Source organism: Psychroserpens sp. BH13MA-6 (assembly GCF_052983595.1).
This window is the reverse complement of the sequence record NZ_JBRJGE010000004.1, coordinates 173,014-230,684: the sequence shown is the minus strand read 5'-3', so window position 1 is coordinate 230,684 and position 57,671 is coordinate 173,014. Positions and strand designations below refer to the sequence as shown.

General features: G+C 37.0%; 46 protein-coding genes (2 of these 46 only partly in view). 29 read left to right on the top strand and 17 right to left on the bottom strand.

The annotated features are described in order from the left end of the window. From ACU8DI_RS10100 to ACU8DI_RS10065, 8 genes are all read left to right on the top strand, one after another. On the top strand, positions 1-1,485 hold the 3' portion of the coding sequence (locus ACU8DI_RS10100) for an AMP-dependent synthetase/ligase (protein WP_447112652.1). 288 nt of this gene lie to the left of the window's left edge; the window shows 1,485 of its 1,773 coding nt (coding positions 289-1,773); its start codon lies off the left edge, out of view; its stop codon occupies positions 1,483-1,485. Between the two features lie 295 nt (positions 1,486-1,780). Then, positions 1,781-2,236, top strand: coding sequence for a MarR family winged helix-turn-helix transcriptional regulator (locus ACU8DI_RS10095; protein ID WP_447112651.1), 456 nt, complete (start codon positions 1,781-1,783; stop codon positions 2,234-2,236). Between the two features lies 1 nt (position 2,237). Beyond that, positions 2,238-4,646: a 3-hydroxyacyl-CoA dehydrogenase NAD-binding domain-containing protein gene (locus tag ACU8DI_RS10090; protein WP_447112650.1), complete on the top strand. Its 2,409-nt coding sequence runs from the start codon at positions 2,238-2,240 to the stop codon at positions 4,644-4,646. A gap of 4 nt (positions 4,647-4,650) precedes the next feature. After that, complete coding sequence (locus tag ACU8DI_RS10085; protein ID WP_447112649.1) at positions 4,651-5,841, top strand: acetyl-CoA C-acyltransferase; 1,191 nt, start codon at positions 4,651-4,653, stop codon at positions 5,839-5,841. Positions 5,842-5,865: 24 nt separating this feature from the next. Beyond that, the gene (locus tag ACU8DI_RS10080; RefSeq protein ID WP_447112648.1) at positions 5,866-7,668 is read left to right on the top strand and encodes an acyl-CoA dehydrogenase family protein; all 1,803 of its coding nucleotides are present in this window, start codon (positions 5,866-5,868) and stop codon (positions 7,666-7,668) included. 105 nt (positions 7,669-7,773) lie between these two features. Continuing rightward, complete coding sequence (locus tag ACU8DI_RS10075; RefSeq protein ID WP_447112647.1) at positions 7,774-9,009, top strand: nuclear transport factor 2 family protein; 1,236 nt, start codon at positions 7,774-7,776, stop codon at positions 9,007-9,009. Between the two features lie 10 nt (positions 9,010-9,019). After that, the gene (locus ACU8DI_RS10070) at positions 9,020-9,496 is read left to right on the top strand and encodes a DUF6265 family protein (protein ID WP_447112646.1); all 477 of its coding nucleotides are present in this window, start codon (positions 9,020-9,022) and stop codon (positions 9,494-9,496) included. A 3-nt stretch (positions 9,497-9,499) separates the two neighbouring features. Next, complete coding sequence (locus ACU8DI_RS10065) at positions 9,500-10,270, top strand: sugar-binding protein (RefSeq protein WP_447112645.1); 771 nt, start codon at positions 9,500-9,502, stop codon at positions 10,268-10,270. A 3-nt stretch (positions 10,271-10,273) separates the two neighbouring features. Here ACU8DI_RS10065 and ACU8DI_RS10060 read toward each other — a convergent pair whose 3' ends face one another. Continuing rightward, positions 10,274-12,073: a glycoside hydrolase family 15 protein gene (locus ACU8DI_RS10060; protein ID WP_447112866.1), complete on the bottom strand. Its 1,800-nt coding sequence runs from the start codon at positions 12,071-12,073 to the stop codon at positions 10,274-10,276. Between the two features lie 83 nt (positions 12,074-12,156). On the opposite strand from ACU8DI_RS10060, the gene ACU8DI_RS10055 reads away from it, so the two are divergent. The 3 genes from ACU8DI_RS10055 to ACU8DI_RS10045 are packed head-to-tail and all read left to right on the top strand — an operon-like array spanning position 12,157 to position 16,491. Continuing rightward, on the top strand, positions 12,157-14,355 hold the full coding sequence (locus ACU8DI_RS10055; RefSeq protein WP_447112644.1) for a bifunctional alpha,alpha-trehalose-phosphate synthase (UDP-forming)/trehalose-phosphatase: 2,199 nt from the start codon (positions 12,157-12,159) through the stop codon (positions 14,353-14,355). Positions 14,356-14,367: 12 nt separating this feature from the next. Continuing rightward, positions 14,368-15,693, top strand: coding sequence for a M28 family peptidase (locus ACU8DI_RS10050; protein WP_447112643.1), 1,326 nt, complete (start codon positions 14,368-14,370; stop codon positions 15,691-15,693). Next, positions 15,694-16,491 (top strand): M23 family metallopeptidase, encoded by a 798-nt coding sequence (locus ACU8DI_RS10045; protein WP_447112642.1) that lies wholly within the window; start codon positions 15,694-15,696, stop codon positions 16,489-16,491. It abuts the gene before it with no gap. A gap of 57 nt (positions 16,492-16,548) precedes the next feature. Here ACU8DI_RS10045 and ACU8DI_RS10040 read toward each other — a convergent pair whose 3' ends face one another. After that, a complete protein-coding gene (locus ACU8DI_RS10040; RefSeq protein WP_447112641.1) occupies positions 16,549-17,361 on the bottom strand; it encodes a T9SS type A sorting domain-containing protein in 813 nt (270 codons plus the stop codon). A 491-nt stretch (positions 17,362-17,852) separates the two neighbouring features. Continuing rightward, positions 17,853-21,101 carry a LamG-like jellyroll fold domain-containing protein gene (locus ACU8DI_RS10035; RefSeq protein ID WP_447112640.1) on the bottom strand — a complete coding sequence of 1,083 codons (3,249 nt, stop codon included), beginning with the start codon at positions 21,099-21,101 and terminating at the stop codon, positions 17,853-17,855. Positions 21,102-21,557: 456 nt separating this feature from the next. On the opposite strand from ACU8DI_RS10035, the gene ACU8DI_RS10030 reads away from it, so the two are divergent. Then, positions 21,558-22,121 (top strand): YdeI/OmpD-associated family protein, encoded by a 564-nt coding sequence (locus ACU8DI_RS10030; RefSeq protein WP_447112639.1) that lies wholly within the window; start codon positions 21,558-21,560, stop codon positions 22,119-22,121. Between the two features lie 34 nt (positions 22,122-22,155). Further along, a complete protein-coding gene (locus tag ACU8DI_RS10025; RefSeq protein WP_447112638.1) occupies positions 22,156-22,755 on the top strand; it encodes a hypothetical protein in 600 nt (199 codons plus the stop codon). Here the strand turns inward: ACU8DI_RS10025 and ACU8DI_RS10020 are convergent, their stop codons facing one another. The 3 genes from ACU8DI_RS10020 to ACU8DI_RS10010 are packed head-to-tail and all read right to left on the bottom strand — an operon-like array spanning position 22,756 to position 26,087. Next, complete coding sequence (locus ACU8DI_RS10020; RefSeq protein ID WP_447112637.1) at positions 22,756-24,222, bottom strand: magnesium chelatase; 1,467 nt, start codon at positions 24,220-24,222, stop codon at positions 22,756-22,758. It lies immediately after the preceding gene. Positions 24,223-24,227: 5 nt separating this feature from the next. Then, positions 24,228-25,355: a vWA domain-containing protein gene (locus ACU8DI_RS10015; RefSeq protein ID WP_447112636.1), complete on the bottom strand. Its 1,128-nt coding sequence runs from the start codon at positions 25,353-25,355 to the stop codon at positions 24,228-24,230. Between the two features lie 54 nt (positions 25,356-25,409). Continuing rightward, a complete protein-coding gene (locus ACU8DI_RS10010) occupies positions 25,410-26,087 on the bottom strand; it encodes a Crp/Fnr family transcriptional regulator (protein WP_447112635.1) in 678 nt (225 codons plus the stop codon). Positions 26,088-26,194: 107 nt separating this feature from the next. Between ACU8DI_RS10010 and ACU8DI_RS10005 the strand changes: the two genes are divergently transcribed. The 12 genes from ACU8DI_RS10005 (at position 26,195) to ACU8DI_RS09950 (ending at position 41,459) form a co-directional block, all read left to right on the top strand. After that, positions 26,195-28,567 (top strand): heavy metal translocating P-type ATPase, encoded by a 2,373-nt coding sequence (locus ACU8DI_RS10005; RefSeq protein WP_447112634.1) that lies wholly within the window; start codon positions 26,195-26,197, stop codon positions 28,565-28,567. Positions 28,568-28,673: 106 nt separating this feature from the next. Next, complete coding sequence (gene ccoS, locus ACU8DI_RS10000; protein WP_447112633.1) at positions 28,674-28,862, top strand: cbb3-type cytochrome oxidase assembly protein CcoS; 189 nt, start codon at positions 28,674-28,676, stop codon at positions 28,860-28,862. 5 nt (positions 28,863-28,867) lie between these two features. Further along, on the top strand, positions 28,868-31,075 hold the full coding sequence (ccoN, locus tag ACU8DI_RS09995; RefSeq protein ID WP_447112632.1) for a cytochrome-c oxidase, cbb3-type subunit I: 2,208 nt from the start codon (positions 28,868-28,870) through the stop codon (positions 31,073-31,075). A 3-nt stretch (positions 31,076-31,078) separates the two neighbouring features. Further along, positions 31,079-31,270, top strand: a complete 192-nt coding sequence (locus tag ACU8DI_RS09990) for a CcoQ/FixQ family Cbb3-type cytochrome c oxidase assembly chaperone (protein ID WP_447112631.1) — start codon at positions 31,079-31,081, stop codon at positions 31,268-31,270. Next, positions 31,260-32,210, top strand: a complete 951-nt coding sequence (locus ACU8DI_RS09985; protein ID WP_447112630.1) for a cbb3-type cytochrome c oxidase N-terminal domain-containing protein — start codon at positions 31,260-31,262, stop codon at positions 32,208-32,210. Before ACU8DI_RS09990 ends, ACU8DI_RS09985 begins: the two co-directional genes overlap by 11 nt. Positions 32,211-32,215: 5 nt before the next feature. Further along, on the top strand, positions 32,216-33,640 hold the full coding sequence (gene ccoG, locus ACU8DI_RS09980; protein WP_447112865.1) for a cytochrome c oxidase accessory protein CcoG: 1,425 nt from the start codon (positions 32,216-32,218) through the stop codon (positions 33,638-33,640). 12 nt (positions 33,641-33,652) lie between these two features. After that, positions 33,653-34,099, top strand: coding sequence for a FixH family protein (locus ACU8DI_RS09975; protein WP_447112629.1), 447 nt, complete (start codon positions 33,653-33,655; stop codon positions 34,097-34,099). 11 nt (positions 34,100-34,110) lie between these two features. After that, positions 34,111-34,812 (top strand): sulfite exporter TauE/SafE family protein, encoded by a 702-nt coding sequence (locus ACU8DI_RS09970; protein ID WP_447112628.1) that lies wholly within the window; start codon positions 34,111-34,113, stop codon positions 34,810-34,812. Between the two features lie 80 nt (positions 34,813-34,892). Beyond that, positions 34,893-35,312, top strand: a complete 420-nt coding sequence (locus ACU8DI_RS09965) for a CBS domain-containing protein (RefSeq protein ID WP_447112627.1) — start codon at positions 34,893-34,895, stop codon at positions 35,310-35,312. Positions 35,313-35,451: 139 nt separating this feature from the next. Then, on the top strand, positions 35,452-36,153 hold the full coding sequence (deoD, locus tag ACU8DI_RS09960) for a purine-nucleoside phosphorylase (RefSeq protein WP_447112626.1): 702 nt from the start codon (positions 35,452-35,454) through the stop codon (positions 36,151-36,153). Positions 36,154-36,268: 115 nt separating this feature from the next. After that, positions 36,269-39,484 carry a WD40/YVTN/BNR-like repeat-containing protein gene (locus tag ACU8DI_RS09955; RefSeq protein ID WP_447112625.1) on the top strand — a complete coding sequence of 1,072 codons (3,216 nt, stop codon included), beginning with the start codon at positions 36,269-36,271 and terminating at the stop codon, positions 39,482-39,484. Positions 39,485-39,506: 22 nt separating this feature from the next. Then, entirely contained in the window at positions 39,507-41,459 is a 1,953-nt protein-coding gene (locus ACU8DI_RS09950) for a S9 family peptidase (RefSeq protein WP_447112624.1), read from the top strand. A gap of 92 nt (positions 41,460-41,551) precedes the next feature. On the opposite strand, the gene ACU8DI_RS09945 is transcribed toward ACU8DI_RS09950, so the two are convergent. After that, entirely contained in the window at positions 41,552-42,373 is an 822-nt protein-coding gene (locus ACU8DI_RS09945) for a universal stress protein (protein WP_447112623.1), read from the bottom strand. Between the two features lie 78 nt (positions 42,374-42,451). After that, positions 42,452-43,816, bottom strand: a complete 1,365-nt coding sequence (gene hemN, locus ACU8DI_RS09940) for an oxygen-independent coproporphyrinogen III oxidase (RefSeq protein WP_447112622.1) — start codon at positions 43,814-43,816, stop codon at positions 42,452-42,454. A gap of 139 nt (positions 43,817-43,955) precedes the next feature. On the opposite strand from hemN, the gene ACU8DI_RS09935 reads away from it, so the two are divergent. From ACU8DI_RS09935 to ACU8DI_RS09925, 3 genes are all read left to right on the top strand, one after another. Continuing rightward, complete coding sequence (locus ACU8DI_RS09935; protein ID WP_447112621.1) at positions 43,956-44,579, top strand: superoxide dismutase family protein; 624 nt, start codon at positions 43,956-43,958, stop codon at positions 44,577-44,579. Positions 44,580-44,658: 79 nt separating this feature from the next. Then, positions 44,659-45,189, top strand: coding sequence for an RNA polymerase sigma factor (locus ACU8DI_RS09930; protein WP_447112620.1), 531 nt, complete (start codon positions 44,659-44,661; stop codon positions 45,187-45,189). A gap of 1 nt (position 45,190) precedes the next feature. Beyond that, positions 45,191-45,994 carry an anti-sigma factor gene (locus ACU8DI_RS09925; RefSeq protein WP_447112619.1) on the top strand — a complete coding sequence of 268 codons (804 nt, stop codon included), beginning with the start codon at positions 45,191-45,193 and terminating at the stop codon, positions 45,992-45,994. A 684-nt stretch (positions 45,995-46,678) separates the two neighbouring features. Here the strand turns inward: ACU8DI_RS09925 and ACU8DI_RS09920 are convergent. The 4 genes from ACU8DI_RS09920 to ACU8DI_RS09905 form a co-directional block, all read right to left on the bottom strand. Beyond that, positions 46,679-48,916 carry a TonB-dependent receptor gene (locus ACU8DI_RS09920; RefSeq protein WP_447112618.1) on the bottom strand — a complete coding sequence of 746 codons (2,238 nt, stop codon included), beginning with the start codon at positions 48,914-48,916 and terminating at the stop codon, positions 46,679-46,681. A gap of 11 nt (positions 48,917-48,927) precedes the next feature. Continuing rightward, positions 48,928-50,226 carry a tetratricopeptide repeat protein gene (locus ACU8DI_RS09915; RefSeq protein ID WP_447112617.1) on the bottom strand — a complete coding sequence of 433 codons (1,299 nt, stop codon included), beginning with the start codon at positions 50,224-50,226 and terminating at the stop codon, positions 48,928-48,930. An 85-nt stretch (positions 50,227-50,311) separates the two neighbouring features. Beyond that, entirely contained in the window at positions 50,312-50,863 is a 552-nt protein-coding gene (locus tag ACU8DI_RS09910) for a DUF4331 family protein (protein WP_447112616.1), read from the bottom strand. A 57-nt stretch (positions 50,864-50,920) separates the two neighbouring features. Then, on the bottom strand, positions 50,921-51,571 hold the full coding sequence (locus tag ACU8DI_RS09905) for a DUF4331 family protein (RefSeq protein WP_447112615.1): 651 nt from the start codon (positions 51,569-51,571) through the stop codon (positions 50,921-50,923). A 151-nt stretch (positions 51,572-51,722) separates the two neighbouring features. Between ACU8DI_RS09905 and ACU8DI_RS09900 the strand changes: the two genes are divergently transcribed. Then, complete coding sequence (locus ACU8DI_RS09900; RefSeq protein WP_447112614.1) at positions 51,723-52,910, top strand: LETM1-related biofilm-associated protein; 1,188 nt, start codon at positions 51,723-51,725, stop codon at positions 52,908-52,910. Here the strand turns inward: ACU8DI_RS09900 and ACU8DI_RS09895 are convergent, their stop codons facing one another. The 5 genes from ACU8DI_RS09895 to ACU8DI_RS09875 form a co-directional block, all read right to left on the bottom strand. Further along, on the bottom strand, positions 52,911-54,515 hold the full coding sequence (locus ACU8DI_RS09895) for a lipocalin-like domain-containing protein (RefSeq protein ID WP_447112613.1): 1,605 nt from the start codon (positions 54,513-54,515) through the stop codon (positions 52,911-52,913). It abuts the gene before it with no gap. Positions 54,516-54,686: 171 nt separating this feature from the next. Continuing rightward, positions 54,687-55,442 (bottom strand): LytR/AlgR family response regulator transcription factor, encoded by a 756-nt coding sequence (locus ACU8DI_RS09890; RefSeq protein WP_447112612.1) that lies wholly within the window; start codon positions 55,440-55,442, stop codon positions 54,687-54,689. 44 nt (positions 55,443-55,486) lie between these two features. Further along, positions 55,487-55,834, bottom strand: a complete 348-nt coding sequence (locus tag ACU8DI_RS09885; RefSeq protein ID WP_447112611.1) for a 2TM domain-containing protein — start codon at positions 55,832-55,834, stop codon at positions 55,487-55,489. Positions 55,835-55,846: 12 nt separating this feature from the next. After that, on the bottom strand, positions 55,847-57,190 hold the full coding sequence (locus ACU8DI_RS09880; RefSeq protein ID WP_447112610.1) for a histidine kinase: 1,344 nt from the start codon (positions 57,188-57,190) through the stop codon (positions 55,847-55,849). A 6-nt stretch (positions 57,191-57,196) separates the two neighbouring features. Continuing rightward, positions 57,197-57,671: the 3' portion of a hypothetical protein gene (locus tag ACU8DI_RS09875; protein WP_447112609.1), read on the bottom strand. It continues 155 nt past the right edge of the window; the window shows 475 of its 630 coding nt (coding positions 156-630); its start codon lies beyond the right edge, outside the window — the gene reads right to left on this strand; its stop codon occupies positions 57,197-57,199.

Here is a 57,671-nt window from a genome sequence, read left to right as displayed (position 1 = left end):
GAAGATTACGAATACGTACTCAACCACAGTGAATCTATTTACTGTTTTGTCTCGGATCAAGAAGTCTATGATAAAGTCAAAAAAGTACAAGCCAATACAAAATTGAAGGAAGTCTATTCCTTTAATCAGATAGACGGCTGTAAGCACTATTCAGAATTATTCGAATTAGGTAAAGATGAAAGTACACAGCCAGACGTTGAGAACCGAAAAGCAAAGGTCTCAGAAGATGATCTTGCGACTATTATTTATACGTCTGGTACAACTGGTAAGCCAAAAGGAGTCATGCTTACGCATAAGAATATTGTGAGTAATGCGCTGGATAGCATTCCGAGATTACCGCTCATTGATGGTGAAACACGAGTCCTGAGTTTTCTTCCAATCTGTCACATTTTTGAACGTGTACTCATCTATATTTACCAACATGCTGGTGCCAGTATTTATTTTGCCGAAGGTATCGATAAGATTGGTGATAACGCAAAAGAAATAAAACCGCATTTAATGAGTGTGGTTCCGAGATTATTAGAAAAGGTCTACGATAAAATTTACGCTAAAGGATCTGAGCTCACAGGCATTAAGAGTAAGCTCTTTCATTGGGCGATTGATCTTGGCGAGTCATGGCAACCATATAAGCAAAATGGGAGCTGGTACGAGTTCAAATTGGGAATCGCAAGAAAACTCATTTTTAGCAAATGGAAAGCTGCTCTAGGTGGAGAATTAACAACGATGGTTTCAGGAAGTGCACCACTCCAAGAACGGTTAACACGCGTGTTTTGTGCAGCTGGTATGCAAGTGATGGAAGGATATGGTCTCACTGAAACTTCACCAGTAGTTTCTGTAGGTATGTATGCTAACAAACATTTTAAATTAGGAACCGTAGGTAAACCTATAAGAAATGTCGAAGTTAAAATTGCAGAAGATGGTGAAATCCTTATTAAAGGTCCTAACGTCATGAAAGGTTATTATAAAGATCCTGAAAAGACGGCAAGTGTCATGACAGGCGATTTTTTCCATACTGGAGATAAAGGTGAAATTGACGCTGATGGTTTCCTTAAAATAACGGGTAGAAAGAAGGAAATGTTCAAAACCTCTGGTGGAAAATATGTAATTCCAACCCTCTTAGAAAATGAGCTTAAACAATCACGATTTATTGAACAGGTTATGGTTGTTGGTGAAGGTGAAAAAATGCCTGCCGCCATCATTCAGCCTAATTTTGAGTTTATTAGTGATTGGATTAAAAGAAAGCAGAAAAATATTGGTACTTCACCAAATGAAATTGCGGCTTCAGAAGAGGTCAAAGCTAGAATCCAGAAAGAAGTTGATGTTTGTAATAAGCACTTCGGCAAATGGGAACAAATAAAACGATTTGAACTCACGCCAGATGCCTGGTCCATAGATGGCGGTCACCTCACGCCTACCATGAAAATGAAACGCGATGTCATTAAAGGTATATATCAAGACCTCTACAACAACATTTATAGGGATTAAACCTGCAATAAATTACAGATCATATATTTTTTTAACTTTTTTAATCTAGCCTTGCGACCTGACAAGACTTATGAAATGTTCGGCCTAGACCTGGTCATTCGTGTGGCAATGACTACCATAACGGGTGCCTTTAGTGGCACCATTGCATGCAAAATATGTTAATTCCATGTCGCAAATTAAAATTAAAGGGTGTTTCATAGTGAAGCACCTTTTTCTTTTAACATCATAAAGTTTTAATAATTTATTATGCATGCATAGTATTTTTTATTATATTTGAATCTCACAATTTAAAAAAATGAAGGACAAGACTATTGATTACGTTTTGAGAACGACATGGCTGGCGGTCAATAAAATGTATAATGAAGAAGCTTCTCAATTTGGTACGACCATGGCAACTGGTTTTGCGCTGTTAAGTATCGATCCTGAAAATGGAACACCTTCCACTTCGCTTGGTCCAAAAATGGGCATGGAAGCTACTAGTTTATCCCGTACGCTCAAAACTATGGAAGAGAAAGGACTAATCATACGTAAACCGAATCCGGAAGATGGACGTGGCGTTCTTATACATCTCACGGCTTTTGGAAGAGAAAAAAGAGCCTACTCAAGAGAAAAAGTGCTAACCTTCAATGAAACCATTAAAAATAATGTTTCTGATGAAGAGCTCAACCATTTTTATAAAGTAGCAGAAATCATTAACAATATGATTTCAAACAAACAGATATACAACCAAAAAGAACACATTTTAAAATAAGATGAGTAAAAGAATAATTAAAAAAGTAGCCATTATAGGTTCTGGAATCATGGGAAGTGGGATCGCTTGCCATTTTGCCAATATAGGCGTCGATGTTTTATTATTAGACATCGTTCCCAGAGAATTAACCGATAAAGAAAAGGCCCAAGGATTAACACTAGAAGACCAAGTTGTTAGAAACCGTTTAGTCAATGATGCTTTAACGGCATCTATAAAATCCAAACCAGCGCCTCTGTATCATCCATCTTTTAAAAACCGTATTACAACTGGTAATTTAGAGGATGATATTGCTAAGGTAAAAGATGTTGATTGGATTATGGAGGTGGTCGTGGAACGTTTAGATATCAAACAGCAAGTGTTTGAAAAATTAGAACAACACCGAACACCTGGAACCATCATTTCATCTAACACTTCTGGTATTCCGATTAAATTTATGAATGAAGGTCGATCGGAAGATTTTCGCCAGCATTTCGCTGTTACACACTTCTTTAACCCGCCTCGCTATTTAAAACTTTTTGAGGTGGTACCTGGACCAGATTGTAAAGAAGAAGTCACAGATTTCCTAATGGAATATGGTGAAAAGTTTTTAGGAAAAACTTCGGTCTTAGCAAAAGATACACCAGCGTTCATTGGTAACCGAATTGGCATCTTTGGCATACAAAGTCTTTTTCATCAAGTGAAAGACATGGGACTTACTGTAGAAGAAGTCGATAAATTAACGGGTCCTGTTATCGGACGTCCTAAATCAGCCACTTTTAGAACCGTAGACGTGGTTGGATTGGACACCTTGGTTCATGTAGCTAATGGCATCTATGACAATTGCCCAAATGATGAAGCACATGACCTTTTCAAACTTCCAGACTTCATCAATACGATGATGGAAAATAAATGGCTCGGTAGTAAAACTGGACAAGGTTTTTATAAGAAATCAGTGAATGCTGACGGTAAAAAGGAAATTTTAGCCTTGGATTTAGACACGATGGAATATCGACCTTCTAAAAAAGCCAAGTTTGCCACTTTAGAATTGACAAAAACGATCGATAAACCAATTGACCGCTTTAAAGTGCTGATTGGAGGAAAAGATAAAGCAGGCGAATTTTACCGTAAGAATTTTGGTGCCATGTTCGCCTATGTACAAAATAGAATTCCAGAAATATCTGATGAATTATACCGTATAGACGATGCTATGAAAGCCGGTTTTGGTTGGGAAAATGGCCCTTTTGAAATTTGGGATGCCGTCGGTATCAAAAAGGGTATTGAACTCATGGAAGCACAAGGGTCTAAACCTGCTCAATGGATAACAGACATGCTTGAGAAAGGTGAAACCGCTTTTTACACCGTAAAAGATGGTGCGACTTACTATTATGATATCAGTGCGAAAGAACAAGTTAAAAAACCTGGTCAGGATAGCTATATCATTCTAGATAATATCAGAAAGTCTAATGAAGTTTTCAAAAACTCTGGTGTTGTTGTCGAAGATTTAGGCGATGGAATTCTCAATGTGGAATTTCAATCTAAAATGAATACAATTGGAGGTGATGTCCTTGCAGGATTAAACAAAGCTATCGATATCGCTGAAAAAGATTTTGCGGGTCTCGTTGTTGGTAATCAAGCAGCAAATTTTTCTGTAGGTGCTAATATTGGAATGATATTTATGATGGCTGCGGAACAAGAATATGATGAACTGAATATGGCCATCAAATATTTTCAGGACACCATGATGCGCATGCGCTATTCTGCAATTCCTACCATTTCAGCACCACACGGTATGACCTTGGGTGGTGGATGCGAATTATCTATGCATGCCGATAAAGTTGTTGCTGCTGCTGAAACTTACATCGGACTGGTGGAATTTGGCGTTGGTGTGATTCCAGGTGGTGGTGGTTCTAAGGAAATGGCCTTAAGAGCACAAGATACCTTCAAAAAAGGAGATGTGGAATTGAACACGCTTCAAGAGTATTTTTTAACGATTGGAATGGCCAAAGTAGCCACTTCTGCTTACGAAGCGTTTGATTTAGGCGTCCTTCAAAAAGGAAAAGATATCGTCGTAGTTAATAAAGATCGTCAAATCGCAACGGCGAAAGCACATGCTAAACTCATGGCAGATGCTGGCTATACGCAGCCTGTAAAACGTTCGGATATTAAAGTACTAGGTAAGCAGGCTTTAGGTATGTTCTTAGTAGGAACTGATGCCATGGAAGCTAGCCATTATATTAGTGAACACGACCAAAAAATTGCTAACAAATTAGCGTATGTAATGGCAGGAGGCGACCTCTCAGAACCAACTATGGTCAGCGAACAGTACTTATTAGATTTAGAGCGTGAAGCCTTTTTATCCCTTTGTACAGAACGCAAAACCTTGGAACGTATTCAGCACATGTTAAAAACAGGAAAACCATTAAGAAACTAGAACAATGAAACAAGCATATATAGTAAAAGCATATAGAACGGCTGTTGGAAAAGCACCAAAAGGTGTCTTCCGCTTTAAAAGAGCCGATGAGTTGGGTGCTGAAACCATCCAACACATGATGAAGGAATTACCAAATCTTGATGTTTCAAGAATTGATGATGTGATTGTAGGAAATGCCATGCCTGAGGGTTCTCAAGGCTTAAACATGGCACGATTTATTTCATTAATTGGATTAAATAGCGTGGATGTTCCCGGTGTTACCGTAAATCGCTTCTGTTCTTCGGGAATTGAAACGATTGGAATCGCTACAGCCAAAATTCAAGCAGGTATGGCGGATTGTATCATAGCAGGTGGCTCTGAAAGCATGAGCTCTGTCCCTATGACAGGTTTCAAACCAGAATTAAATTACGACACAGTAAAAGCGGGTCATGAAGAGTATTATTGGGGCATGGGAAACACCGCTGAAGCAGTTGCCAATCAATTTAATGTCTCTCGTGAAGACCAAGATGAATTTGCTTATAACTCACACATGAAAGCACTTAAGGCTCAAGCTGAAAATCGTTTTCAAGATCAAATTGTACCCATAAATGTCGAACAAATATATATCGACAGTAATGGTAAAAAAGCCTCAAAATCATACACCGTTACTAAGGACGAAGGACCTCGTAAAGGAACGAATATTGAAGCACTATCAAAATTACGTCCAGTATTCGCTCAAGGAGGTAGTGTGACGGCTGGTAACTCCTCGCAGATGAGTGATGGCGCGGCGTTTGTCATGGTCATGAGTGAAGATATGGTAAAGGAATTAGGCATTGAGCCTATTGCCAGATTAGTGAATTATGCAGCGGCTGGTGTAGAACCTAGAATTATGGGTATCGGACCAGTAAAAGCAATCCCGAAAGCTTTAAAACAAGCAGGATTAAAACAATCAGATTTAGAGCTGATAGAATTAAATGAAGCCTTTGCATCACAATCTCTAGCAGTTATACGCGAATTGGATCTGAATCCAGATATTATTAACGTCAATGGTGGCGCTATCGCTCTAGGTCATCCATTAGGATGCACAGGTGCTAAATTATCGGTTCAGCTCTTTGATGAAATGCGCAAACGGGATATGACTGGTAAATATGGTGCTGTCACGATGTGCGTTGGGACTGGCCAAGGTGCTTGTGGCATATTTGAATTTTTAAACTAAAAAAACTTAATACAACTATAACAAATGGAAGCAACTGAAAAAGATATCCTACGTGGAGGTCAGTTCTTGGTAAAAGAAACCAAATGCGAAGACGTGTTTACTCCTGAAGATTTTTCAGAAGAACAAAAAATGATGAAAGAAGCGGTCATGGAATTTAATGATCGTGAAATTATACCGCACAAAGCAAGATTTGAAGCTAAAGATTATGCCTTAACGGAGGAGTGCATGAAAAAAGCCGGTGAACTCGGGTTTCTTGGCGTCGCAGTCCCTGAAGCTTACGGCGGATTGGGAATGGGTTTTGTGTCTACGGTCCTAACCTGTGATTATATTTCTTCTGGAACCGGATCTTTCAGTACCGCTTTTGGTGCACATACAGGTATTGGTACCATGCCAATAACCCTCTATGGTACGGAAGAACAAAAACAAAAATACGTACCTAAATTAGCAACTGGCGAATGGTTTGGTGCTTATTGTCTAACGGAACCTGGAGCTGGTAGTGATGCAAACTCCGGAAAAACGACAGCGGAACTTTCTGCTGATGGTAAAAGCTATAAAATCAATGGACAAAAAATGTGGATTTCCAATGCTGGCTTCTGCAAGTTGTTTATTGTATTTGCACGTATTGAAAATGATAAAAACATCACAGGCTTTATTGTAGAAAATGATCCTGAAAATGGTATCACTCTGGGTGAAGAAGAGCACAAACTAGGTATTCGTGCGAGTTCAACGCGTCAAGTATTCTTTAACGATACGGTTGTACCAGTTGAGAACATGCTTTCTGAAAGAGGTAATGGCTTTAAAATTGCCATGAACGCTTTAAATGTAGGACGAATTAAACTCGCTGCAGCATGTTTAGATTCGCAAAGACGTATTACTTCAACAGCTGTTCAATATGCCAATGAACGTAAACAATTCAAAACAGCTATTTCAGATTTTGGTGCTATCAAAATGAAATTGGCTAAAATGGCGGCCGACGCCTACGCAGGAGAATCTGCGACCTATAGAGCTTCAAAAAATATTGAAGATCGCATTTCTATGCGTGAAGCTGCCGGAAATTCTCATCAAGAAGCAGAACTGAAGGGTGTAGAAGAATATGCTATAGAATGTTCTATATTAAAAGTTGCCGTGTCAGAAGATGTACAAAATTGTGCAGATGAAGGTATCCAAATTTTTGGTGGTATGGGATTCTCTGAAGAAACACCTATGGAAGCTGCTTGGAGAGATGCACGTATTGCACGTATTTATGAAGGTACCAATGAAATTAACCGCATGCTTTGCGTAGGCATGCTGGTTAAGAAAGCCATGAAAGGTCACGTGGATTTATTAGGACCTGCATCAAAAGTTCAAGAAGAACTCATGGGCATTCCGTCCTTCGAAACACCAGATTACTCGGAGTTGTTTTCAGAAGAAAAAGAAATGATCGCCAAAATGAAAAAGGTCTTTTTGATGGTCGCAGGAGGTGCTGTTCAAAAATTTGGAACTGAATTAGAAGAACACCAACAATTATTGATAGCTGCTGCGGATATTTTAATCGAAATCTATATGGCAGAATCCGCTATATTAAGAACCGAAAAGAATGCGAAGCGATTTGGCGAGGACGCTCAAAAAACACAAATTGCCATGTCTAAGTTATATTTATACAACGCAGTAAGCCTTATTGAAAAGAAAGGAAAAGAAAGTATTATTTCTTTTGCTGAAGGTGACGAGCAACGTATGATGTTGATGGGACTCAAACGTTTTACAAAGTATCAAAACTATCCAGATATCGTTGATTTGCGCAATGAGATTGCTGAGAAAGTGAAAGCAGAAAATAAATATTGTTTTTAAAATTTAGGCTAATTCAAATTTTCTAAACAACCATTGAAGCCAATCCACTAACGGGATTGGCTTTTTTTATTTTACTATCTTTAGAACATTAATCTCCTTAATCAAATGAAACAATACTTTTTAATTTTATGTTCTGTCGTTTGTTCCATTGGTTTTTCTCAATCCAATACCGAAGTTTTTTTATTCGACATAGAAACTATGGGTTCAAAAATTGCAGTGAAAAACGGAAAAAACTTGTCCAATAATGACGGTTACGACAACCAACCTTCATTCCTTGATGACCGCTATATTTTATTTGCTTCCACCAGAAATGGTCAAACAGATATCGCTAAATACGACACGAGATACGGCTCAAAATCGTGGCTCAATTTTACAGAAGGTGGAGAATACACCCCTTTAAAAGTGCCAAATAAGGATTTGGTGTCTGCCGTGCGATTAGATAAAGACGGGAAACAACGACTTTACGCCTACAACACGAGTAATGGTGAATCTACAGAACTCGTTCAGGATCTAGTTGTTGCATATTACACTTGGTTTGATGACCATACGATTGTTTCAGCAGTTATTGAAGGTGACGACTTAAACTTGTATGTCCATCTATTGAACGAACAAATTAACCGAAAATACGCTACGAAAGTGGGACGTTCAATTCATAGAATTCCTAATTCAAACTTAGTGAGTTTTATCTCTAAGGAAAATAACAACCAATGGCAAATAAAAGCTTTAGACCCTAAAACTGGTAAGATTGAAGTCATCGCGAATACTATTCCAGGTGTTGAGGATATCTGTTGGTTGAATAGTACCACGATACTATCAGGAAAAGAAAGTCGGTTATACAAACTCACCTTACAAAAGGATAACGATTGGAAGCTGGTTGCAGATTTGGCCGAAAATAACATCAGCAATATTACCCGATTAATTACAGAGAACAACACCTTATTATTAGCTGCTGAAATCCATAAAACATCAGCAACATCTGAAGAGACAGATTCAGACAATGTCACAACCGAAGCTAGTACTGTCGAAGCTATCGTGCAACAGCAGTTAGAAGCTTATAATGCGAGAGATATTGACGCGTTTATGGCTACTTACTCCAAGGACGTGAAATTATATGGTTTCCCTAATGAACTGCAAACAGATAGTTATGAAGCCATGCGAAAAAGTTATAGTAGTTGGTTCGAGAGCGCTCCAGATTTAAATGCTTTTATCAAAAAACGAATAGTCATTGGTAATAAAGTCATTGACGAAGAACAAGTAACTGCTAACGGCAAGATTTTTCATGCTGTTGCCATCTATGAAATTAACAATGGTAAAATATCGAAGGTCACTTTTATCCAATAATATGAATTTTATGAAATATGTAATTATTATTCTTGCACTCATTAGTTTTCGAGGTTTAGCACAAAATGGCACTCCAAATGAATCGATGGCTCCTACCTTGGAAAACATCAAATGGATTGCTGGCAATTGGAAAGGTGAAGCCTTTGGCGGACAGACTGAAGAGAACTGGAGCGAACCTTCTGGAGGCTCCATGATGGCCTGCTTCAAACTCATTAATGACGGAAAAGTTTCATTTTATGAAATTGAGATTATTCGGGAAATCGAGAACTCATTAGTCTTACAATTAAAGCACTTCGATAACGACTTGAGAGGCTGGGAAACAAAGAATGAAACCGTAGATTTTCCGCTTAAAAAAATCACAGCTACTCAGGTCATATTTGAAGGTATGAGTTTTGAACGCGTTAGTGACAATGAGATGAACGTGTATGTCGACATTAAAAATGAGACTGGAGACATTGAAATTGTAAAATTCAACTACAAAAAGTAATCCATGAATATAATCCGATTCCTATTCTTAGTTCCAATGCTCTTATGCGCCTGCAAAAAGAACGTGACGCAGGAAAATATGAGTCCGACAGAAACGCCTCAAAAAAAAGAACGGCAATTATTAAAGATCCATAAATCCTTATCACCTATAACGATTGATGGCATGGCAAATGAGGCCATTTGGCAGAAAAGTCAGTGGCATCCTATCGATCAAGTTTGGTTAGGTGATTCCTTGACTAATGAAGATTTTTCGGGACGCTACAAATTAAGCTGGTCTGATGAAGCTCTTTTCGTTCTAGCTGAAATTAAAGATGACTCGCTCGTCGATCACATTTCTGATCCGCTAGTGAGATGGTGGGACGATGATTGCTTAGAAATTTTTGTGGACCAAGACAATAGCGGTGGTGAACATCAATACAACCATAATGCCTTTGCTTATCATATTGCTTTGGACGGAAATGTCGTGGATATGTCAACAGAAAAACAGGGCAAACTTTATAACTCCCATGTAACATCAAAAAGACTCAGCGAAGGACATACAACCCTATGGGAAGTAAAGATGTCACTCTTTGATGACACCTATAGCGATACCACATCTAACGAACCTGTGTTACTCAAAGCTAATTCAAAAATTGGTTTTGCTATTGCCTACTGTGACAATGATACAAGTGATGAACGCGAACACTTTATAGGTTCCATTCCAGTTGAAGGTGACGACAAAAACCGAGGTTGGATTGATGCTAATATTTTTGGAACCCTCCTACTAGAAAATTGATGGTCAACCCATCGTATCTTTCACTTTTTCCTCTTCCGTAATTTTTGAAAGATTGATAGCAGTCTCAATTAATGCGAGGTGTGAATAAGCCTGTGGAAAATTACCCAACAAACGCTTTGTCTTAAAATCTATATCTTCACTAAACAAGCCCAAATGGTTACTATAGCTCAATAATTGATCAAAAAGCGCTTTTGCCTTTTGTTCCTCACCAATTTTAAAAAGACTATTAATAAACCAGAAGGTACATATGGTAAAAGACGAAGAAGGCAATCCAAAATCATCCTTATTTTTATAACGGTAAAGCAAGCCATCGTTACTCAACTCCTCTTCAATAGCTTTGACCGTACTAATATACTTAGGATCCTTGGCATCGATAAACCCATAAGGCTCCATTAGCAAAACAGAAGCATCTAAATCGGTAGAACCATAACTTTGTGTAAATGCAAGAACGTCGTCATTCCAAGCATTGTCCATAATGTCTTCCTTAATTTCGGCTTCAAGAGACAACCATTTATTGAGTTTATGTGTTTTTCCTAAAATTTCGGCCACCTTAATAGCTTTATCTACAGCTACCCAACACAGTACTTTAGAAAATGTAAAGTGACGATCTTCGGTTCTAAACTCCCAAATTCCTTTATCCGCCTCTTTCCAGTGCTTGTTAACTACCCAAACCACGCCCTTAGTTATGGCCCAAAGTTCTTCACCATTTTCGATATCAGTGCTAAAACGCACGAGTTGCTGATGAATCACATCCATTAAAATACCATAAATGTCATTTTGGCGCTGCGAATAAGCCGCATTTCCTATGCGAACTGGCTTCGAATTCATGTAGCCACTTAAATGTTCTAATTGTATTTCGGTGAGTTGTTTTTCACCATTAATGCCGTACATGATTTGCAGTTTTTCATCTTTATCTGGAATCAAATTCGTGATAAACCGCAAATACCGTTTTGCCATACGCTTATGACCTAGTTGCGACACTACTTTAATAACCATAGAGGCATCACGAATCCAACAAAAGCGATAATCCCAATTTCTAACTTCACCAATGGTTTCAGGAAGTGATGTTGTAGCCGCAGCAAGCACTGCGCCTGTTTTTTCGTAACTGAGCAGCTTCAAGGTCATGGCGCTTCTGGAAATCTCTTCATTGTATAAATTATACTTGGGCGTGCGTTCCATCCAATTTAACCAATACACTTTGGTACGTTCCAATTCTAAAGCCACTTTTCTTGTGTTGGGCACAAATAATTTTTCATTATATCCAAATTGGAAAAACCCGTCTTCTTTCAAACGAATTGGTTTGCCTTCCATCAGTTCTTCCTTATCAAAGCTCGTATACAAAAATAGCGTATCATATTTTTCCTTATCCGTCAAGCTTACCATAAAATCGGCTTTAGCATAGGTGGTCGTTTTACCTAGGGCATATTCCAATTTAGGATCATAAATCACGTTAATTTCTGGTGTTCCTTTAATATGTTTTAGATAGCGAACAACCTCTGGTGGCGCATAGTATTCTTTATTTTCCTTTTTATACCTCGGCATGAAATCATGGATTTCAAACGCATCATTTTCAGAAGTAAAACGCGTTATTAAAATACACGTGTTTTCTAGGTAAGATTGCGAAATTTCATAATCTGATGAAACTTCAAAATTAAATGAACCACCTTTCTTTTCATCTAATATTTTTGCAAAAACAGACGAAGAATCAAACTCTGGCAAGCAACACCAATCTAATGATCCTGTCTTGGATATGAGCGCTGCACTTCTACAATTTCCTATAATTCCGTAATCTAAATTATTAATCAAATCTTTTTTTTATATTAAAGGATTAGCAATCAATTTTTCTTAAATTAACAAAAATCCAACCGACAATCAAAAGTTTTCACATGAATAAAACAATAATTATTTCCAACCGACTTCCACTTCAAATAAAACTAGAAAATGACAAGCTTGAAGTTAAGCCAAGTGTGGGCGGATTGGCAACAGGATTAAAGTCGGTTCATAACGAAGGTAATAGTCTTTGGATTGGTTGGTCAGGCTTGACTGAGGAGGAATTAAATGAAGACCAAGCCAAAGAAGTCAAAGCTCTAGTCAAAAAAGCCAAATGTGATACCGTCTCATTAACTCAGGACGATCTGGATCATTTTTATTATGGGTTCAGCAATCGCACCCTTTGGCCACTATTCCATTATTTTATGGAATATACAGAGTTTGAAAATTCGTATTGGGAGTCTTATAAAACGGTTAATCAAAAATTTGCAGATGCCGTTCTTGAACATGTTGAAGATGGCGACACGGTATGGGTTCACGATTATCAATTGCTACTGTTACCTAAATTAATTAAAGACAAAAAGCCAAACACGACCATTGGTTTCTTCTTACATATTCCGTATCCTTCCTATGAAATATTCAGAACATTTCCTTGGCGCGAGGAGTTGCTCCACGGTATGTTAGGAGCTGATCTTATAGGATTTCATACCTATGATTATGAGCGTCATTTTTTGAGTTCAGTCAAGCGTATTTTGAGACTAGATGTTAAATTCAATGAAGTGACCTATCACGATCGCATCGTGAAAGTGGATTCATTTCCCATGGGTATTGACTACGACAAGTTCTATGATTCAGCTATCAAACAGAAAAACACCGAAAAGTCTGAATTACAAAAACGTTTGGATGACCATATGCAATCAAGTAGTGATGCACGAATGGTATTGTCCATTGATCGAATGGACTATACCAAGGGTATTCCCAATAGGATTCGAGCGTTTGAGTATTTCTTGAATAAATATCCAGAATATAAAGAAAAGGTACGTCTCATTATGCTCGCGGTTCCTTCTAGATCTAATGTTCCTCAATACCAACTTCTTAAACGTGAAACTGATGAATTAGTCGGACGTATTAATGGGCAGTTTGCAACAGTGAGTTGGACGCCTATTTGGTATTTTTATCGTTCTATGCCTTTTGAAAATCTTATTGATCTTTATACTTCTTCACATGTGGCGATGATTACGCCCGTTCGTGATGGAATGAATTTGGTGGCTAAGGAATATGTAGCGACTCGAACGGAACAAGATGGTGTTTTAATATTAAGTGAAATGGCAGGTGCTTCTAAAGAAATGAACGAAGCGATGTTGATTAATCCAAATAATTTTGAGCAGATTGCCGACACGCTGAAATACGCTTTAGAAATGCCCATTGAAGAGCAACAATCTCGAATGAAGATTCTTCAAAAACGCTTACGTCGCTACACTGTTGAGAAATGGGCAGAAGAATTTATGAAATCCTTGCATGCTACCAAAAATTTAGGGGCTGTCATTGTGGCGAAACGCCTCAATCAAACGATACAGACAGAAATGCTATCAAAATTTAAGTCGGCTAAACGTCGCTTATTTTTATTGGATTATGATGGAACATTAGCAGGATTTCAGGATAATCCAAAAGATGCCAGTCCTGATGCTCAGTTATATGAATTACTAGATCAGCTCCAATCAAATAGCAAGAATGATGTGGTGCTTATTAGTGGACGCGACCGAGAAACATTTACAGATTGGTTTGCTGATAAAGATTATAAATTGATCACAGATCACGGAGTATGGCTTAAAACACCCCAGAACGATTGGGAAGCCTTGGAACGACTGAAAAATGATTGGATGGATAATATCAAACCTATTTTAGAAACTTTTGTCGATCGTACGCCAGGAACATTCATTGAAACTAAAAAATACTCTTTAGCTTGGCACTATAGAAAAGCTGATCCTGAATTAGCACAAATCAGAACCATAGAAATTGATACGGTTTTAACAAGTTTGACTTCAAACAATGATTTATCTGTCTTAAAAGGTAACAAAGTCATTGAAATTAAGAGCAGTAGTGTCAACAAAGGGCGCGCTTCATCGCGACTCTTAACTAATGAAGATTATGATTTCATGTTTTGTATTGGAGACGACTGGACCGATGAATACATGTTTGAGGAACTCCCTGATTCTGCTTACACAGTAAAAGTTGGATTTAAAAAAACAAGTGCCAAGTATTATGTCAAAAATACAGATGAAGTCCGAGACGTTTTACATAAATTTATAGAATAAAATTACAATGATATGAGAGTCCTTTTTGCACTATTACTTTCAACAGTAGCCATTTCTGCACAAAACAATTTACAATTATACGATATCATAGATGCTGTGTCTGAAACACGTCTAAGAGCTGATGTTAAAACATTAGCAGATTTTGGAACGAGACACACCTTGAGCGATACGATTTCAGATACCAGAGGCATTGGAGCAGCAAGACGATGGATTAAAGGACAATTCGATAAAATATCGAATGCATGTGATGATTGTCTTGAGGTATTCTACCAAAAAGATCTCGTTAAAAAAGGAACCAATCAACGCATAGTAAACGATGTGATGGTGGTTAATGTGGTAGCGATTCAGCGCGGAACCAAGTATCCCAATCGTTATATTATTATGAGTGGTGATATAGATTCTAGAGTTTCAGATCCAAATAATTTCACATCAGATTCACCAGGTGCCAATGACAATGCTTCAGGAATGGCTGGAGCCATTGAAGCTGCAAGGGTATTATCTAAATATAAATTTGAAAGTAGTATCATCTATCTTGGACTGTCTGGCGAAGAGCAAGGCCTTTTTGGAGGTCAAGGCTTTGCCAAATATGCTCAAGAGCAGAACTGGGATATTATTGGTGTTCTCAACAACGATATGATTGGGAATATCGAGGGTGTTGATGGTGTTATTGACAATCGAACTTTCAGAATTTTTTCAGAGCCTGTACCACCAACTGAAACAGAACGTGAAAGACGTGCAAGACGGTTTTATGGTGGCGAAGTTGACGGTATTTCACGTCAATTGGCACGTTATGTTCATAAAACAGTTAAAACCTATATGCCTGAAATGAACCCAATGATGATTTACAGACTGGATCGATTTGGACGCGGAGGTCACCACAGACCTTTTAATGATCTTGGTTTTGCCGGTATCCGTATTATGGAAGCTCATGAAAACTATACACAACAACATCAAGATATAAGAACTGAAAATAATATAGCATATGGCGATACATTCGAACATGTCAACTTTGGTTATGCAAAAAAACTGACGGCTGTTAACGCCATCAACATGGCGAGTTTAGCTTGGGCACCTCCTTCACCAACAACTGTTGAAATAGGCGGTATAGTTGAACCATCTGTAAAATTAAAATGGGAGGCCGTGAAAGGCGCTAAGGGTTATAAAATATATTGGCGCGACACGACCTCTCCTACTTGGGATCACAGTAGATATGTAGGTAATGTGACTGAGTTTTTATTAGAGGGAATTGTAATTGACAATTACTATTTTGGTGTCGCTTCCGTTGGCGAGAATGGTTTTGAGAGCGTTGTGGTATTTCCTAACAAGATTATGAGATAGATGAAAAGGCTTTTAATTTGCTCGTTGGCCATTTTATTAGGTGTTTCTTGTTCAAAAAAAATCACCAAACCCAGTTATATTAAATTTCAGCAAACCAACGATTCGTTGCATGTAGTCTCAGAGAATCTATTGAAATGTCCTTACCAAATAGTGGCTCAAAAAGAAGGCAAATCGATGTCTGACACATTAGTCATTTTTCCAGAGGAAGAAAAGCGCCTTTTAAGCTTTTCAAAAAACACTATGGACACGCTCACGTTTCTTAAACAATACAAATTAAAAACCGCATATGGCAATTCAAAAATGTCAACGTATGACACGTTGCACCCTTATGAATTACCATTTCTCAAACATAAAGCCTATAAAATACTACAAGGCAATAGAACTAATTTCACGCATAATGGTAGGTTTTCTAGTTATGCTATAGATTTTCAAATGCCTATTGGAGATACTATTTGTGCAGCAAGAGATGGCTATGTTGTTGGTATAATACAACACCATAACAAACATGGCAATGACAAATCGTTTAGAGAATTTGCTAATTATTTAACGATTTATCATGACGATGGCACCTTCAGCCAATACGTGCATTTAAAACAAAACGGTGCATTAGTAACAAGAAATCAGCGTGTAAAAAAAGGAGAACCCATAGCCTTATCAGGTCATACAGGTTGGTCAACACAACCCCATTTACATTTCGCAGTATTTAAGGTTGAACCATTTGAATTTGTTTCCATACCATTCTACTTCAACGACACGTTTAGTACGAATCTTGAAAAAGGACGAATAATGTCTCACTAAATACAAAAAGGCTACCAAATATGGCAGCCTCTTCGATGACTTAAAATAAAAAACTAACTAATTAACTAAAATTTTCTTTGATTTGATACCGTTATCAGATCTTACGATAACCACATAAGTACCTGAAGTGATTTGGCTAGCGTTGATAGCAACCTCATTTTGTGTACTTGAAGTCGACGATTTATAAACAGCCTGACCTAATAAAGAGTAAACCTCTATGGATTCTATTTTTAAATTTGAGTGGTTCAATACTTTAATTTGGTCGTCAGAACGATTGAATAAAACATCCATGGATTGCTCTGCTGTTTGAAATTCATTTAAACTTAAGGTATCCGGTTCTGAAAACACAATTTCAAATCTGTTTAAATAAACACCTGCAGTTAAGTTCACGGCATAATCACCTTCCTTTAGACTATGGTATACACCTAAGTCAGTATCGTGAATAAATATTTTAAATGAACTTGGGATATTTTCTAATTTGTTAATGGAAATAACATTGACACCAGAAGTACTTGTATTCACACCAATTGGAAGCACTGTATCCTCATTCATATCATTAATCCCTTGATTGATAAATTTCCCAGCATCAATTAACCAATACATGTCATCAGCTTGTAAATTATCCATCGCCATATCAAACTCCTGATCATAACCTGAAGATGCATTCTCATCAGCAACGATATTGATTTGTCTCGTGTAGGTATTCGTAGAATTAAATTCTAATCGAATTTTCATTCTTAAATCGGCTTCATTAGGATCCGTGTCTGATACATTACTAGCAAAGAAGCTAGTAGTACTTAAGATTAGACATAAGGATAAAGCAGATAATTTCTTTAAAGTAAGCGTGTTAGAAATAGTAATTTTTCTCATAATAGTAGGTTTTTAATGGGTTTAAGCCATTGTTTAGTTAATTCTCTTTTAAATTGAATGTGTATCATCAAATGCTTTGATCATACGCTGAGGGAGAATACTTTACTATTAAGAAAAGTATGTTGGATTAAATAATGTTATTGTAAATAGTTGGAGACTATAGGTTCATTTATTTTATAGGCTTTGGGACCATTTGTCATTGTATAATAAACTTACAATGTCAATAACGGTTCAAAGATAGAGCGGTTACAATGGAGAAATTCTAAATTCTCGTTAACATGGAAAAAATAATCGATATCGGGATAAAACTGTCAAAAAACATCGATAAACAGCACAATTTGCGATTCCATCAATTTATAAACAGCTCATAAACAATTAGTTAAATGAAATCAGTTAGCCTAAGTGGTTAGATTCGATCACCAAACTGATTTAATCCTCATAAAAAAAAGACCACTCTAAAGAGCGGTCTTATTAGCTGATAGGATGTAACACTAATTCAAAATAATTTTTTGCGAGTAACTTCCGTCTTCAGTAGCTATTTGAACAATGTAAGTCCCAATACTAAGCGCATTGGTGTTTATTGTTAATTTACTGTCTGTGGTGATCTCATCTAATGTCAAAACTGATTGCCCGAGCATACTAAAAACCTCAACACCAGTAATCACTTTATTTTCAGGATTTGAAATGATGATGATGTCTTCTGAATTATCTGTATAAACAATGATATCATTTGCAGTTACTTGAGAGGTTTCAACACTCAAGGTATCTGAATTTGTAAAAACAATCTCGAAACGGTCTAGGTAAGTACCTGCAAGTAGGTCAACCTCATACGACCCATCTTTCAAATTATGGAATAAGCCTAATACATTGTCATGAATATAAATGGCCATGTCATTCGGTATATTCTCCAATTTGTCTATTGAAATTTTATTCAAACCATCACTATCCGTATTGATACCTAGCGGAAGTACTGTCTCTGTATTAATGGTATTTACACCTTGAATGACATATTTACCCTCGTTAATAAGCCAATACATATCGTCTGCTTGGTTATCATAGATTTCAGCATCATAACCCCAATCATAACCCATGGTTGCATTGTCATCGGCTGTAACCAAAATTTTTCGAGTGTATGTATTCACGGAGTTGAACTTTAGCCTTATTTTCATTCTAAGATCGGCTTCACTAGCATCGTTTCTGTGATTACTCTCAATGTCACTCGTGCGTATAAATGTTGAAGCACTATTATTTTCAGTAACAAAAACACGTTGGCTATTCTTAAACCTGACCGTTCCAGTATTTTCACCAACGACAAAAAATCCTTGACCTACTGGTATATATCTACCTGGTAGTTTTGAACCTACTGAAGCACTTTGATCAACATCTGCATCTGGAGTGGCATATGCAACTGCAGGAACGGCTCCGGCCAGATTATAAGTAGCATAACCGCCTTGATATTCTGACAACACATGCGATCCTCCACCCCAATGTTCCCAAAAATAAAGTGTTCCGGTAGTATTTCCTGGTGCATCAATCGTAGGTGCATTGTCTAAAATAAATTGATGAGCATCTATTGCCGAGGCATAAGGATTTCCAATCAGATAATCATTTCCTGCATTGAGCGGTAGTGTTATATCCCCATTATTGGGTTTTCCTTTGACGGTATAATTCTGCTCCAATGACATGTCTCCTAAAGTATTCGCAACCCCTTTCATTGTGAAACCTTCACCTGCCTTCAAGATTCCGGTGCTTCTCACATGTTGCCATGACGAGTAATCATCATCCGTTTGATTCGCAAATTTCCAAATCCAATAATCGGCAATTGTGATTGGTGACGTTGGACTCCCATCATAAGTGTTAGTCACAAAATTAATAGCTTGAGGCGCTGAGGCATTTGTACCGTCTTTAAATACGGCACTTACGCTATAATTTGTATTATTACTTGTTGTACTTGTAATACCAACTGGTGATGACCAATAGTTATAAGTATAAAGGTCTCTCGTTCCTTGTTGATCCTTTTCTAAAGCACCTGAACTCGTGATGTCTAAAGTACTTTCTTCAGATTGCACTAATTGGGACTCACCTTGTAAATCAATCGTACCATCAAGTTTTAAGTACCAAGAATTGAACAGTCCTGAATCGCCATTAATTTCTAACGATTTACCGCTATCAACAATGAGTCCTATGGTTCCGTGATTCTGATCTGTTTTAAGATCATCTGAAATTTTCACTATGGCACAAGCTGTATGTGCACCATCAATATCCCAAACGTCACCATGCAACCAGTTATCTTTGTCCTTCCAGTTCCCTGTGCCACCAGCCTTGGTCACGTATGGTAAAGGCGCTGTATAATCTTGATACGTTCGCATACCATGTAAATGACCATTCGTATTGGAATTGGAGGTATCAGTTGTTTGTCCGCTATCTAATATATCCATTTTATAATATAGAATGAGGTCACTCCAAAGTAAACCATCTATATCCTTCGGTATCACAACACCTCTCACTTTTCCGCCATTATTTTCGATTTCTTGATAAACTTGTCTTTGCAATTGATCGCTTGTCAAGGCTTTTCCGTAAACACGAGTTTCGTAGATAGAACCTTTAAAATAATTGTTGTCGTTGTAGGAGTTTCTACCAATTTCAAAATCATGGTCTGAATTCCAGGATGCTTGGTTATTAAGCGCTGTACCGTCTAATAGTAGGTATTCCCATACAAGGTCTCCATTAATAAACATTTGCACACTACCATTATTACCATCGTAAACTGCAGCTACATGGTACCACATATTTTTAGTGAATATGGGAGATGCATTACTAGGAGATGTCACAGAATTTGAAGAGGATCCATTTGTTTTAACAAATAACCTCAAACGGTTATTGTTATCCATATTAAGTTTAAAGTTACGTTGTCCCATAATCTCACCACCAGTCGCGTCAGCATCTAACTTAACCCAAGTCATCATAGTCACTTCCGATTTATTTCCTAAAAACGCGGATCTGTTGATGTAGTCATCTACACCATCAAAATCCAATGTAAGACTTTGCACATCACTAAAGGCAATTTCAAATCTATCGTTTACCGAAGATGTACTACCCACAGCATCCATAGACAATTCAAAAGTAATGGTTTGGAAAACGCCATTCAATCGAACACTTCCTGAGGCCGTTCCAGCAAGGGGTGGACCACATTCTGACGGCAACGACGTGTAAGTTTGTCCAGGGTCTCTTCCTAATGACGTACTAGTCACAACGAAATGCGAACCATTTCCAGATAATCGTGTAAAAGTAATTCCTGGAGTTACTATCGATACTAAAGTTGACGACGTTAGATTACTAACCTGGCCTCCTCCCAATCTATCAAAATGCATGACTGGGTTTTCAACGGCTTTACTAAAATTAAACGTTAAAAAAGCAGTGTTCGGAAAGGTATGTCTGATACTTAAAGACGGATTTCCAACAATGGTAGGATCGCTATAAGCACTATTGTTACAGCCCATACTATCATGTGTTTGAAAATCGTTCAAAGTGTAACTTGTACCGGAACCATAATTTGTGGCTGAAGCTGTGATATCTATGGCTCCAGCAGCCGTTGTCCATGTGGTAGAAGCACCTCCTCCATTGGCACTCCATACACCTGATTTTTGAGCGAATACTGCATTAGCATTGATTAAAACAATGGTCACTAAGCAGATGTTCTTGATAAAAGTAGCATTTAAAAAATGAGTAATTTTTTCCATAATAATACTTTTTTAATGACGTATGTGCCAATTAGTACATATCATCCCTTTTTAATTGATTGACTTTTAACTATCATTTGTGATTCTTAAAAATCACAATAGCATCATGAGGGAGAATACTTTGCTTACGCTGAAAAGTATTTTGGATTAATTTTGGTATTGAAATAGGTCTGAAAGATAGTTGACCCTAACATAAGCTCTGGATGCGAATTCTCGACATTCATTTAAACAGGTCAATAATTTCATAGGCTTGGGGCCATATTGCGTAAATTAAAACGCAACGTTATTTCAACAACAGGACAAATGTATTTAGGCCTATCGTGTTGAAAATCATAATATTGATAAAACCACCAATATATTCGATAAAAGACATGAAGTGGTAAATTTTTCCGATAAAGAACTTTTTTTATACTTTTAATCACACGAAGACAAGTCGTTTTTAACTTTCAAATTATTATGGAACTTTATTTTGAATCAGATCAGGAATGGCGCGCATGGCTGGAAAATAACCATGATAATTCTAGTGGTGTCTACCTTATTTTTTATAAGGTTGACCATCACAAAAACTCTATGCGATGGGAAGAAGCCGTAAAGGTCGCATTGTGTTATGGCTGGATTGACTCTACGGTAAAGAGTTTAGGAAACGGGAAACGACGCCAATATTTTTGTCAAAGAAAACCAAAAAGCGTCTGGAGTGCTCTAAACAAAACATACATCCAAGAACTTAAAAAAGCAAACTTGATGCATAAGCGAGGTCTCGAATCTATAGCGATAGCGAAAGCAAATGGCAGTTGGACTGCTTTAGATGACGTTGAAAATGGCGTTATTCCGAAGGACCTACAATTGGCATTTGACATGAATCCTGAAGCCTTTGAAAACTATAACAATTTCGCTCCTTCCTATAGAAAAGGATACCTCTATTGGTTAAATCAAGCAAAGCGAGAAACCACTAGAGAACGAAGAATTCAAGAAATAATTAATTGCTGTCACGAAAATATCAAAAGTCGGGATAACCGGTAATCTTTTATTAAATTTATAACATAGACGACGTTACATGTCAGACGAAATAACATCTTCAAAGAAAAAACGCTGGAAAATTAATTGGACTTCTGATAAAATCATGAGTACCTCAGCGCTGTTTATAAGTGTCATCTCTTTAATCGCATTGCTCTATCAATCCTATCTGGCTCGAGAGGATAACAAGCTCACGCAAATGCAGCAAAGTGCCAGTGTGCTTCCTTATTTAAATCAATGGCTTAGTGACTATAATGACACCTTTAAATTGGTTATCGGGAATAAAGGAGTAGGTCCAGCATTTATTACGAATGTTGACATTACAGTAGATAACTCCAAAAACTTTCAAAGTTCTAACGCTTTTTTTCAAGATATGCTTAAAACCTATCAACCATTAGACACCATTTCCTATCTACAAAGTGATTTGGTGAAAGGCTTTGTGTTACCTGCCAATGACGCGATAAGTGTTATTGAAGTTTATGGATCGGATAACATTACAGCGTTTAAGAAAGCCTTTAATGCTATGAATATTGTATTTAAAATTACTTATGAGGATGTTTACGGGACACAATGGCTTCTCACTAATGTAGAATCCAAGGACAATAGTGCAAACATCCCTATTTTAATCTCAAAAGACTAACTAAATACCATTAATAAAACTACCATAAGGATCTTTAAACTGAATACCTTCAGTGAATCGAAATTTATTCAATTGCTTAAATTCTACAAGCGCCCAAAGCACAAATTCCTTTACAAAATAACTATCCTCTTTACTGAGTTTCGGCTGATATTCGCCTAACAAATCATCTAATGGTGATACAGCATCGAGTAAAGCTTTATATTCCTTATTACGAAGATCGTCCAATATCTCAAACCCGTCTTGCTGATTAAAAAACCATGAAATAATATCATCGTAAGGTGTTTCTTCAGAATCTTTCTTGAGTTTTTCAATTTTTGGAAAAAATTCTACAAACAAGGCTTTCACAGCCTCACCAATCAAATTATACGCAACCATCGCAGCACCTTCTTGCTCACCTTCATAAACTAATTCTACCTTTCCTGTGATGGCTGGTATGATCCCAACAAAGTCACTTAAACGGATCGTCGTATTTTCATCTCCTGCCATTAAAGCACGACGTTCAGCGGTACTCAACAAATTTTCTAAAGCTGTGATACTCAAACGAGCACTCACACCACTTTTAGCATCTATATAATCACTTTCACGGGCCTCAAATACAATTTGCTCCAGCAAATCACGAGCTAAATCTGGGACTGCTACCGTGTCTATCTGACTTTCAACCAACTTGGCTTCTTGTTCTGTTATAAGTCGGGCCGTTTCAATATCTACCGGATAATGTGTCAAAATTTGACTCCCGATTCTATCCTTTAAAGGTGTCACGATACTACCTCTATTGGTATAGTCTTCAGGATTAGCAGTAAACAAAAATTGCACATCTAAAGGCAAACGTAATTTAAAACCACGTATTTGAATATCACCCTCTTGAAGAATATTAAATAGCGCCACTTGGATTCTCGCTTGAAGATCAGGTAATTCATTGATCACAAAAATACAACGGTTTGCTCTTGGAATCATACCATAATGAATCACACGATCATCAGCATAGCTCAATTTCAAATTTGCGGCTTTGATGGGATCAACGTCACCAATTAAATCGGCAACTGTCACATCTGGCGTTGCTAACTTTTCCGCAAATCGATCGCTTCTATGTAACCATGCAATAGGTGTATCATCTCCTTTTTCATCGATAAGTGTTTTGGCAAACCTAGAAATAGGTTGCAACGGATCATCATTTATTTCGGAACCTTCTACTATGGGAATGTAGTCATCTAACAAGTTCAACATTAAACGTGCTAATCGTGTTTTCGCTTGTCCGCGTAAACCCAGCAAATTAATATTATGCCTAGATAATATGGCGCGTTCCAATTCTGGAATTACCGTGTTTTCATAGCCATGAACCCCTTCAAAAGCAGTTTCCTTGTTTTTAATTTTGGCTATAAGGTTGTCTCTAAGTTCATCCTTTATAGATTTAGATTGATAAGCTTGTTTTTTTAATTCTCCTAAGGTATGTATCGTTTCTATTTTCATATATCTTAACCTCTAATTCTTTTTTTTCTATTTGTTTCATAATCTTCAAAAATCATTTCACCAAGTCCTTTTAAACCAGTATAAAAAGCTTTGCCTTGATTGGCATGCGTAAATTCTTGAACAAACTGCATCAGATAACGATCTTGCGCAATCATAAACGTGGTTATAGGAATATGAAGCTTTCTGGCTTGTTGCGCCATCGCATAGCACTTATTGGTAATGTAAGGATTGAGACCGTTACTGTCCTTGTAATACTCCCCATCTGGCAATCGCAAGCAGCTAGGTTTCCCATCGGTGATCATGAATATTTGCTTATTGGTGTTGCGCTTACGTCTCAGTAAATCCATTGCTAATTGTAGACCAGCTACAGTATTGGTATGATAAGGTCCCACTTTTAAATACGGTAAGTCTTTAATTTCAATTTGCCACGCATCATTTCCGAAGACAAGAATATCCAACGTGTCTTTTGGGTAACGTGTTGTAATCAATTCGGCTAAAGCCATAGCCACACGTTTCGCAGGTGTGATACGATCTTCACCATAAAGAATCATACTGTGACTTATATCAATCATGAGCACCGTACTCATTTGGGATTTGTGTAGTGTTTCCTCTACGACCAAATCATCTTCTGTGATATTGAAATCACCAATACCGTGATTAATTTGAGCGTTTCTTAAACTTTCAGTCATGGACACTTTATCCAAAGCATCTCCAAACTGATAGTTTCTAAAATCGCCAGTATGCTCATCACCTATTCCTGGGCTTTTACTTCGGTGATTTCCTTGTCCACTTCGTTTAATCTTTCCAAAGATATGCTCTAAAGCTTGTTGTCTAATAGCCCGTTCAGTTTTAGCCGTAATAGCCATACCTCCTTGACCATCAGGATCTAACTCTTCTTTGAGATAACCTTTCTTTTTAAGGTCTTCAATAAAATCATCTATGGTATATTCCGAAGTGGTTAATTCGTACTCTTTATCTAATTGCCTTAACCAATCTAAAGCCTCGTCCACATCTCCAGAGGTATGTGTGATTAACTCTTTGAAAATTTCAAAAAGCTTTTCAAATGGCGATTGATTAGGTGCTTCGTACGTCTTAAATACAAATCCCTTTCTAAAATCATTTTTCTGTTTCATAGCTCTATAAAAATAATGCTTTTTAAACTGAAAAATATTAAAGCATTACTAAAATTACTCTATGAGTTTTAAATTCTGAAGATTCTCAATTTTTATTTGCTTCCCTTGGGTAGATATCAGACCTTCTTTTTTAAATTGCGATAAAATTCTAATAGCAGACTCGGTTGCCGTTCCCACAATATTCGCATAATCTTCCCGCGACAAATTGATAGGTAAATAGCCATCCTTGTCTTGCCCGAAATTATCGTGAATGTATACCAAAACTTCGGCAAGTCGTTGCTTTACTGATTTCTGAGCCATATCCACCACCGAATTGTCTGAGGATTTTAATTCGTGAGCCATGTGCTGCAACATATCCATGGAAAACTTGGAATTATTTTCCAAGTCTGTCATGATTTCATTCTTCGGGATAAAGCAAACTTCCATGTCATTTAGAGCCACTGCACTTAAATTAGCAGTTTCATCACCAATTAAGGAACGCTGTCCCAGTAAATCTCCTTTCACGACGAGTTTCACAATTTGATCTTTGCCATTAGAACTCAGTTTTGATAATTTACATACACCGTCTTTAACGCAATAAACACCATTTACATTTTCACCTTCTTCAAAAATGATCTCACCTTTCTTAACAAATCTCGAGGTCTTACAACCAGAAATTCGCACCAATTCTTCTCTTGTTAATGCCCTTAAAGAATTAAATTGTCGAATAATGCATTGCTCACACTTGCTCATACCTGATATTTTGAAGTTCTGTAAAATTAACTAAAACATGACAAATATCATATTTAATACTTAGAAGTTTTGTGACTTTTGTTACAGGTATAAATGAGCAAATTAGTATGGAACAAACTACTTGTTTCCACTGCGGTGACAACTGTAATACGACCGTTATCGCATTCGACAATAAAAATTTCTGCTGTAATGGTTGTAAAACAGTGTATGAGATTTTCTCAGAAAATGATTTAACCTGCTATTACGATTTGGAGTCCGCACCAGGTGCTACTCCAAAAGAAATAGAAGGAAAGTATGATTTCCTTTCTCAAGAGAATATCATCGACAAACTCACTGAATTCAATGATGGCGATATACAAATTGCCACCTTGTACATTCCACATATTCATTGTAGTTCTTGTATCTGGATTTTAGAAAACCTTCATAAGTTACACTCAGATATTTCAGCATCACAGGTAAATTTCGGTAAGAAAACTGTTCGTATTACATACAATGCCAAGACCTACTCTCTCAAAGAGGTGGTCGTTCTATTGAGCTCAATAGGCTATGAACCTTATATTTCTTTGGATGATTTTAAAACCGGTCAAGAAAACATCAATAGAAGTCTTATTTACAAACTAGGTGTTGCAGGTTTTGCCTTCGGAAATGTGATGTTTCTGTCCTTTCCAGAATACTTTGAAGTGGGTGAATTCTGGTTAGAACAATACAAACATTTATTTCGATGGCTCATGTTTGCCTTTTCCATTCCGGTCGTTTTTTATGCTGGACAAGATTATTTCATCTCAGCTTTCAAAGGACTTCGCTCTAAAATATTAAATATCGATGTACCTATTGCCTTGGGAATTTCGGTGTTATTTATCAGAAGTACGGTAGACATTATCTTCGATTTGGGATCTGGATTTTTTGATAGCTTAACCGGACTTATTTTTTTCTTACTTCTAGGAAGATTTTTTCAACAGAAAACATACACCTACCTGTCATTTGAACGTGATTACAAATCCTATTTTCCTATCGCTATCACCAAAGTAAATTCTCACGGTGAGGAAACACCAATTCCTGTCTATGATATTGACAAAGGCGACAGGTTACTTATAAGAAATGAAGAATTAATACCCGTTGATGGTATCCTTATAAATGGCAAAGCACGCATCGATTACAGTTTTGTCACGGGAGAATCAGAAACCGTGCGTAAAGTGTCTGGTGACAAATTATATGCTGGTGGAAAGCAGACGTCTGGTAGTATTGAAATGGAAGCGTTAAAATCGGTAGAACAAAGTTATTTAACACAGTTATGGAGTAATGATGTATTTAATAAAAATAAAGAAGATGGTTTTACAACCCTCACCAACAACATCAGTAAACGCTTCACGATTGCCGTTTTGGCAATTGCTTTTGTTTCTACCACATATTGGCTATTTACGGATGCTACGAAAGCAATGAATGTATTCACTGCTGTGCTTATTATTGCGTGTCCGTGTGCCATTGCCTTATCTGCACCATTTACCTTCGGAAATTTACTTCGCATCTTCGGAAAGTTAAAATTCTATGTAAAAAATGCTTCCGTCATTGAACAACTAGCCCAAATCGATACCATTATTTTTGATAAAACTGGAACGATTACCTCAAATCAAAAAAGTAGGGCAAATTATGAAGGCATTGCCTTGAGTGCTTCGGAAGAACAACTATTAAAAAACACATTACGAGGCTCTAATCATCCACTCAGTAGAACGCTTTACGATATTCTTGATGAGCATCAGATTGTATCGCTCAATCATTTTGAAGAACATCTAGGAAAAGGTATTGAAGCCACCTATCATCAAGAGCATATTAAAATAGGGTCCGCCAGTTTTATCGGGAGCAATGAAGCGCCTGTATTAAACACTGCAGTACACGTGAGTACGAATAATCAATACAAGGGAAAATTTACCTTTTACAACAGCTATCGGAAAGGCTTATCGAAACTGTTCAATAAATTAAAAAAACAATATGATCTCGTCATATTATCGGGTGACAATGAAGGCGAATACGCAAATCTTAAAAAGTTACTTCCCGCCAAAACAAAACTGATTTTTAATCAAAAGCCCGATGACAAATTAGAATACATCAAATACCATCAAAGTGAAGGTGCCAAAGTATTAATGATTGGTGACGGACTAAATGATGCTGGTGCTCTTGCTCAAAGTAATGTCGGAATTGCGCTGTCAGAAAATGTGAATGTTTTTTCACCAGCATGTGATGCCATTTTAGATGCTTCCAAATTTCATCAATTACATAAATTTTTAAAAGCCTCTAAAAGTGCCATCCAGATTATAAAATGGAGTTTTGCCTTATCGTTTATCTATAACATGATCGGACTTTATTTTGCGGTTACAGGACAATTAGCACCAGTAATAGCAGCTATTTTAATGCCATTAAGCTCGATAAGTGTGGTCGTTTTTACAACCGTCGCTACCAATATTAAAGGTCGAAAAATAACGTGAATATGCGATATGTCAACTTCACATCTAAAATAATTTTTAAACATGATATAAGTCATGTTTTAAGAACCCGTTCAACTGTAATTTTGAACCATAACTTCTAATAGGTATGAGTGTTATATATATTTTATTGAGTATCAGCATTATTGTTGCTCTCGTGTTTTTCATTGCGTTTATAGCAGCTGTTCGACAAGGGCAATTTGATGACGGCTACACCCCTTCTGTTAGAATGCTTTTTGAAGACGAACTTGTAAAAGAGCAACCAAAACCATCTGTTAAAACAAAAAAGACCAATTAATTATTATGGAAGTTCAACAGTTTCATTACGATAACAAAATCGTTAAAAATTTCCTCTATGCAACGATGCTTTGGGGAGTGGTAGGAATGTTAGTAGGTCTACTACTGGCGTTTATGTTTTTATTCCCAAACATGATAGAAGACCTTTTTCCAGGTGGTGTTTCATGGTTGAGTTTCGGTCGCTTAAGACCTTTGCATACCAATGCTGTCATTTTTGCCTTTGTTGGCAACGCCATTTTTGCAGGTGTTTATTACTCCACACAACGTCTTTTAAAAACAAGAATGTTCAGTGACTTGTTAAGTAAAATCAATTTTTGGGGTTGGCAATTAATTATCGTAGGTGCGGCCATCACCCTTCCTTTAGGCTATACAACGTCCAAAGAATATGCCGAATTAGAATGGCCTTTTGATATTGCAATTGCTGTTATCTGGGTCGTTTTCGGGTGGAATTTAATCGCCACCATTTTAAAACGTCGTCAAAGACATTTGTATGTTGCTATTTGGTTTTACATTGCCACCTTTGTCACCGTAGCGGTACTTCATATTTTCAATAGTTTAGAACTGCCTGTAAGTGGTTTAAAAAGTTACTCTGTTTATGCTGGTGTTCAAGATGCCTTAGTACAATGGTGGTATGGTCATAATGCGGTGGCGTTTTTCTTGACGACGCCATTTTTAGGATTGATGTATTACTTCGTACCTAAAGCAGCTAACAGACCCGTATATTCTTACAGACTATCGATTGTACACTTCTGGTCGTTGATCTTCATTTATATTTGGGCAGGACCTCACCATTTATTGTACACCGCTCTCCCAGAATGGGCACAAAACCTCGGTGTGGCATTTTCAGTCATGCTATTGATGCCCTCTTGGGGAGGAATGATTAACGGACTTCTAACACTGCGCGGTGCATGGGATAAAGTAAGAACAGATCCTGTTTTAAAATTTATGGTAGTTGCCATCACAGGCTATGGCATGGCTACGTTCGAAGGTCCTATGCTTTCTGTTAAAAGCATGAATGCTATGGCCCATTTTACAGACTGGATTATTGCACACGTTCATGTTGGTGCACTCGCATGGAATGGCTTCCTTACTTTCGGAATGATTTACTATTTAGTTCCAAAATTATTCAAAACGAAATTGCACTCAACAGGTTTTGCTAACTTACATTTCTGGATTGGCACCTTAGGAATTATTTTCTATGCGCTTCCGATGTATGTTGCGGGATTTACACAATGGGCTATGTGGAAACAATTTAACCCAGATGGCACTTTAGTCTACGGTAATTTCCTTGAAACCGTAACAGAAATCATTCCAATGTACTGGATGAGAGCTATTGGTGGTACACTTTATATTGCAGGTATGCTCATTTTAGTAGTGAACGTTATTATCACCATTAGAAATGGTAGCAAAGTCACTGATGAATTAGCTGAAGCACCTGCATTAAAACGTGTTTCTAAGCGTCGAGTGGCTGGCGAAGGATGGCACACTTGGTTAGAGCGTAAACCTATTAAATTAACGATTTATGCTACAATCGCCATATTAATTGGAGGTGTTGTTCAAATTATTCCAACCCTTTTGGTTGAAGAAAACATCCCAACCATTTCAAGTGTGAAACCTTACACGCCTCTAGAATTGGAAGGACGGGATATTTATATAAGAGAAGGCTGTGTAGGATGTCATTCTCAAATGGTAAGACCTTTTAGAAATGAAGTCGAACGTTATGGTGAGTATTCAAAAGCTGGTGAATATGTTTATGATCATCCATTCCTTTGGGGCAGTAAACGAACAGGTCCAGACTTACATCGCGTTGGTGGTAAGTATTCAGATAATTGGCACTTAAATCACATGTATGATCCACAAAGCACCTCATCTGGTTCAATTATGCCAGCTTACAAATGGCTTATTAAAAACCAATTAGACAAGTCGCAAACAGAAGCCAAAATGCGAGCGATGGTATCCTTAGGTGTTCCTTATTCTGATCAAGATATCGAGAACGCACAACAAGCCATGACAGAACAGGGGACTCAAATAGAAAAGAACCTGTATTCAGATCCTGATTTCGCCTCTTCTTACGAAGCTGATAAAAAATCTGGTGGTGAGAACTTCGTTGAAATGCGTGATCGAGAAATCGTAGCCATCATAGCATATTTACAACGACTTGGCACAGATATTAAAGTTGAAGATTCAGAAGTAACAACGATTCAAAAACAATAAATCATGCTAAAATTTGTAAAACATCATATGGAAAGTATTACTGGTATAGAAATCTATCCATTAATTTCCTTACTTATATTTTTCAGTTTTTTCGTCATCCTTTTTTGGTGGGTCATCACTGCCAAAAAAGACTATATCAATACAGTGAGTCAAATCCCATTGGACAATCAAAACCAACAGCATCATGAAAACTAGAATCCCATCCTGGATAAGAGTACCAGTAGTATTCTTTATCATTTTCGCAATTACTGAAAACGTCATGGATTATGGCGACAAGTTTGCCTTCATTGAAGAACCGTTGGTAGCTTTATTTTTAGTACTAGTTTTTCTGATACTTGTAGCGATTGAAGGCATTGTAAGTGCCATCAATAACGTACTTTACCAAAGTTTAGATGACGCTGCGAAAACGCGTTATGAATCCAAATTAAATGAGCCGTCCAAACTCCTAAGTTGGTTAAAAACCACCTACACAAAATTAGTAGGTACAAAACCTATTGAAGAAGAACATGATTTAGTGCTCGATCACAATTATGATGGTATCAAAGAGCTTGATAATGATTTACCACCATGGTGGTTGTATGGATTTTATGCATCCATTGTTTTCGCCGCTATTTACCTCGCAAGATTCCATGTTTTTAATGGAGACAATCAATATGAAGAATTAGAAGCCGAAATAGCTCAAGCAGAAATTGAAATTGAAGCGTACAAAAAAACAGCTAAGGATTTAGTTGATTTCAATACGGTCACTGTATTGACGGATGCTAGTGATCTAAAAGAAGGACAGGTAATTTTTGAAACGAACTGTGTGGCTTGTCATAAAGCAGATGGTGGTGGTGGTATAGGCCCTAACCTAACAGACAAACACTGGATTTTAGGTGGTGGCATTAAAAACGTATTTAAAACTGTCGCAGAAGGCGGTCGTGATGGTAAGGGTATGATTGCTTGGAAACAAAGTTTAAAACCTTCAGAAATCGCACAAGTGGCGAGTTATGTATTACAGTTTCAGGGCACCACACCTGCCGAACCAAAGGCTGCAGAAGGTGATATTTGGACGAGTGAAGAAGCTCCCGCTGAAGACATTCCTACTGAAATGATGGAAGTTAAAACTGATTCAGTCATTACTATAGAAGAGTAACCATGATGGATACACCCAAAAATGAAAGTTTTAGAGATTCTATTGGCACGGTCAATGAGGATGGAAATCGTGCTTGGGTGTATCCAAAAAAGCCTAGTGGTCCTTATTACGAAAAGCGTAAAATTGTCAGTTATGTTTTACTGACCTTTCTTTTTGCTGCACCATTTATAAAAATAAATGGCAATCAATTTTTGATGTTTAATGTTCTTGAGCGTCGCTTCAATATTTTCGGCTTCCCTTTTTGGCCACAAGATTTTCACTTATTTGTGATATCAATGATTATTGGTGTGATATTCGTCACGCTCTTTACGGTTGGTTTTGGTCGTATCTTCTGTGGATGGATTTGTCCGCAAACTATTTTTATGGAAATGGTTTTCCGAAGAATAGAATATTGGATTGATGGTGATAGAAATAAACAGCGAAAATTAGACGAGCAGAAGTGGGATGCTGAAAAGATTCGTAAACGACTACTCAAATGGTTCCTATTTTTGGTTATCTCTTTCCTCATAGCAAACATATTTTTGGCGTATCTTATAGGAAGTGACAAACTCTTAAGATATGTCATTGACGGGCCGTTTGAACATTTGGGCACCTTGTTTCCTCTCATCATATTTACCGCCATATTTTATTTTGTATTTGCGTGGTTTCGAGAGCAAGTCTGCATCATCGCTTGTCCTTACGGGAGACTCCAAGGTGTACTTCTTGATAATAAATCTATCGTAGTCGCCTATGATCACAAAAGAGGTGAAGGTGAAAATGGGCGTAAAAAATTCAGAAAGAATGAGGATCGTGAAGCCTTAGGTCACGGTGATTGTATTGATTGCCTGCAATGTGTGCATGTGTGTCCTACAGGTATAGACATAAGAAATGGCACACAGTTAGAATGTGTGAACTGTACAGCCTGTATTGATGAATGTGATCATATTATGGAGAGCATTAATCTTCCGAAAGGGTTAATTCGGTATGCCAGTGAAGACAATATTGAAAAGAAAAAGAAATTTAAATTCACACCTCGACTTAAAGGATACACCGCAGTACTAGTTATTTTAATTGGTGTATTAACAGGAATGCTCCTATTGAGAAATGATGTTGAAGCAAGAATATTGAGGCTCCCAGGGCAACTTTATGAGCATAAAGGCGAAGCCATCATCAGCAATGTTTTTACCTATAAATTAGTAAACAAAACGACCGACAGCATTACTAATGTGAGCTTCAGATTGCGTAAATATAAAGGTGAAATCAAATTAGTATCTGCATCTGAAACAATCACGGTACCTGCACAAGGACTGGCAGAAGGAACTATGTTTATTGAAATCAACAAAAGCGAACTAAAAGGTGATCGGAATAAGCTTATGATTGACGTTTACAATGAGGATGACCTCATAGAAACAACAACTGTCAATTTTTTAGGACCGAGAAGTTATAATTAAACACTGAACATTATGAAATTTAATTGGGGAACAGGTATCGTACTAGCATTTATAGGCTTTATAGCCTTTATCATGTATTTTGTCATCAATATGAACACCCTGAAAAAATACGATACAGATTTAGTAGTAGAAGACTACTATAAGGAAGAACTTGCCTATCAAAATGAAATTAATAAAGAGAATAACGCCAAAACGCTTGAAAAGAATGTTTCATGGACACGTACCGAAAATGGTCTTGAAATAGCCTTTCCTGAAACCATGGATGCCAAAGAAATTACTGGAAATGTGTTCCTATATAGACCATCTAATAAACAATTAGACTTTGAAACAACGATTTCACTGTCCGATCACAATTTGCTCATACCTGACAAACGTTTGTTAGATGGTCGTTGGAACATTAAAGTGGATTGGCAATATAAAGGAAAATCATATCTCTTCAAAAAAGACATTGTTTACTAAGTCAACTAAATATGCTCTGGTCTGCAATCATATTCGGTTTATTAGGAAGCTTCCACTGTGTTGGGATGTGTGGACCAATTGCCTTTATGCTACCCGTAGACCGTCGTAATTCCACAAGAAAAATCACCCAAGTTTTTACCTATCATCTAGGGCGACTATTAGCATACAGTCTCATAGGATTCATTTTTGGACTGCTAGGAAAAGGCTTGTACATTTTTGGTCTGCAACAACAGCTGTCTATTGCCATCGGTTTATTGATAATTGTTGTCGTACTTATTCCTGTTCAGACGTTTAATAAATACAATCTTTCTAAACCCATCTACCGAGTTATTTCAAAAGTAAAAACATCGCTAGGTAAAGCCCTTAAAAAGAAAACAGCCGATACCTTTTTAACGATTGGTTTTCTTAATGGTTTTTTACCTTGTGGTTTGGTGTATATGGCCATCATTGCTTCGTTTGCCATAGAAAATGCTGTTCAAAGTAGCGTATACATGTTCCTATTCGGTGTGGGCACAATACCCTTAATGACTTCAGCTATCTATTTAGGCAAGTTTTTAAATGTAAGAGCCAAACAAGGTATACAAAGGGTCATTCCTGTTTTTGTCATCCTCATGGGACTTCTTTTTATTGTAAGAGGTTTAGGATTAGGCATCCCTTATCTATCTCCTACGCCCATTGTGGAAATGGCATCAAGTGCGATTGAATGTCATTAAAATAAGATTATTAATGATATAAGTCATAGTTTTTCGTGGTTGATCACTCTAACTTTAAGATTGAATTAAAACGAAAAATCATGAAAAAAAGAATGCCAGTTTCAACGATAATGACCAAGAATGTCATCACCTTAAATCTAAGCGACAATTTAGAGACTGCAGAGTCCTTATTTAAAAGCAACCATATCCGACATATTCCTGTCGTGAGTGGTGATCAAGTAACAGGAATGCTAAGCTATACCGATCTTTTAAGAATTAGTTTTGCCGATGCCGTAGACGAAAATGAACAGGAGGTAGATACCGTAGTTTATAACATGTTTACCATAGAGCAAGTCATGGCCAAAAATTTGGTAAGTGTTAATGCAAATACGACCATTAAAGAAGTTGCGGAAATTCTATCCAAAAAAGAGTTTCATGCACTCCCTGTTTTAGAAAACAATAAACTTGTGGGTATTGTAACGACCACAGACCTTATCAATTATTTACTAGAGCAATTCTAAGACAGTATTCACGCACATTAAATCCTAAAGTATGATCGATCATCTTTGGGATTTATTGTTATTCGACATCATTACAGCCATTTGATAAGGAATAGGTATCTTAGTACCAAGCGTAATTATTTCTACTGACCACATTATTATGAGCACACATATTGAAGCAAAACAAGGCGAGATTGCAGAAACGGTATTATTACCTGGTGATCCAATGAGAGCAAAATGGATTGCTGAAACCTTTTTTGATAATCCTAAGCTTTATAACGATGTTAGAGGCATGTTAGGTTACACAGGAACTTACAAAGGAAAGTTAGTTTCGGTTCAAGGTACTGGCATGGGAATTCCATCATGTTTAATTTATTGCAATGAACTCATCAATGATTATGGCGCAAAAAATTTGGTACGTGTTGGTTCGGCTGGCTCATATCAAAAACACGTCCATATCAGAGATATCGTTATTGCTATGGCTGCTTCTTCTACATCAGGCATTAATAATTCCAGATTCATAAATGCCGATTATGCACCAACCGCTAATTTTGAGTTGTTTATGAAAGCAGCTTCCTATGCGAAAGCAAATAACATACCTATCAAAGCGGGTAACATTTTATCATCTGATGAATTTTATGAAGATGATTATAATGCTTATAAAAAGTGGGCAGATTTTGGGGTTCTGTGTGTTGAAATGGAAACAGCAGGTTTATACACAGTAGCTGCAAAGCATCAGGTGAATGCCCTCTCAATTCTTACTATTTCTGACTCTTTGGTCACTAAGGAACATACCTCTAGTGATGAACGAGAGTCTACCTTTAATACCATGATTGAAATTGCCTTAAGTACGTTAGACTAATTTTTTCTATTGAAAAGACCTACATGAGGTAAACATATCCTCAGTTTTAACTTATTTGAGTTATTATCAAGACGTTTGTTTTAGTATCTTTAAAGCAACTAAACCAAAATCCGTAATGAAAAAACTATTGTTCTCGATGCTTCTACTAGCATCCCTCTCTCTTTTTTCCCAAGATATTTCCTTAGATCTTCTAAAAAACATGACACCAAGAAACATTGGCCCAGGCGGTATGTCTGGTCGTGTCACGGCCATTGATGTTGTTCATTCGAATCCTGATATTATGTATGTCGGTACGGCTTCAGGAGGCTTGTGGAAGAGTGAGTCTGGTGGAATCAAATGGTCTCCAATTTTTGATAATCAAGTGACAGCTTCCATTGGAGCAGTTGCTATTCAGCAATCCAATCCTAGTGTTATCTGGGTTGGCACAGGTGAAGGCAATCCAAGAAATAGTTTGAATGGTGGTTATGGTATATTCAAATCATTGGATGGTGGTAAAAGCTGGCATGCGATGGGTCTTGAAAAGACGAGACATATCCATAGGGTGATCATTGACCCTACAGACCCTAACACGGTATATGTTGCTGCAATTGGCTCTCCTTGGGGAGAACACCCAGAGCGAGGTGTGTTTAAAACAACCGATGGCGGACAAACATGGAACAAAATATTATTTGCAAATAACAAAACAGGCGCTGCAGACTTGGTCATGGACCCTAAAAACCCTAATAAATTGATAGCTGCCATGTGGGAACACAAACGGGAACCCTGGTTTTTCAATTCAGGTGGCGAAGGTTCTGGACTACACATCACTCATGATGGCGGTAAAACTTGGAAAAAAATAACAGATAAAGAAGGGTTTCCTAAAGGCCATCTGGGTCGTATAGGTGTGGCCATCGCTCCAGGCAAACCAAACATTGTGTACGCTTTGGTTGAAGCTAAAAAAAATGCCCTTTATAAAAGTGAAGACGGTGGATTTCAGTGGAAAAAAATAAACGACAAAAATGATATTGGCAATCGACCATTTTATTATTCAGAAATATATGTAGATCCTCAAAATGAAAATCGCGTATATTCTGTATTTACATACGTGAACGTCTCTGAAGATGGTGGTAAAAACTTTTCGCAACTCATGCCTGCATATGGCGTTTCTAATGGTGTGCATCCCGATCACCATGCTTGGTGGATTCATCCTGAAAATGGTAACTTTATGATCGATGGTAATGATGGTGGTATGAATATCACTAAAGATGGTGGTGATTCTTGGCGTTTTATAGGTAATTTACCGGTCGCACAGTTTTATCACATTGCCGTTGACAATGAAATTCCCTACAATGTCTATGGCGGAATGCAAGACAACGGCTCATGGCGAGGTCCAGCTTATGTCTGGAGAGATCAAGGTATTCGTAACAGCTATTGGCAGGAAATAAGCTTCGGAGATGGTTTTGATGTTGTTCCTGATAAAGACAACTCAAGGTTTGGCTGGTCGATGAGTCAACAAGGATATGTGAGCCGATACGATTGGCAAACAGGTAACAACTATTTGGTAAGACCAACACATCCAGACCCTGATATAGCTCTTCGATTTAATTGGAATTCTGCCATAAATTTGGACCCTTTTGATAATAGTACCTTGTACTTCGGAAGTCAATTTGTGCATAAATCAACAGATAAAGGTGATACATGGACGATTATCTCTCCTGACCTTACGACCAATGATCCCGAAAAACAAAAACAATCTGAAAGTGGCGGACTTACGATGGATGCCACTGGTGCAGAAAACCATACCACCATATTAGTCATAGAGCCTTCACCCTTAGAAAAAGATATGCTTTGGGTAGGTACGGATGATGGAAAAGTACATTATACCACTAATGGTGGTAACTCCTGGAATGATGTCTCAAAGAACCTCAAAGGTTTACCCGAAGGCAGTTGGATTGCCCAAATTAAGGCATCCAATAAACGCAAAGGAGAGGCATTATTAATTGCTAATGACTATCGTCGATTTAATTACACACCTTATGCCTATAGAACCACTGACTACGGAAAAACGTGGCAACGCATTGTGGACACCAATGATGTTGAGAGTTATACCTTATCTATTATTGAAGATCCATTAGAGTCTAATCTCTTATTTTTAGGAACGGATGACGGACTTTATATTTCATTCAATGCTGGAACAAACTGGCAAAAATGGACTAATGGTTTCCCGACAGTCTCGGTTAAAGATTTGGTAATTCATCCTAGGGAGCATGATTTGATTATAGGAACCTTCGGAAGAGCTGCATGGGTTTTAGATGATATTCGCCCGCTACGTGCTTTAGCTAAAGACAAACAATTGACTAATCAAAAATTAAAGTTATTTGAGCCTCCAGTGGCTTATCAAGCCGCATATCAGCAACCAACAGGCAGTCGCTTTGGAGGTGACGCTATGTATCATGGTGAAAATCGAGGCTATGGCGCGAGACTTTCTTATATGTTGAGCGTAGATCAAAAGGAAAACGCTTCAGAAGCCGATAAGGATGATGACAGTGACGCAATGGAAGATACTGATTCAGCAAAAGAAACAGCTGAAGTGAAGTGGGATTCTATCCACCTTCATATCTACGATGGCGATCGCCTAATTCGCTCCTTAAAAAGAAAAACTCCAGATAGCACTGGTATCCATCAATGGACGTGGTACATGGATGAGGCTGGAGCCGATCGTCCTTCTAAACGTCTGCGAAAAAGAGATTATGAACCGAGCGGTGTTTCGGTCAAACCTGGAAAGTATAAAGCTATCATGACCTATGGAGATCAAACTTCTGAAACCATGATAGACGTCAAGATGGACCCAAGAATAAATATGTCAATGGCGAATATTAATGCTGTTTATGAGCAATTGAAAGCACTCGAATCGATGCAGCAAACTACTGCAGATGCCGTCAAGCAATTGGTTGAAAGTAAGAACTTGGCTGAAGACTATCAAAAACGATTTAAAAAATTAGACAAAGATGGCTATAAAGATCAGATTAAAGCCTCGAAAGACATTGTAAAACAAATTGATAGTATACTCGACAGAATCTTTGGAAAAGAGGATAAACGTCAAGGAATCACAAGAAATCCAGAGGTCACTATTATGCAGCGATTTGGACTGGCAAGTGGCTATGTAAGTAGTAGACAAAACGGGATAACATCCACTGAGAACACGTTGATAAAAAATGCGAAAGAAGCGCTTCAAAGTGTCATAAATGACACCAACCAATTTTTTAATGACGACTGGCCAAAATACCGACAAACCATTGAAACTTCAGAGATGAGTCCTTTTAAGGATACTCAAACGTTTAAATTGGATTAAATACAATCAAAAACAACGAATTATGAAATCAAAACTCTTTATCATTTGCATATCTATGGTTATTTTTTCTTGTAAAGAAGACAAGAAAAATGACCTGGTAGAAACAAAAGACATTCAACAATACACCATTGAGCAGTTCATGGATAATGAAGCTGTAAGAGGTGGTAGTTTTTCACAGGACAATTCCAATTTATTAATAACCAGCAACCGCTCTGGAATTTACAATGTGTACACCATTCCAGTTAAAGGTGGTGAATTGACGGCTATCACGGCATCCGACAGCACGTCTTATTTTGCGAATTCTTATTTCCCTAGCGATAATAGGATGCTTTTAAGCGCTGACGGGAATGGCGATGAAATTAGTCATTTGTATGTTCGAGAATTAGATGGTTCTATCAAGGATATTACCCCAACCAAAGGTGCCAAATCTAATTTTTATGGCTGGTCGGATGATGACGCGTATTTATACTATGGTTCGAATCAAAGAGACCCAAAATATTTTGATGTTTATAAAATGTCCATTGCCGATTATTCATCGGAAATGCTCTATCAAAATAACGATGGCTTAGATTTCAGTGGCATGTCGAAAGATGAGAATTACATTGCTTTGACTAAAAGCCTGAATACGAACGACAGTGATTTGTTTTTATTCAATAGGAGTACCAAAGAAATGCAAAAGATTAATGATACTTCAAGTGCCAATTCGGCACAAGACTTTGCGCACGACGGTTCCAAATTTTACTATACCACAGATGATGGCGCGGAGTTTTCATATTTAATGTCGTATGATTTAGAAACACAAGAAAAGCAAAAAGTTCTCGAAAAATCATGGGATATTGTCGGTAGTGGTTTTACTTCTAAAGGCACTTACATGATTGTTTATGTCAATGAAGATGGAAAAAATGCTATTGAAGTCTTTAACAGTGACACGATGACCTCTATCGATTTACCAGCATTCGAAAACAAAAGTATCACAAGTGTTGGATTTAGCGACGATGAAACTTGGATGCGTATGTATGTAGGTGGCTCGGATGCCCCTTCAGATTTATACACCTATAATCTCGAAACCAAAGAGCAATATAAATTGACCAATGTTCTTAATTCGGCCATTGATCCAGATGATTTAGTAACAGCCAAAGTGGTGCGTTTTAAATCATTTGACGGTACCGAAATTCCGGCTATTTATTGGCTTCCTAAACAAGCATCTAAAGAAAACAAAGTGCCAGCAATGGTATGGGTACATGGAGGTCCTGGCGGACAAACACGACAAAATTATCGCGCCTTAGTGCAGTATATGGTCAACCATGGTTATGCGGTCTTAGCCGTTAACAATCGTGGCAGCAGTGGCTACGGAAAAACATTCTACCAAATGGATGATAAAAACCATGGAGAGAAAGACCTGCAAGATTGTGTTGAAGGAAAAAATTGGCTGGCAGAGCAAGCAGAAATTGATGGTGATAAAATTGGCATTATTGGTGGTTCTTATGGTGGTTACATGACGATGGCCGCACTCACCTACACACCTGAAGAATTTGATGTTGGCGTAAATATTTACGGTGTTACCAATTGGATACGTACCTTAAAAAGTATCCCTCCTTATTGGGAATCTTTTAGAGAATCTTTATATCTCGAACTTGGAGATCCGTATACTGCCGATTCTGTTAGGTTAAAAAGAATATCGCCATTATTTCACACCGATAAAGTTACTAAGCCACTGATAGTGTTGCAAGGCGCACAAGACCCTAGAGTCCTTCAGGTGGAATCCGATGAGATTGTTCAAGGCGTCCGAAAAAATGGTGTTCCTGTGGAATATGTCCTGTTTGAAGATGAAGGACATGGCTTCGTTAAAAAGGCCAATCAAATTGAGGCTTACAGTCGCATCTTAAAATTTCTGGACACCCATCTGAAAGAAGAAGGCAAACCTATTGATGGTGAAACACCTTCCACCGAAATTGACGTAGAGGAATCTGAGTAATCAAGGAACATGACACATACAACCTACCATCAAAAAAAGCTTGGGAACCATGGTCCCAAGCTTTTTATTTTTATTGATTGATTTAGACCTTACTATATTTTAAAAGTAATGACTGGTAAGGTGGAATGGTTCGCCACATCTTCTGAAACGCTACCTGTAAAGAAATGAGCCAATCCTTTTCTACCATGTGTTGGGACAGCAATCAAATCGGCACCTAATAGATTAGATGCATTTAAAATTCCTTTTTCTACGGTATAGTCAGACGTGTAATGTACATCATTCAACTTTCCTAAATCACCATCTGCCTTCTTCAGAAAATTAGCCACCTTAGACTCCATTTCTGCGGTACTATTAAACCCTTCACCAGGCACATTCACGTGTATGAGTTTGAGATTTCCAAAAAGTTTGGAAGCCTTTAAGTATGGCTCTACCATTTCATCTGAAAAATCACAAGCAAACGTTACCGTATCAAAATTTAAATTGCTAGGTTTTTGCTTTACTACTAATACTGGGATTTCAGAATAGCGAACAACTTTCTCTGTATTCGATCCTACAAAAATCTCAGATAAACCACTTGTTCCATGTGATCCCATCACAATCATATCAGCATCGTGTTCTTCGGCAACTTCAGCAACTTCACTAAAGACTTTAAAGTGTTTCACAATGGGTGTAACATTGATGTCTTGAAGAAAATCTTTGTCCAAAAATTCGTCAAATTTCTTTTCTGCTAATTTTAAGAAAAATACCATTTTCTCATTATGAGCATCGGTAGAATCCGTAACACGTCCTCTGTCAATTTCGAGCATGTGTAAAACGATAAGTTCTGCATTATTTCGTTTTGCCATAATTGCTGCAGTTTCCAAAGCATATTCAGAATATTCGGAAAAATCTACGGGTACTATTATCTTGTCCATGTTTTTATGTTTTAAATTTGAGTTCTTGAAAATACAAGTTATTGTATAAGTATGAAAATATTTTAAACGATTATTCGTTTAAACCGTCATTGAAAATAAACGTGTACTCGGCTGTTTGCGCTGTAATAAAACATCGAATGCCATACAAACATTACGCACATAAGGTTGACCTTTAGCCGTGACCTTTAAGCCATGTTTCTTAAATTCAACCAAACCATCTAAGGCCATTTCCTGCAATTTAAATACGACGTCTTTAAGCTCATCTATATATAATGTAGCTGTTGACCATTCAGTTTCAAAATGACACATTAAATTTAAAATGTGCTGTCTTACAACTAAATCTTCTCTATTAAGAATATGACCTCGGTATACAGGAATCATGTTCTGGTCTAACATGTGGTAATAGGCCTCTATGCCTTTAACATTTTGAGAAAACCCATACCAGCTATCACTAATTGATGAGACCCCTAAACCAATCATTGCTTGAGTTTTAGAGGCTGTGTAGCCCATAAAATTTCGGTGTAAGGTATGATCTTTCATCGCTTTAAACAAGGTATCCGATTCTAAAGCAAAATGATCCATCCCAATTTCATGATATCCCGTTAAACTTAATAGCGATTTTCCCAATTCATACTGTGCTCGTTTCACTTCACCTGAAGGCAAATCAGCATCCTTATAACCACGTTGACCATTCCCTTTTAACCAAGGGACATGCGCATAACTGTAAAAAGCAATCCGATCTGGCATCATCTTTTTAGTGATCTCTATGGTTTTAGCCACATGTGCTTCTGTTTGAAAAGGCAAACCAAAGATTATATCGTGACCAACGGATGTATAGCCAATATCTCTAGCAGTGTGTGTCGCTTCTTCAACATGTTCAATTGGTTGTATTCTATGTATAGCTTTTTGAACCGTCTCGTTATAATCCTGAACTCCAAAACTCACACGTCTGAAACCCAGATCATAGAGCGTTTGAAGATGTTCTCGTGTTGTATTATTAGGATGTCCTTCAAAACTAAACTCATGCTGTTTATCGATATTTGCACGTCTTAAAATTCCTTTAATTAAGAACTCTAAATTTTCTGGTGAGAAAAAAGTGGGTGTTCCACCTCCTATATGTAACTCCTTGATGTTTGGTCGACTAGGAAGCAAGTCACAATACAAACTCCATTCTTTTAAAACCGCTTTTATGTAAGGTAGCTCGACGTCATGTCGCTTGGTGATTCGTTTATTACAACCACAGAACGTGCACATGCTCTCGCAAAATGGCAAATGAATGTATAAACTAATACCTTCGCGCTCATTACTTTCTAAAAAAGAAGTGACAAGTGATGCTTTCCATTGTTTTAAGGAAAAAGAATTTGGATCCCAATAAGGAACCGTTGGATAACTCGTATAACGCGGACCAGCCACATTATACTTATTGACTAAAGAATTGCACATACCTAAACAATTTGATTCAAAATTAAGCCCTAGCAACCATTTAAAACATGATATAAATCATATCTCGAAAATTATATGAAAAATTTTCTATCAATTTAAATATTGATTATCTTTCAACATAAATAAAACATCTATTAAAATGAAACATGCAATTTTATACATTTCGATATTAGCATTAACCTTTAGCACAGCTTGTAAATCTGATAAAAAAGAAGAGTCTAAAGACGCTACGGAAATGACTACTGAAACAGAAGAAACCGTTACAACTCCAAAAACCACAAGTACAGAGGAGCCTGCCTATTATGCCGATAAGAAAAAACTTACCATGGCTCTTGAACCTAAGAGTGATAGTAAGGTCTCAGGAAATATTGTTTTTACTCAAGATAATGGCGCTGTTACGATGGTTGCGGTAATAAGTGGTCTATCGGAAGGAGAACATGCGATTCATATTCATGAAAAAGCAGACTGCTCCTCAGATGATGGTAAGTCTACAGGAGGTCATTGGAATCCAACAGGTGAACCACACGGAAAATGGGGAGATGACGCTGGTTACCACAAGGGAGATATTGGTAATTTAACAGCTGATGCCAATGGTCATGCTACTATCACAAAAGTTACCGACGAGTGGTGCATTGGTTGTGGCGATGATACTAAAGATATCCTTGGAAAGGCCATTATTGTGCATCAAGGTGTTGATGATTTCAAATCACAACCGTCAGGTGCTGCTGGCACACGCGTAAGCTGTGGTGGTATTATTCAATAAAACGCATATTTAATTCAAAAATGATATTCTACTATAATAGAATATCATAGATTTCGGTGAATCAATCGACTACAACTTTATGGAACTAGACCAGTTAATTACCAATTTTCAAAATAAGGACGAAAAAGCATTTGAAAAATTGTACAACATGTACAGTGACAGTATGCATGGCGTCATATATAACATTGTAAGAGACCATGATATCGCTGAGGAAGTCATGCAAGATGTGTTTATTAAAGCATGGCACAAAGCAGATTCTTATAATGCTAGTAAAGGCCGATTTTTTACGTGGATATTAAATATATCTAGAAACGCAGCCATTGATAAAACACGTTCCAAATCATTTAAGAACTCTGGCAAAAACCTTAATTCAGAATTTTTCGTAGATATTCTTGAGACCAGCGAAAGTCTTGATGACAAGACCGACGCTATCGGAATAAAAAAATTCGTCAATAAGCTAGCCAAAAAGTGTGTTGAAGTTATTGAGTTGCTTTACTTTAAGGGTTATACCCAAAAGGAAGCTTCAGAAACCTTGGAAATGCCCATAGGAACTATCAAGACGCGAAATAGAAATTGTATTAAGGAATTAAGAGAAATGGTATTAAATTAGAATGGATATTAGAGCATACATAGAATCTGGAATACTTGAACTATTTGTGGCAGGAAAACTTTCCGAAGCCGAAAATAAAGACGTTCAAGAAATGATGATAAAACATCCTGAAATTCTTCAGGAAGTTTTAGAAATCGAATCGGCTGTGATTAAATTATCAGCGGCCATGTCTCCAAAAGACAATAAGCATTTATTACAACTCATTAAAGACAAATTAAATTTTGACAATAATGATGTAAAAGTTGTTTCTATAGAAAAAGCGCGCTACAACTGGTTGACTTATACAGGTTGGGCTGCTGCATTAATTGTTGGAGCTGGCTTATTATGGACCATGAATCAAAATCAGCAATTAGAAACACAAGTATCAGACCTTGATATTGAAAACCTCTATTTAGAGAATCAAATTGAAAAGGCGAAATCTGATTTAGCGGTCAAAGAAAATTTGCTAAATGTATTGAGAGATCGAGATATCATCTCTGTTCCTTTAGGCGGACAAGGTGAATTTGCTGATTCTTATGCTAAGGTTTACTGGAATAAGGAGGACAATAGCATTTATTTAGATGCTCAAGGATTACCGAATGCGCCAGAAGGAAAAGTTTGGCAAGTGTGGTCGCTAACATTGAACCCGTTAACACCTACAAGTTTAGGTACTATTGACAATTTCAATGAAGATGCCAATAAGATATTTAATATTGAAAACGCTAATGAAAGTCAGGCCTTTGGTATCACCTTAGAGCCAGCAGGTGGTAGTGAATCACCAACGATGGAACAACTCTATACGCTAGGTGTTGTATCACAACCATAGATAATACAAACAAATAGTTACCAATAGAAAAGCATCAAAAATAATTTGATGCTTTTTTTTGCTCCTGTAAGAAGCGCTCATCTCAATCTTAATTCGGGAGTTTGCACCTACTTAAATCAAATTTTGCCAATGAGACTTGTGTATTTATGGAACTAAACGAGCTGTTAACTTACAATCTTGTTTAAAAGCTTTTTAATCCAATCGTTATTTTCAATTGCAACGCTAAATAGATATCCACTACAATAGGTTTCTACCATCAATTTTGCCTATTGAATCAATTGTCTGGAGTTGACATTTCAATAACGCCTCAATCAACGGCATTAGGGATTTCAAATTCTCTGTTAAGGGTTGATTTAACTTTCAAAAGTTTTATACCATAGAGCCTCTAAAAGATCTTGAATGATTCACTTTGAACTCAAATAGATATTGTCTTATCTGACTGCAAAAATTGACAACGAGACGCTGTTCTATTTGAAGATAGGTGATTTCAAGACGGTGTTCAGAAAGATCTCAACGACTATAATAAAACAAGAAAACACCTACTTACAGACTCGAAGTAGGTGCTTTCCACTAACAAAAAAACTCTAAAATACCATAACATAAGCCATGGTATGTCTTAAGTACCCTTAATCAATTTAATGTTAGTTCTAACCAAGTAATTCCCTCAAATTATTGGTAAAATCTTTAAAATCTATAACTGATACTTCCTTTGATGAAAAATGGTGTCCCAGGTGTAAAATGAATTTCTTCCACTGGTTGAGACTCATTTTGCAATCGTGATTCGGTGGCGAATTGCGTTTCATTCCATTCCACATCAAATATGTTTTCTAACACCAATCCTAAGGTGATATCTCCAAAACTATAATTGGCATTAAAATCGGTAACTAGGTAACCTTCAGCCACAATACTATTATCTTCATTGGCAGGTCTATCATCTATAAATCGATAGCGAATCCCACCGGAAAACCCCTTCAAATCTTTTACAGATAATCCTCCAGCTAAGGTTAAATTAGGCGCTAAAGGAATATAGTCTTCACCTTCAGGAGCTTCTAAACTTCTTGCTCTTGTTAAGGTCAAGTCATTATCTAAATACAACCAATCATTAAATTGATAACGAACACCAAAATCCAAACCGAATCGCTCGGTTTTTCCGCTAGGTTCCACAATTCCAGCATCTCCTACATACACAAATTCTTGCTCAAGAAACAGATACCATAAAGCGGTATTTACCACTAATTTTTTAGTTGGCTTCCAAATATCTCCAACATCTACACCATAAGCTCTTGGCAATATATCCTGACCTAAATTATTTACAACAACGCGTGTATCATTGGAATGAAACCCGATTCCTGATTTTACAAATAATTGTAAATTATCTTTAGCGTTGTAGAACATGTTAAGTTTCGGGCTTACGATTGTTTTAGTTTCGGATTGTAAATCGTAAGATGTCGCTAATTGATCTTCATATAGAAATTTGAAATAATCCAAACGTAAACCAGGTGCTAGCGAAAATTTTCCAAATTGAAATTCCGCATTAACGAACGCATCAAAATTTGTTTGATTAATATCACCCAACTGAATCACCTCTAAGGTTGTTTTTCTATTGAGCGTGTGTGATAATTCCACATCATCAACAATATCATGTCTGAAACCAACACCAGCGTTCAAGGTCATTTCGGTTCGTCCCAAGTAGGTGTTGTGTGTTAATTCAGTGTTCAAACCAAAAATCTGACGGTCTTCCTTTTGACGAATTTGATCACCATTAATAGGGTCTTCTAAAAAGAACGTAAAATTAGAATACAATTCAAAATCGTAATGACTATAAAACGCATTCGACGTGAAGGTTGTTTGATCAGATAATTGCTTACTAAAAGCCACATTGAAATTCGTTCGCTGCGTGTTTCCGCCTTCGGTATCATCAATAGCTCCAAATCGTGTAATATTCCCATTATCAACTTCTCTTTGTGGGATTTGTCCAGAGGCATCCCAACGACTTGTAAAATGAGAAGCTGTAATACTAAGCTTGTCATTTTCAGGGGAGAAATGCACATATTTCCCGAATAAATTGATACGATTAAAATTTTGCGGTGATTCAAACGGTCCATCGGTAGCGATATATTCTGCCGCGATGTAACCGTTTTGATTCTTTGAATTTTCCAATAAATTAAACAGTCCCAATGTTCGTAAAGAATTGAAATCACCAACAGATGTGGTTATTTGACTTTCTTTTAGATAATCCCTTGTCGAAAAAGCCACATAACCTGCTGTATTAAAATCGCCAACTTCGGCGTAATACGGTCCCTTGCCAAAGTCTATTTTATTAACGGTTTCTGGTATGACGAAATGAAGATCACTATAACCTTGACCATGGGCATGTGATACCATATTAACTGGCATACCATCCACAGATATCGATACGTCTGTTCCGTGATCAACGTCAAAACCTCGTAAAAATAATTGTTCTGCCTTTCCTCCTCCTGCATGCTGACCAATGATTAGTCCCGGTACTTTACGCAATACTTCTTGTGATGAGTTCACCGGACTTGTGTTTAAGTCTAATCTACTAATCGTACTAAGTGCGTTCAATTCTTCGGTGATCGTCATCTCTTCCAACTGAAAGGTTTTCTCCTCTAGTATGATTTCTAATGTGTTCTGAAAACTGCTAGCATCAAGCTTTATCGTTTTATTATGATATCCTAACAGACCTACTCTAATGGAATCCCCAACTTTAGAATCCCTTAAGACAAACACGCCATTTTCAGAGGTGTGTGCATGACTTTCAGAGTTCAAATTATAGACATATGCAGCTTCTAATGGCTGGTTCAGTTCGTTGAGAACAACCCCTTTTATTTGTTGAGCATAACTCGTCTGAAATCCTATTATCACAACTAATGGTAGCACCAGTTTCATGTAATGTTTCATGATTTCTGGTTTTACAATTGGTTAATTTTGGCTTCCATCGTAGGACCCAATTCATAAAGACTTGCCAATAGTTCCTTTTTCAACGGCTTTACATCATTTGTTCTTCCGTCAGCCTTATAGATTTCAGCGATATGATATAAGGTGGCTGGCTCATAGGTTTTATTGATGACATGTGCGTCTACAATTTCTATGGCTTTTTCTATATTGCCATTGTTAAAGTAAGCCCATGCTAACAAATCATACGATTGTGGTGTAGGCCTATGTGCTACTTCACTTTTGGCAATAGTGATAGCCTGATCTAATGCCATGTTCTCATCGGTATACAATAACACATTGTAAGCGTTGTACATAGCACCATATGCCTTGTTTTTTACCGCCTTCTTATAAAGGTTTAGTTGTTCCTCTTGCAATTCTTGATTGCCCATATAATCGGCAATTTCAGCTTTTAACAAATAGTAATCAGGTGCTTGATAAGTCTCAGTAACCGTATTTAAAATACGAAGTGCTTCTTTCGGATTTTTTTCATGTGAATAAACAATCCAAGCAATCCCCTTTTTGGCGTAAGCATCATTAGGATCCAATTCTAAGGCTTTTAAAAAATGTGCATAAGATTTTTCTATAGCACCTGCGTGACCGTAAAAATCAGCAATGTTTGTGTAAGACCATTGTTTTAAATCCTTTAAATTGGAGGACTCTGCAATTGCCATAGCCTGCTCCATATATTTGATAGCTGCGTCTAGATTTCCTTTGTGATCACTCCATTTAGCCAATCTAATGAGATAATCAAAATCGCTAAAATTTTCGAAAGTGTTCAGGTATGCTTGTGCTTTATCATAATTTCCTAATTCTAAGTGCACATCAAAAAGCATTTTACGAGTTTCCTGAATGCGTTCACCAAGGGCTTCCGCTTTTTCAAGATGCTCTAGAGCTTCTTTAAATTTATGTTGAGAGATGTAATTATAAGCAAGACTTTTGAGGTATGAAGGATTGTTATAATGGGTGATCTCGTTCACCTTTAACAATTCTTCTTCGGCTTTTTTAAGGTAGGTAATATCACCCGTCGCAGAGAAATAAGAAGTATAAGTGGCTGCTAATTTTCCGATGTAGGGAAACTGATTTGGTGCAGCTTCCAATTTTTTCGACCAAAAGCGTTCGTTCTGGCTTGCTAGATCTAAAGTTTCCTGATTGGAAGCCATAAGATAAGCATTGTAATCGTCTGTGTTTGTAACTTGAAAATTGTCGGTATGGTTGCAGTTAGTAAAGAGAACTGCTACAAATACGACATAAACAAATATGTATTTAGCGTTCATGATTTATAGTTTTTTATATTTTAGAGCTTTGTATTGAAAACTCTGAAACAGGCTTGTTAGTGACCTGTTTCAGAGGTGTTTTATTCTACCAAGGTGAGGCTAGGTAAGGAAATGATGATAAAAATGGTTTATCATTAGCATCCACATTATCATCTGTTAATCCAGGGTTAGCAGATCCATCTGGTCCACCGAAGATTAACAATAATTCTGTGGAAATCACGTCATCTGCCAAAGCACGACCTGTTAATACATTGGTTCCGTCAAAGAATGTGGTTGTTCCTGTTAAAGAAACTGTTAACACATCTGTAGCAAGAGCTCCTGTAAAAGTTGGAGCGTCCATTCCTAAGGCATTAGTTGTATAACCTGGGTTAAGCGCTAACAATTTATTTTCAAATTTAGTTTGAAATGCTGCTCCTTGATTGGAAGGCACTGTGGTGTTAAACGTATTCTTATCCATCATATCCACAAAAACGGTGTTGATAGCTGGTCTAGCCATTTGGTCTTCTTGAACATAAGTTCCTGAAAAGTTTGGCAGAATTGGACCCGTAGTTCCATTATCATCATCGCTACTGCAATTGAATGCAGACACTGATACAATCACAGCGATAGCCATTAATTTTATATTATTGAGTTTCATATTTTTAAAATTTATTGTGTTAATTGAATTCTTGAAGTTTATTGAAAAACCCCTTGTTTATTGTTTTCTTTTAGTTTCTACCCACATGTTCACAGAATCACCTGTACCTAACATTGTTTTTGGTACTTCAACCACTACAGAAAGCACATTTGTTCCTGCGAAGGTATCGGTTCCTGGATCGTTAAACATGGTAGCGTCTCCAGCAATAATTTCACCGTAACGCGAAAAATCCATAAAGAAAGGATCATCTCTCGGACCTGCAAAAAAGCTCATTCCACTATTCGTTTCAACAATGGCATTGGTACCATATGGTGTAATAGCCACCGTATTAAAACCACCTGCGGTCATAATAGTACTATTCAACCCTGTTTGCGTTGGTGCATACGGACCAAAGAAATACATCACACCATCTCTTGGTGTTGCCTGAATAACTAAATCCTCTACAGCATCACCATCATTGTCGATGTTGAACTCGATCATAACGTTTTCATCAAATGCTGCTGCTGCCGTATTTCCTGGACTCAACAAACCTTGTACGTTTGCTACAAACACAAGATTATCTTGGTCTTGCCCCTGAAAAGCATAAATGTCTGTGATATCACTTGTACCACCTGCTACAGCTGGCGCATCAATGTGATCTGCCGCTATCGCGAAAAAGCCAGCAATCGTTAAAACTGCTGCGCCAATTAAAATTTTAGATTTTTTCATAATAAATGAGATTTTTGTTAATTATTTATTTGTCTCTGCTCACACTTACGCAATTATCAGGATAAGGGTTTTGTTAAAATTTTGTTAATGAAATAAAATCGTCGATTTTTCAGAGAAAAAATTAACTTTGTACACTCTTAAATATGATCACATGAACCCATCAACTAGTGGTTGGATTGACAAATTCTGTTCGCAGATTTCAAAAGCACATCGCCAATTGGAGAATTACGATGAATTATATGCGCAACTAAAAGAGAATGGGTTTATTTATGGTGTCAATATTGACATTTCCGATAAAATCGAAAAAATCCATACCTACTCTGAAGATGAATTGGCTAAAATCAATCTTCTAACGGGTCTATATCATATCTATCTTTTTCATAGAAAAAAATTTAGAACGGAAGATTTCATAACCGATCTTCTCAATTTCTACATCGCCTTAGAAGTTTCAGACCTTAGTTTATGGGACAAGCTATTTATTGGTAATAGCAAGCATTCCATGTTAGAGCGTTTGATACATGATCGTATCCAAATAGATGACAACCTGCTTACTCGAAATTTCAATAAATCGATTACCAACTCCCTACTTCATGTTGATATTCTCACCTTCGATCAATTTTTAGAAAGAGAAATAGAGCCTAAATCTTATGCTGCGAATCTCGAAAGCATCATCATTGGAACCTTGTATCAATCCTTAAATTCAAAAAGTAAAATCACAGAATACGACAAGGAAATCATTGATATTATCGAAACTTCAACCTCATATATTGATGATGAAGAATTGGATGTGGAGGATTTAATTTACGATATCAAATATGATATTACAGACCACGAGAAAAAATACCTGATTGATTTGATGTGCCTCTCTATTTGGGATGACGAAATTCTGGAGAAATCTGAATATCAGTTTTTAAAACAGCTTGTAAAACGTTTGGATCTTGACATTTCAGAAATTCAAGATTCGATTCTTTCGGTATCTAAATTTCATGTTGAACACAAAAAGGAAGTTTTATTATTTCAACAAACCAATCCCATTTCTAATTTCTATGAAAATTCTTCACAATTAGTAAATAAATTAATTAGAAGAAATAGCAAGCGCTTAGTCAAGGAGGTGAACCAGAGTAAAGAGTTGATGCGTTTAATTAGTAAATCTACAACTACCGATTTAAGCAAAGAAGAGCAAAAGCAACTTCAAGCACAATTACTAGACATTCTAAAAACAATACCAAGTTTAGCCATCTTTATGTTACCAGGTGGTGCCATTTTACTACCTATTTTCGCGAAATTAATACCTAATATGTTACCTTCAGCATTTGACGATAACCGTATCGAAGACTAATTATTGTTTTATAAATTTAAAATCAGCGGTACCTTTTTGCGATTGAAAATGCAAAAAATACAAGCCAGATTTTAATTGATTTACTGGAATCGCCAAAGCCATATCATTCGAAATTTCCAAGGACATCACCTGTCGTCCAGAAATATCGATAACAGAATAGTCCCCTTGGAAAGGTTTGTCAAAATCCACGTAAAACGTGTCACTCACTGGATTTGGATAGGTCGATATCCCTTTTAAAAGTAAGGAATTGGTGGCTAATGTTGCGGATGACGAAGCTGCACTAACCACCGTGTTATTCAACACACCGTCTATCGAATAAGCGGTAATTTTGAACCAAACCTCATCACCTTCAGTTAAATTTGAACCATCCCATAAATATGTAGTTTCAGTAAGGCCTGTAACAATGGTATTAAATGTATTTTGATTGTCAATACTATAAGCTAAATCATAGAAAATAGGACGGCCGTCATCTGGATTTTCTAAGTTCCATGAAATAGGCAAACCCGTATCATAAACACCTGATACTGGTGATGTTATTGTAACGTCAGGATGCTCATAATCATGTAACAATTCAGCAAAACCGATACCTGTTACAGGACTACCGTTCACTGTACCAGTAATAGAAGTAGCACCTTCAAAGAATCTAAAGGGCAACTGAACTTCAGTATTATCATGCAAGGTTGTAATAATTAAGTCTAAATTATTGGTATCGGAAGTTAGGCGCCATTGCTGCGAATAGCATCGTTGCAAATCTGGCATCCAATTGAAAGCCAAGCGCTCTATTTCGAAATCATCGGTTGTATATTGCGTTGTTTCATCGACATAAGCAGACAATATTTTGTATTTATCTGTGTCTGGAATCAATCGATCTGAAGTAAAAATATTCCAAAGATTTAAATCCATACCATTGGATAACTGCATACTAAACCACTCATATTTTTCACCAGTCAAAGGATTAAAATTCCCATATTGACGGTCGATCCAACCTGTTCCTACAACTGCTTCCGTCGTGCCATTAAAAGTTAAAGTCCCTGTCACAGCATTCATTGTTTGGGAGAAATAATACGTGTAGTTGGTAGCGCCTTGTTCTAAAAATCCATCATCACCTAAAATCAGAGGTCGTTTAAGAGTTTCAAAATCTAAATCCAAACCTGCGTTAGTTGTTAAAGCGAACAGCTCATATTCAAAAGGAATGTCATTATTGGCAATATCCTTTTTATTCTGCCAAGATTCTGTACCAGCTAAAAACACATTCGCTACTAAATCAAAACTAGTGGTCGAAAGCGTTGTATAGTTTAGAGGTTTGACATCTTGAAGAAATGTTCCAGTAGCATCATCCGTAATATTTAAGATTCTAAATCCGTCAAATCCCGATTGTGGATAATGAAAAAAGGTATACATGTAACTGTAGCTTTTACCCGTAGTCTGACCCACCAAGTGTCCAGCTGTATACCACCATTCTATAGGTTCCGTTACATGACGTCCTTCATCTTGAGGGAAAGTAATTAATCCATCAGGTGCGTAAGGATAAGTCTTCCAATCTTGAGCTGACGTCAAAAAGCCCATTAGGGAAATGACTAGTAAAAATTTGAATTTAAGTTTCATATTACCAGATTTTACTAGTGAAACTATCAGATTATAGGTATTCGATACAAAAAAATCTGTTTACTAACCAATTTTTGGGATTTATGTCACAAATACGTCACTAAAGAGGCTGAATTACCTTTGAAAATCTCAATACAAATGGACTTTAAAATTCGAAAATATAAGATGTTGCTAGTCAAGCCAATCCTTAAAATCCTTAACGCGTTCACGTGCCACGATCACCTCTTGCTCTTTAAATGTGTGGAGTTTTATTTGCAATCTAGAATTAGTATAGGTCAACATATCTTGAATGGCATTGACATTCACAATATATTTGCGGCTAATTCTAAAAAATTTATGTGGTTCTAATTCGTCTTCTAGTTGTTCCAAAGTAGTATCCAATAAGTAATTTCGACCTTCAGAAGTGTAGACATAAGTCCCTTTATTCTCGCTGTAAAAACATTCGATATCATCAATATTAATGAGTTTTAAATGTTGTCCAACTTTTACAGAAAATCGTTGTTTGTATTCCCGTTCAATAGGGTTGACCAGCAATTTCTTAATATCATTAAAGTCTAAAGTCACTGTTTGCTGCTTGGGTGTTCTGTTTTTATACTTAGCCACTGCTTTGGCCAAATCATCCTCATCTATTGGTTTTAGCAGATAGTCAATACTATTTAACTTAAAAGCTTGCAGTGCGTATTCATCATAAGCCGTTGTAAAAATCACGGCAGATTTGATATCGATGGTTTCAAAAATTTCGAATGAAAGACCGTCACTGAGTTGAATATCCAAAAAAATGAGATCTGGATGCTCGTTATTTTGAAACCAATGAATGGCTTCCTCTACGGAATGCAACATGGTATCAGTGTCTAATTTCAATTCTAATAGCATTCGTTTTAAGCGTCGTGCAGATGGTTTTTCGTCTTCTATAATAATAACTTTCATGGTGTACGTATCTAATCTTAGGTTTTCAAAAAATAGGGATTGAATTATTCCCAATGCTTGTTTTCTTTGTCCATAAACTCTTTAATCTTTCGCTGTTCCCAATTTTTTCCAAAAAAAACGTCAGGACCAAAAACGCCGAGGAAGTGAAATAACAGTCCAATTCCCCAAAAAAATGCGGTAGAGAATGTGGCAAAACTCCAAAATGTACCACCATTTATTACAATTAAAGTGATGATAAAAATGTTCACAATGACATAAGAGGCTAGATGCCAATAAAATCCGACAATCTTTTTAACTTTTTCTTTGGCACGTCTGTAGGCCTCTTCTCTTGCGAACTTTTCCTGATGGCTATCTTCCGCATCTCTATAGGGTTCTATATCATATGGTTTCATACTATTCTGTTTTTAATTCCAACGTTGTTTTTCTTCTTCTTGCATAAATTGTTCGATCTTCCTTTTCTCCCAATTTCTACCAAAGGCACCATTATTAACAAACACTTTAAACGCCTGAAAGCAAAGACCGATACCCCAACCAAACATTGGGAACCAAAACCATTGAAACTGCCAATACGTTCTGTAATTAATAAAAATTAAAAATGGAATGACCACAAAATAAGATGCTAAGCTATAGTAAAAAGCTTTTAACTCCTCGACGTAGTTTCGCGCGCGCACATAACTATCGTCAAATTTTGATTTAGATTCTATAGGTCTCATAATTGTTACTTGTTTTGTAAGCATTGGAATTGCGACGGCAAAACTGTTTGCTTGTTGATTGATTTGTACTGTTTTTTTTGTAAGCAATCTATAGCGTTGCTTAATGTTTTCTAATCCCACACCACTGCTCTTTTTGACGATTTGCTTGGGTTGCAAATTATTCTCGACAACTAAGCTATCTCCAGATTCATAAATTTTAATATGTAAGGGTTTGTTACTCGTTACCATATTGTGTTTGACGGCATTCTCTAGCAATAACTGAAGTGACAGCGGCACTACTTTAGACTCTGGATTGGATGCTTTTTCAGGAATTTCAAAAATGATACTATCCTCAAATCGCATTTTTAAAAGGGACATGTAAGTGCGTGCAAAATCTAATTCCTCGTCAACCGTTATCAGTTCTTTACTTTTTTGCTCCAGCACGTACCGATACACTTTTGATAAGGACGTTGTAAACTGTTGTGCATTTTTGGGGTTTTCCTCAATTAAGCTTGTAAGCACATTTAAGCTATTGAACAAAAAGTGTGGGTCCAATTGGTTTTTTAAGGCATCGAATTTAGCACTCGCTGCTCCTGCTATGACCTTTTGCTCTTTTAGTTTATTTTTCTGATAGCGATTATAGAAAAATATGATGTGAAATACCGAAACAATGGGAAAAGTCACCCATAATCCAAACGAATAATTATTCCATGTTTCATTTGCAATAAAGGTGTCAAAAGGCATCCCATAAATCAGCACTTCAACAATCATCCTCAATATAAATAGGTCTATAAGCGTAATTACCAGAGCTCCAAGGGCACCCAAAAGAATTCGTTTAATGGTATCTCCTTTTTTCCAACGCCGCTTTTCCATGATATCGAAAAAGTACATATTAGTATAACCAATAACGAAGGAATACAACTGGTAGAGCATGAAATCAACTAAGAAATCATTCACCGAATCGAATTGAAAGTTTCCAGAAAAAAGATGTCCAATAACGAACACAACGCATCCGATAAAAAAGGTGATGACAATATTTTTAGTTGATTTGACCATAATGACTTATTCTTTACAGGATTTTACCACTTGTTCTGCTCTCTCTTTACCCCAATTTGGATGAAATTCACTTGCAGGCTTAAAGTTAGCAAAAAGTTCTATGGATTTTTCGATAGACGCACAATATGGTGTTGTGTCTTGTCCGAAATAACGAGCACTACCCATGGCCCATTCTGCTTTTCCAAAAACTACCCGTGGATTTTCAGGTGCTAATTGATATGCCTTGTTATAGAGCTCGGCAATTTTCCCTGAATATTTCATACCGTATTTCATGCCGTCAAAAGCTACCCAGTTGGTTAAGACATAGGCCTGTAGTACTAAGATTTCAGGATTATCACTACTGATAGCCATGGCACTATTAATATGCTCCTGAGCCTTGTCTAATTGAACTTTTAACAGCTGTTCATCTTTAATATTCCAACTCTTGTTACTATTCATTAAGGCAATATAATAATGAGGTAACCATTTGTCGGTTTCAGCA

What these genes read in the sequence shown, in the direction of transcription:
- ACU8DI_RS10095 (WP_447112651.1), top strand. Translation starts at nt 1,781, where the DNA reads ATGAAGGACAAGACTATTGATTACGTTTTGAGAACGACATGGCTGGCG.
- ACU8DI_RS10090 (WP_447112650.1), top strand. Translation starts at nt 2,238, where the DNA reads ATGAGTAAAAGAATAATTAAAAAAGTAGCCATTATAGGTTCTGGAATC.
- ACU8DI_RS10085 (WP_447112649.1), top strand. Translation starts at nt 4,651, where the DNA reads ATGAAACAAGCATATATAGTAAAAGCATATAGAACGGCTGTTGGAAAA.
- ACU8DI_RS10080 (WP_447112648.1), top strand. Translation starts at nt 5,866, where the DNA reads ATGGAAGCAACTGAAAAAGATATCCTACGTGGAGGTCAGTTCTTGGTA.
- ACU8DI_RS10075 (WP_447112647.1), top strand. Translation starts at nt 7,774, where the DNA reads ATGAAACAATACTTTTTAATTTTATGTTCTGTCGTTTGTTCCATTGGT.
- ACU8DI_RS10070 (WP_447112646.1), top strand. Translation starts at nt 9,020, where the DNA reads ATGAAATATGTAATTATTATTCTTGCACTCATTAGTTTTCGAGGTTTA.
- ACU8DI_RS10065 (WP_447112645.1), top strand. Translation starts at nt 9,500, where the DNA reads ATGAATATAATCCGATTCCTATTCTTAGTTCCAATGCTCTTATGCGCC.
- ACU8DI_RS10055 (WP_447112644.1), top strand. Translation starts at nt 12,157, where the DNA reads ATGAATAAAACAATAATTATTTCCAACCGACTTCCACTTCAAATAAAA.
- ACU8DI_RS10050 (WP_447112643.1), top strand. Translation starts at nt 14,368, where the DNA reads ATGAGAGTCCTTTTTGCACTATTACTTTCAACAGTAGCCATTTCTGCA.
- ACU8DI_RS10045 (WP_447112642.1), top strand. Translation starts at nt 15,694, where the DNA reads ATGAAAAGGCTTTTAATTTGCTCGTTGGCCATTTTATTAGGTGTTTCT.
- ACU8DI_RS10040 (WP_447112641.1), bottom strand. Translation starts at nt 17,361, where the DNA reads ATGAGAAAAATTACTATTTCTAACACGCTTACTTTAAAGAAATTATCT.
- ACU8DI_RS10035 (WP_447112640.1), bottom strand. Translation starts at nt 21,101, where the DNA reads ATGGAAAAAATTACTCATTTTTTAAATGCTACTTTTATCAAGAACATC.
- ACU8DI_RS10030 (WP_447112639.1), top strand. Translation starts at nt 21,558, where the DNA reads ATGGAACTTTATTTTGAATCAGATCAGGAATGGCGCGCATGGCTGGAA.
- ACU8DI_RS10025 (WP_447112638.1), top strand. Translation starts at nt 22,156, where the DNA reads ATGTCAGACGAAATAACATCTTCAAAGAAAAAACGCTGGAAAATTAAT.
- ACU8DI_RS10020 (WP_447112637.1), bottom strand. Translation starts at nt 24,222, where the DNA reads ATGAAAATAGAAACGATACATACCTTAGGAGAATTAAAAAAACAAGCT.
- ACU8DI_RS10015 (WP_447112636.1), bottom strand. Translation starts at nt 25,355, where the DNA reads ATGAAACAGAAAAATGATTTTAGAAAGGGATTTGTATTTAAGACGTAC.
- ACU8DI_RS10010 (WP_447112635.1), bottom strand. Translation starts at nt 26,087, where the DNA reads ATGAGCAAGTGTGAGCAATGCATTATTCGACAATTTAATTCTTTAAGG.
- ACU8DI_RS10005 (WP_447112634.1), top strand. Translation starts at nt 26,195, where the DNA reads ATGGAACAAACTACTTGTTTCCACTGCGGTGACAACTGTAATACGACC.
- ccoS (WP_447112633.1), top strand. Translation starts at nt 28,674, where the DNA reads ATGAGTGTTATATATATTTTATTGAGTATCAGCATTATTGTTGCTCTC.
- ccoN (WP_447112632.1), top strand. Translation starts at nt 28,868, where the DNA reads ATGGAAGTTCAACAGTTTCATTACGATAACAAAATCGTTAAAAATTTC.
- ACU8DI_RS09990 (WP_447112631.1), top strand. Translation starts at nt 31,079, where the DNA reads ATGCTAAAATTTGTAAAACATCATATGGAAAGTATTACTGGTATAGAA.
- ACU8DI_RS09985 (WP_447112630.1), top strand. Translation starts at nt 31,260, where the DNA reads ATGAAAACTAGAATCCCATCCTGGATAAGAGTACCAGTAGTATTCTTT.
- ccoG (WP_447112865.1), top strand. Translation starts at nt 32,216, where the DNA reads ATGGATACACCCAAAAATGAAAGTTTTAGAGATTCTATTGGCACGGTC.
- ACU8DI_RS09975 (WP_447112629.1), top strand. Translation starts at nt 33,653, where the DNA reads ATGAAATTTAATTGGGGAACAGGTATCGTACTAGCATTTATAGGCTTT.
- ACU8DI_RS09970 (WP_447112628.1), top strand. Translation starts at nt 34,111, where the DNA reads ATGCTCTGGTCTGCAATCATATTCGGTTTATTAGGAAGCTTCCACTGT.
- ACU8DI_RS09965 (WP_447112627.1), top strand. Translation starts at nt 34,893, where the DNA reads ATGAAAAAAAGAATGCCAGTTTCAACGATAATGACCAAGAATGTCATC.
- deoD (WP_447112626.1), top strand. Translation starts at nt 35,452, where the DNA reads ATGAGCACACATATTGAAGCAAAACAAGGCGAGATTGCAGAAACGGTA.
- ACU8DI_RS09955 (WP_447112625.1), top strand. Translation starts at nt 36,269, where the DNA reads ATGAAAAAACTATTGTTCTCGATGCTTCTACTAGCATCCCTCTCTCTT.
- ACU8DI_RS09950 (WP_447112624.1), top strand. Translation starts at nt 39,507, where the DNA reads ATGAAATCAAAACTCTTTATCATTTGCATATCTATGGTTATTTTTTCT.
- ACU8DI_RS09945 (WP_447112623.1), bottom strand. Translation starts at nt 42,373, where the DNA reads ATGGACAAGATAATAGTACCCGTAGATTTTTCCGAATATTCTGAATAT.
- hemN (WP_447112622.1), bottom strand. Translation starts at nt 43,816, where the DNA reads ATGTGCAATTCTTTAGTCAATAAGTATAATGTGGCTGGTCCGCGTTAT.
- ACU8DI_RS09935 (WP_447112621.1), top strand. Translation starts at nt 43,956, where the DNA reads ATGAAACATGCAATTTTATACATTTCGATATTAGCATTAACCTTTAGC.
- ACU8DI_RS09930 (WP_447112620.1), top strand. Translation starts at nt 44,659, where the DNA reads ATGGAACTAGACCAGTTAATTACCAATTTTCAAAATAAGGACGAAAAA.
- ACU8DI_RS09925 (WP_447112619.1), top strand. Translation starts at nt 45,191, where the DNA reads ATGGATATTAGAGCATACATAGAATCTGGAATACTTGAACTATTTGTG.
- ACU8DI_RS09920 (WP_447112618.1), bottom strand. Translation starts at nt 48,916, where the DNA reads ATGAAACATTACATGAAACTGGTGCTACCATTAGTTGTGATAATAGGA.
- ACU8DI_RS09915 (WP_447112617.1), bottom strand. Translation starts at nt 50,226, where the DNA reads ATGAACGCTAAATACATATTTGTTTATGTCGTATTTGTAGCAGTTCTC.
- ACU8DI_RS09910 (WP_447112616.1), bottom strand. Translation starts at nt 50,863, where the DNA reads ATGAAACTCAATAATATAAAATTAATGGCTATCGCTGTGATTGTATCA.
- ACU8DI_RS09905 (WP_447112615.1), bottom strand. Translation starts at nt 51,571, where the DNA reads ATGAAAAAATCTAAAATTTTAATTGGCGCAGCAGTTTTAACGATTGCT.
- ACU8DI_RS09900 (WP_447112614.1), top strand. Translation starts at nt 51,723, where the DNA reads ATGAACCCATCAACTAGTGGTTGGATTGACAAATTCTGTTCGCAGATT.
- ACU8DI_RS09895 (WP_447112613.1), bottom strand. Translation starts at nt 54,515, where the DNA reads ATGAAACTTAAATTCAAATTTTTACTAGTCATTTCCCTAATGGGCTTT.
- ACU8DI_RS09890 (WP_447112612.1), bottom strand. Translation starts at nt 55,442, where the DNA reads ATGAAAGTTATTATTATAGAAGACGAAAAACCATCTGCACGACGCTTA.
- ACU8DI_RS09885 (WP_447112611.1), bottom strand. Translation starts at nt 55,834, where the DNA reads ATGAAACCATATGATATAGAACCCTATAGAGATGCGGAAGATAGCCAT.
- ACU8DI_RS09880 (WP_447112610.1), bottom strand. Translation starts at nt 57,190, where the DNA reads ATGGTCAAATCAACTAAAAATATTGTCATCACCTTTTTTATCGGATGC.